The sequence below is a fragment of the Bradyrhizobium viridifuturi genome, assembly GCF_001238275.1.
GTDB lineage: Bacteria > Pseudomonadota > Alphaproteobacteria > Rhizobiales > Xanthobacteraceae > Bradyrhizobium > Bradyrhizobium viridifuturi.
The window spans coordinates 56,960-114,630 of sequence record NZ_LGTB01000026.1 but is presented as its reverse complement, the minus strand read 5'-3'; the positions used below and the strand labels follow the sequence as shown (position 1 = coordinate 114,630).

Below are 57,671 nucleotides of genomic sequence, written 5' to 3'. Positions count from 1 at the left end.
AGTATCTGGTCGGGACCAGGCTCGGGCACCGGCACCTCCTCGATCACCAGGGGCTTGCCGAGCTCGTTGAGAACGGCGGCTTTCATCATATTCGCCATACGGCTTCTCCTTGCATCAAAATGGATACGCCCCCAGCGGCCCAACGAATTCGTCCGAGCAGCATCATTGTTGTGGTTCTCTGGCCCGTGATCGCGAGACGCGGCGAATTGCGCGTTCATCTGCTCCGGTCTTGCCTCCGCTCGGCCTTCAGACGACGCAGAATCTCGCGATGGTTTTTGTCGCGGGAAGTCCTTAGCTGCTCGTAAGAAAGCTCGATGTTTTGGCGAGCGATCCAGGCCTCGTATTCGCTCATGGTCATCTTTCTCGTCTTGCCCCTTCAAGCGGACGTTGTTGCTTCCATCAACAGCCAGTGCGGCCTGTCGAGTCGTCAGCGGGGGGCAGTACCGCTCGGGTGCGGTAGCAAAGTTAAACCCGAAATGCAGCCAAGACCATGCCCTCAAGCCGCCGATCGAGCAAAGCTATTACGTCAGCACTGAGAGATGCAACCTTCGACAAATCAGCACAAAACTTGTGCAATCGAATCCATGGCAACCGATCAGGCCCAACAACCCCTCGCGAGCCCTCAAATATCAGCTCGACAAACATCTCTATGCCCAGCGCCATCTCGTGGAATGCTGCTTCAGTAAGCTCAAGCAGTTCCGTCGCGTCGCAACCCGCTTCGAAAAGACCGCCAGAAATTACCGAGCCGTAGTCACTCTCGCTGCCATCGTCCTATGGATGCGATAAGCGCCCACACCGCCTAGAGCCTTTTCCGTTCCGATCGGAACGAAAAAGAAAGGCTCTTGCCATGATCACCACCGAATCCATGTTATAGAGCGGACATGGAACCCTGCGCGATCAAGCTGATCGGCTTTGCTGCCGCCACCTGCACCACCGTCGCCTACGCGCCGCAGTTCATCAAGGTCTGGAAGACCCGATCGGCGCGCGACATCTCGCTCAGCATGTTCCTGGTCATGGTGCTGGGCTTGGCGCTCTGGCTCATCTACGGCCTGCTCTCTGGCGACGCCCCGCTGGTCGCCGCCAACGCCATCACGATGGTGCTCGCTGGCGCTATCTTGTTCATGAAGTTGAAATATGGGTGAGATCGAAGCTGCGTAGAGCGGATTGGCGCGTGTACCCATAGAATCTGGGATGTCTGTTTTCGAGAGACCCGGAGCCGACATGGACAATCGACCATCGTGTGGTCAGTGCGGTACCTGAAAAGTAACGGTCCTTGATCCAGATCAAGTCGGATTGTTGGTAGCCCGCTGTTTAATGGCCAATATGCCAGGCCGCAGGAGCGGCCTCCGTAGCGGCGCCGGAACATTCCATGCTTCAACCATCGCTGATTCCGGCCGCATAAAGCCTGCGGTTTTGTGACTCAGTCAGACTACGCACGTCCAGGAAGCCCTTAAGAGCCCCAAAGGCGATTTTGCCGTCGGACTTGCCCTTAAAGCCTTAAAGGTGAGTTGTGCCTCTTCGACAAGATCGAGGACGTCGCTGTCCCAGACGTCCATCTCGACGATGCGCCAGCGGCCGACAAAGGCCTTGGCGAAGCCGGGCACCTTGGCCATTAGCCGGCCTCCGCGGATCAGCTTGGGCAGCCGCACCAGATTGCAGGCGGTGGCGGCGAAGGTAAAGGCCCATGCGACGCGATCACGGCCACGGAAGCTGGTCTTCTCTCGCCCGGGGATCTTCTTGATCCAGCCAAATGCCTCCTCGATGCGCTTGCGGATGCGTTGGCTGACGGCATAGCCACCGTGCCGGGTCGTTCGCCCGTCAATCGCAGAGCTACGGCCGCTGATCCCACTGCGTTCACGCCGATGCCGCCAGGAAGAGACACGGCGCGATCACAGTGCACGCCTGATGATCTATCGCGACGCTCGAAGCGCAACAGCTCAGGATCGTCGCGCGGCGCTCTTGTCGGCAATTGAGACAGCTGCGATGTCCGACAGCGGCGTTTGAGCGGATAAGGGTTGCGGCTCGCGCTGTCGCTCCCCGCCGCGCCGAGGGTGCGCATGCAAGAGCTTGGCATCGGTCGGAAAGGTGATGGCCTTCGGCTGCACCGTGTCGGCTCTGACTCGCTTGAGGTCCTGGCTGCGCAATGCGCCGGCCGCGTGCGCCACCCGCAGGCTCTCAGCCAGCAGCAGCTCCAGCTTGTTGCCGACCGCTTGCGCCAATGGCTCAGGTCCGAGCGCTCGTGCGGGAAGGTGTGCTGGAAGAACTCTTCGCCGGTGAAGAACTGGAAATACGGATCGCGGACCCAGCCTCGCACACCCCCTCATCGGACAGCCCGTAAATGTGCTTGAGCAGCAAAAGCCCGATCATGAAGCGGGTCTCGATGCCGGGCCGGCCGTTCTCGCTGTAGAGCGGAGCGATCTCGCCGTCGATCCAGTCCGAGTCGACCTCGCCGACGAGCGGGACCAGCTCGTGCTTCATGTTGATCATCTGGTCCAGCCGCGCCCGGAACAGATCATTTGACCCCATCGTCTTGTGCTTCTTCGGTCACATCGTCCTCTCCGATGCACCACAGAATCACGGCTCACAGCAAAAGGGAACTCCAAAAACCAATTTGCAGGATTTGGAGGCCTCAAGCCCCAAATCCCTGCAATCTCAAACGCCTCTAAAACCCGAAACCAGACTCCTGCTCAATCGCTTAGAGCCTTGTTCACGGCCGACTTGTTAGCGTGCCGTGATTGCCGGATGACGAGCGGGCGGCGACACGCCACCGGGTTTATGTGATCGAGTTACGCCTACGATGATGAGATTGCAGCCACGGAAGGGTGACAAAGTCTTGCGTGATCAGAGCGGCGTTTTCGGTTGCGGTGACGTATCGTAGGCGCCCCAGATGCTTTGGTCGAAGTTGATCGTTGCTCCCGTCATCATTCCCGACTCATCGCAAGACAAGAACGCAACAACTCGCGCTACCTCAGTGGGATCGAGCAGTCGAGCGAAGGGTTGTCTCGCGGCAGCTACTTCGAGCCAGTTCTCCAGCTGACCATGATAAACCCGCTGCGTGTTGAGCTCGCCTTCCGAAGCCATCCAACCGATGTTGAGCCCATTTACGCGGATGCGATTACGCAGCAACGCATAAGCAGTGTTACGCGTCATTGTGTCGAGCGCGCCCTTCGAAGCGCAATATGCAGCGATGAAGGGCTGACCACCCATGGCCGACATTGAGGAGATATTGACGATCGTGCCCTGCACTTTGTCGCGGCGCATGAGCTTGATCGTGTCCTGCATCAAAAGAAATGGCGCACGCGCGTTAACGGCGAATATTCGGTCGAACAGTTCGGGCTTTGTATCGATGATAGTGCCACGGCTCGTATCGCCCGCGGCGTTTACCAGGGCGTCGACGCGCCCGAAGGCCGTGTCGGCTTCAGCGACGACTTTCGCGCAATCCTCAATCTTCGCGAGGTCAGCGCGCACATACATGACGGCTACACCTGTGGCCCTGGCGATCTCATCGGCCCTTGCGCGCCCCATCATCTCGTCACGACCGCACGTTACGATGCCTTTCGCGTCACGTTCGGCAAAGAGCTTAGCGATCGCCGCACCAAGCCCCTGCGTGCCGCCTGTGACAATCGCAATCTTTCCGCGCATCGAAATCATATGGGGCTCTCCAATAATTGATGCAGGGGGCCTAGTTAATGTTCTTAGCTTTCGGCCACTCGCCGCGCCGCGGCATCGGATTCCGATCACGAAGCAGCAGCGACGGCCGGCTGAGAGCTCGAATGCCATTACCAAGAATCGCGATAGGGTTCGCCTGCCACTTTGGGACTCCGTCTACCAAAACTTGTAGGTGCCGAAGCTCTCAAGATCTGGTCAACTGAAGCAGGATCCATGCACGAGCTAGCGCTTGGCCGTTCTGTGGTAGAGCGTGCCTATCCGGCGAGCGAAATGCTTCCGTTGCCCCCGCATGTCGTTGAGGATCAAACTTGATTAGATGGAGTCTGGTTAGATGAAGTCTATTGTGAGTGACTTTGGACATCGGTATCAAACGCCTCCAACATGTACGATCTCCTGTCGGAATACCATGCAGGCTGTGGGGAACTGCTGTTTCACAGTAGGTCCGCCAGTATGGCTGACATCCTCTCCACTCTGCGTGTCGACGAACAAGCGCAAGGAAGTGTGCTTGGTGCTGGTGCTAGGCCCTTCATAGAGGTTCGAAAACACTCAGGAACGCGTCAGATCCATAGCCGATTGTTTGAACGACGGCACGTGCCGAGCCTCGCGGCCGGCGTCCAAAGGTACCTTCGCTCGCAGCTGTCAGGACGCGCCACCATCGGACGAGCCTTGGTGACAAGGCTCATTTCTCGGCGACAGACCGAAAGCATTCACATCTCGGCGACAGACCGAAAGAATTCGCAGGTTTGGGGACTAGTAGGAGGTCGACATGAAATTATCGCGGGCCGCTTCGCCGACTGAGCATCCCACTGAGCATTCCGACGTCACCGTGCAGCAGCTTGAACTAAGGCTCGAAGCGAGCCGCTCTTGCCGTTTTGGAGTCGAACTCTTTGAGGATGTTAATTCAGTCTCTTTCACGCGATGGATTGAGACTCATCTAAGCGACCATCGTATCCTCGTCGTTATGACGCCGACTGTTCATCGCCTTTATTCGCAGCAGCTCAGCGCTTGTTGGTCGGTGCTAGACGTCGAGCCGCGTGTGTTCGTGCTGGCATGCGACGAAACAACAAAATCTATTGATGCCGTCATGGCCGTCTGTCGTCAGGCCGAAGAAGCGGATATCGATCGCCGCGGTGTTCTTGTTTCGATCGGCGGCGGCGTGTGCTCCGACATCGTTGGTCTCGCCGCGTCTCTTCTGCGTCGGGGTATATCTCATGTGCGGATTCCGACCACCCTAATCGGGCAGGTGGACGCGGGCATCGGGCTCAAGGGCGGTGTTAATTTTGGCGTCCTCAAGAGTTACATCGGATGCTTTTACCCGCCTAAAGCGGTTGCTGTCGTACCGACGTTCCTTAGAACCCTCAGCGGAGATGGCATCCTTCAGGGCATCGCCGAGATCGTGAAGCTTGCGTGCGTGTGTGATAGTGCGTTGTTCGAGGATGTTGAGGCGGCGGTCACCGATCTGACGCGCACGCGATTTCAGGAACCAGAGGTTGTCGCAAAGAAGGTCCTGAGGCGGTCGATTTCGGGAATGCTTGCTCAGCTGAGCGAGAACCCTTTCGAGACGGTGACATTGGAACGTGCGGTCGATTTTGGTCACACCTTAAGCCATCCATTGGAAGCAGCGACAGGTTACCAATTACACCACGGTTTCGCCGTCGCAATTGACATCGCGTTCAGCACAATTCTGGCGTCGCGAATGTCGTTGATAAAGGACCGGGAGGCGTTGCGCATTGTTGACCTGCTCACTAACGCGGGGCTGCCGATCTATCATGAAAAACTGGACGGATCACTGGTCGAGAGCGCGTTTGACGCCACAAAGAAACACAGAGATGGCGCGCTCAACTTAGTGGTACCCACTGGGATTGGCCGGCACGCTTTTGTAAAGGACACCGAGTGCCTCTCGATGTCTCTCATTGGAGAAACGATTGAGTATCTACGAAAGGCGTCTCACACAAATGCGAGAGAGTCAGTGAACGGCGCTATATCGGCCTTGAGTCGGCGGACACGGCTGTGACACATGGTTCTCGGTTACGGCAATATACCCATTCGGGAAACGACGAACGCGGCCTGCCTCCCTCTGTTGGTAGGCGGCACGAGCCCCGCCGAATAGTGTTGTGCGAGCCGTTGTTCAGCACAATCATGCATTTCGGAAAGATGGATACAATTGCATTCAGGCTCCGTCCTTGAATTGCTTCGCTAGACAGCGCGCTAGGCAAGCAGCGTCTAATACCAATTAAATTGATGGACCGATGTAGGCCCAATCGCGGAGCGCGATTGACATGATCTTCCACGGCTGATCGATGAGAGTATTCCGGGCGTAACAGCAGTGATCGACGATGTTGTCATAGGATTTGAAGGCGCGGTTTGACAGCCAATTGTGGCGCATAACTGCCAGATATTCTCCTGGCTGTTCAGCTCGGGCGAACGCGGCGGCAACGGCATCAGCGAGATGTTGTGTGGGATCTTCAGCTCCTTCGCTCCGTGCCAGCCGGCCTGATCGAGGATGACGATGGCGTGGGAGCCAGGGCTGACCTTGCTTGCGATCTCGTTGAGATGAAGCTGCATGGCCTCGCTGTTGCAGAAGGGCAGAACCAGTGCCGCGCCGGTTCCGAGCTCCGGGCCACCTATCTGGGCGTACCAGTTGGGCCACTCGGCGTGTTGCCGTTCCCGCTTGATCAGGCTCGGACGCTCGCTCAAACGATGCCGTATTCGATCCGGTTCGTGGGTGTGGATGCGGATGTCATCCGAAGGTCGCTGGCCGGCCAGCGCCTTGACGCGAGGGCGCGCCGCAGCGAGGGACCGGTTCAGATCGGAGCAGACGGTCTCCTCTACGCTCCGATAGATCGGGTCACGCAGCGTTTGTTGACGATCTGACGGGTGGATCCTCTGTCGGCATCCAACTCAGGAGCCCGCAAGCCTGGAACGCTAACGGTTTAGTCGGTGCAACGAGTCTAGCCTCGCTCAAGGATCGACAACCTCGCGGGATCCTGCCGTCCTTATAGAAGGCGGCGATGGCCTCGCCGAAGATCGTCTGCGTGGAGACGGCGTCGAAGAGTGTCATGCTCGAGCGGAACTTAAGGTCGTCCGGAGATCCGAGTATTTCTGTAATCGACCTGTCGCTTGCCGCCAGCACCAGCCGGGTGCATTCGGTCAGGCGCGGTCCCAGCACCTCATGTCGCAGATAGGCGGCAGCTTCGGCGTGTGAGCCGATTGGGAAGCGCTGCGCCATGGTGCTGAAGCCGAGACCAGCCATCTGCGGGAAAATGAACCACATCCAGTGCGAGGTCTTCCGACCGCGCGATAACTTCTGGACCACCCGCCGGTAGACCGGCTCCTGGGCGTCCACGAACCGCTGAAGTTCGAAAGGATCGCTCACGCGTCAGCCCTTCCTTTCGGCCGCGCATGGCCGACCCGACTGACCGGTGGCGGCAGCCGTCGTCCTTCTGCGTACGCCGGTCCCGGCCTCGATGGTCGTATCGCACAGTAATTGACCGCGCGATAGCGATCTCGACGGTTCGGCTTGCAAAGATCGCTGGGGAGGGTTTTGGAAAGCGCCGCAGCCCAATTACGGCGCGATCTTGGGCGGCGGCGATCAAGGTGAGACCTCGTATTGTCTCACCTTGATCGCCGCCGCCCAGGCGTATCTGGCGGCAGGATCATCGCGTCCATATCGAGAAGTTGCTCTCGACCGCTGATGCGATTCAGCCCGCTACGTTGAAGCATGTGACCGAAGTTGCGACGGCCTATGAGCCCGGAGTTGTCGGTAGTGTTGTACTGGAATTGTTCGCAGAGGTCATAGGCGGCCGCGCGGAGGATCTCGGAACGGCAGGGAACTTCTTTGGCGCATTGATCGAAGAGATGGGCGGACAGCGCAGAGGCAGCGCCAGCCACGTCGAGGCTCAAGTATCGATTTTGCAGTGGTTGCCCACTACTGATCCGCTGCGGATTGCTCAAGATCCTGAGTGTGGATACGCGCTGGCACTCGCGCGGTAGCCGAGTGGCAATGATCGGGGGCGGGGGCCCCTAACGGCCGAGAATCGGATCTGGCCGAGGTGAGCGACCACCGCATCGTCGCCCAGGAGGCGACGAACCGGCTGACCGGCGATCCCGCCGGCATCGCCGAGTGCCTGGTCCGAGCCCATCCGTGCCTGCAGCACGTGCGGGCTCTGCTTCAGAAGACGCGCGAGGAACTCATGAAGGCAGATTTCGTAGAATTTTAGCCGTCGAGTGAACCGAATGGAGAGCGCTTGCAGTCTAGAGCGCTTGCGTGTATAGGGAGCGTCCATCCCCAAATCGATCACATTTTTTGCTCGCGTCGAGGGCGTTGCGCTTCGTGCGCAAGGCCTAGGTCGGCCGAGATACGGAAGGATCCGCCGGCGAACGAGGTGAGTTCTCCTCGACGCGTTTTCCAGTCCGCACCAACTTCCGGCATCCGCCGGCCCGAGGAGTTCCCGTGATACATCCCGTGGTCCTATCCGGAGCTGATCCAGCTTCGTAATCCCGTCTCCCAACGGTGCGATACGTCTGGAGTGGCTCCGCCCGTTTCCCTCAACGACTGAAGTCCGCGCACGCTGGCGACGCGAGCTGGAGATTGTTCGGGCACAAGTTGACCCGAGGAGCAATCTCTCAGGCCATCGCTGCGCTTAGGCGGATTTTGGTTAATCCACCGGCCGCCTCGCACGCGCTTAAGCGCGCGGTGTAGAGGCGCGAGGGGGGAGTGCATCAAACCCTATTGAGCATGATCGAGCCGCGCGTTGACATGCGCGGCGAACGGACCGTCGTGGGCGTCGCTAAAAAGCGAGACGCTCCTTCGCGTCGGACGACCGGGAGGCTTCGAGCCCGGTCTTCGCCGTGAGGAGCGCTGCCTTCGGCATTTGCACTGAACCCGTTGAAGGGGCGTGGGCGCGGGGTATCAACACCGCAGTCCATAGCCCGAAGGTGATGCCGAAGCAAACCCCGCAAACGGCTCGTTTGTGGGAACGGCGGAGCTTTGCCCGCGGCACGGTGAACGATTTCGACCGGAGGTCGATCGCAATCGGAAGCCGCGCCTCCTCCACCCCAAAGGAAGGACGTGCATTATGTGCACCAAACCCAGGACACTTTCGCTCATCGCTCCGCGACCGCCGCTGGTCGCTTGGGACATCGTGGTTGTCGTCGATCGGGAAAGCCGCCTAGTCGTGCATTCCCAGGTCATCTGTCGCGACCGCGAGACGGGAGCCCTCATTGCAGAATCCGCGTCCTCGCAGGCGCGCGTCACGATCGGAGACTTTGTCTAACTGATCGGCGAACGCCGAATGTCGTCGATTGTCGTCGAGATCGATGCCGAATGGATGGCCGATCCGTGTGCGGATGTCTCTTGCGGAGTGATCAGTCATGCGTAGTGTAGATAATCATACTCGCGCGACCATGATAGCGGTGTCTAAGGCGACGATCGTAGAAGCGCCCGACTGGCATCCGATCCGGACGTTCGTGGAAAGGGCCCACAATAAGCCGGTCGGACGTCTGGTCTCGCGGAAGTCGAGGCGCGCCATGCCATGGGAAGGTTTTGGCGAGCGGCACTTGATGATGATTTCCGAAGCGGACACCGCCGTCGAGCGTTTCCTCGCGCAGCCGCATCGCCTCGAGATCCGAGTAGAGGGAGGGCGTCGTCGACTGGACTACTTCCCCGACCTGATGCGGAGGATGGCTGACGGGACGATCGAGATCATCGAGGTCAAGAAGTCGCGGGATGAGATCGACGCTGATCCCGACTACGCCTTCAAGATCGCGAAGGCCGCGAGAGTCTATGAAGCCGTCGGCTTGACCCTGCGGATCGTGACGGCGGACGACGATGTGGATATCGATCCGCTTCTTCCGAACGCGCAGTCGATCTTCGCCGACAAGTTCGCCTACATCGGCACTCGCGAGCGGCTCGCCATGGAGGAAACCTTCGAAGCGAAGGGTGCGATCGCACACGCGAGGCAATTGAGACGATCGCGGCCGCGGGAGGGCTCCCGGAGAACCGGGCTCGGAAGGTGCTTCACGCGCTCGTCTGCACGCGTTCGGCAGGTATCGACATCACCAGGAGGATCACGCGCGACAGCGCAGTGACAAAGCCGGAAAGAAGGGGGCGGCGCTGGGCGCCGTCCTGACAGGAGGTTTCATGACCACTCTCAATCTCAAGCCTGGCGACGTCTACGATTTTCCGGACGGGCGCTTCCGTTTCCTCGAGGATGGGAGGACGAGACGCTATGGTTCATCAAGAACACCGGCGTCCGGCTTCCGTTGTCCGAGACCCAGCTTGTCGACATGTTGGGTGCCGGTGAGGCGAAGAAGATTGATATCTTCAAACGGTCTGACGGCCGGCCCAAATCGGTCAACGACCTCGGTGAATTCGCGCCGGGTGAGGAATTCTCCCCGGAAGCCATTCGCGCGCGCACGCTGCAATTCTTTGTTCGCCAATGGGACGATGCGAAGGGCCCGACCCTCGGCCGCAGGGGACTCAGAGACTTCATCGGCAGCTTTAAGCACGACGAGCGGCTGAAACTGCTGAACCACCCTGTGAACCCGACCGCACTTTACAACGCGATCGTCAATTGCGGCGAACCCGGCAATCGGCCGCTTCGTGTATTCCGGACGTTGCGCGGGAAGATGGGGAGGAAGCGTTTCCGCAAGGTCCTCGAAGAGGCGCTCGACCAGGCGGTCGACTTCTATTGGAGCCTGCGGCCTAGAACGCACACGGATGCGCACGCATTCTTCCGCGACCTCATGACAAACGCGGGCGTCCCCCCAGAGGAGTTTCCTCGTCGCATGGAGACATTGCGCCGACGGATCAACCGCACGATCAACCAGAACAATTGGGCTCGCAAGTATTCTCCCCGCGAGGCCACGCTCAAGTTCGAAGGCGTAAAGGACAGTCTTTACGCTCGAGAACCGCTCGAACTCGTCATCATGGACCACACGGTAATCGACACCTTCGTCGTGTTTGACAACGAGTTCTTACTTCCGCTCGGCCGCCCGACGCTCACGGTCGCGATCGACGTCGCGACGAGAATGATTCTTGGCTATCTGATCTCGTTCGAACCGGCCAGCCTTCATTCGGTCCTGACGACGCTCAAGCGTGTCAACCGCAACAAAAACTACATGTCCAAGCTGTTCCCCGAGATCGAAGGAATCTGGGACGCCTGGGGCCTACCGAAGACGCTACTCGTTGATTCCGCATGGGAATTCAAGAGCCCGTCGCTGCAGGACGCGCTACGCGATCTCGGCACCGAGATCATCTGGTCCCCCGTCCGGACGCCGCAATACAAATCGGTGGGCGAACGCTTCTTCAAGAACCTCAACGATCGCCTCTTCCACAAGATGCCGGGCGGCGTTCCCGCCGGTCCGACCGAGATGCGCCTGATCGACGTCAAGCCGCGCGAGGACGCCGTGATCAGCCTCGGTTCGCTCGACGAAATCATCCACGAAGCCATCGTCGGCTACCACGACGAATTTCATACCGGAATCGACGACATCCCGGCAGAAGTTTGGAAGCGGAGGCTGAAGAGCAGGGATGTTATCTCCGACATCAACGCGCTCGACCATCTGCTCGGGCGGATGGCGAGGGTGCGTCTGACGCGCCGCGGCATCCGGTTCAAGCACATGGATTTCCATGACCAGCAAAAGACGTCCAAGCTCCTCGACGACCTTTCCAGGAATGCCAAACGTCGCGACCAGTCCAGTTCGCCAGTCGGCAGCGCACGCTGCTGGGTGACGATCAAATGGGACCCGATCGACGCAAGCTGCATCCAGGTCTGGAACGACGGCGTCAAGCCGCCGCGCTTCGTCACGCTGCCGAACCGGGATCGCCAGTTCGGCGCATTACACGCTCTCGGGCCTGATGACCTCAAGGCGCTGCAAGATTATCTGTTCCGCTATTGCGTCGGAAAGGCCGGTGAGTGCGGCCTGCCAGTCAAACTGCACACCGGCGTTTTGGCTGGCTACGGCGTGATGCAACTCGGTCGTACCCGCAGCGAAGGCCGCGCTCCTCGATATCATCCATGTCGTCGTCCCGGCTCGGTGCAATTCCGGGCAGCCTGCAAAGCGAACTTGGTGTGAGTGAGGCGTGTAAGTGCCGTCTTTGAGCATGGGAGAGACTGCCCCCAATTCCAGTGCGGCCCAATGATGAACGTTACACACGTAAGATTGCTTAATTTGGCGCCGATGATTCCACTCGATCCGTTCCTCCATGATCTCGTTGACGGTCTTGCCGCGCTTAGCCTTCGTCGCCTTGTGCTCGCGGAAGGTCTGGTCCAAAGCGTCGCCACCAATGGCCTTGAGGCCGTAGACCTTGCTACCGGCGTTCTCGACGGTGAAGGTCGGTGGTCCGGCCTGCAAGATGTCGGCGATCCGAGAGAATAGCGAGGCCGGGAGCACGACATGGTTCAGGCGCAATTCGTGATTGGATTGCCGCTTCAGCCGCCTGATCTTCAATCGGTACAGCCGCTCGACACCGAAGCCGTATTCGATCGGCTCAAGCAAGATGCCAGACGACTTGATGACGACATCGTCTAAGACGTCCTCCGGCCGGGTCGCGAAGCGAAGTTCCGGATACCAGACCTCGGCGCCGGTAACCGCCAGCCCCGCCAGAGTTTCATATGGCGCCGGCCAAGTGCCGTTGCTGATGCATGCTCCTTGACCAGCCGATGCCCCAGTGCCGCGGTCAAACACCGGAGCAGGCATTCTGAAAGGTATCTCGAAGCTGCAGCCAACGGCGTGACGCCGGGCGCCGCGAGCTCGCTGGCGATCGCGGCGGCAAACTTTTCCTCGGAAAACCCTATTGCGACTTCCGGCATGACTTCCCATGTGGAAGTCTCGATTGCCCGGTCGATCGATGCAAGCAATTTCAATGGCTTATGGAAGTCGATCTGCTTCTAAAGTAAAAGTAGCCTGATCGATCCGTTCTTATTGTCCAAATCGCCCCATTCTTCGGGAACACTTGGGAGCAATATCAATCACTTAGTCGCCCCGTTTCTAATGTGTCGGCATAACCATTATTGTCGACGTAATCGGAAACGCCGCGCGTCCACGTTTCCTTGATCTTCAAACCATTGACGACAGGAGGGTTTGTCGGAAAGGTGCGATGAATTTCATATGATCGCACCTGATGGCCCGCAACGTCGCCGACGTCGAGAAACTGCTGTTGTGTGTATTTGGCATTTTCCGCGCCCGCTTTGTAGGATACGCGCTGTGTCTGTTGGGCGAAGGCATCGCTGATCGGGGCAGCAACAGTGAGACATATCAGAGCTGATATCCTTAGATTAGTCGCGCGTCGTTCCATGGTAACCTCCTAGACTAGCAACTGAACGCCTTTTTGACATTCCGGCCTCGTGATTTGCCGCGCTATTTCGCGGCAACGCTAAACGCAGTTTCGTCCGTGCCGTGACGCGTGCGTCAACGTTTCGTTCCGACCAAAGAAACAGCAGAGCACGTCGGCACAGCGGCTATCTTCAACCTTCGCGTCAAAGCCTTTCCAAGCGGAAAGATTGCGATCAACACCAAAGCTACTGTTCCTCAAGGATCATTTCGACTTCGACCGCGGCATGGCGCGGAAGAGCCGCCACGCCCAGTGAGGAGCGAGCATGTCAACCTTTCGATTCGCCGAACACCTTGATCATTAGGTCGCAGTATCCATTGATCACCTTGGCTTGGTCATCGAAGTCATCGACCGAGTTCACCATGCCGACCACTTTGACAACGCGTTTCACCCAATCGAGGCTACCCAGCGCCGCTCGCACCTTTGCCAGCGTGATCAAGACTGCTTGCCGGGCAGCCTCATAGCCTCGTTCGACGGTCAGATCCCGGCCGAGCTTACCCTTCGGCTCGCTTGCGACACTGCCCGCCATGAACAGGAGATTGCCCACTTGAACCGCGTTGACGTAGCTGCCGACCGGCGCGGCCTCAGCCGGCAGTGTGATGTTCTTCTCTCTCAAGCGCGCCTCCGCGCTCGACGAATTCTCTGCTTGCGCACCCTCAAATGCCGAAGCTAAGATCACCAAACAAAAGGCGACAAACCCCGCAAATTCCTTCATTGAGTGCTCCGGCACTTACCCGTGAACGTACATCTCTAAAGTGGCCCTACCAGCAGTGATACCGCAGTTCGCATCTGCCTCAAGTGTGCCCAACCGATCCATCGGCTGTTCGTTCGCCCCTCGCAACCAAGATCACGTGCATCATTGCTGAAGCGCCGTGGCCGACCAGCAGCAGATGCATACATGGGACACTGCTCATCCGCGAGAGCAATTCCGGTTGTCATCGAGCGACGCGGGCGCAAGCGAGCCATCCGCCTGGACGATCATGGGTCGAGAGAGAGGCGCGCCACGCGGTGGAACCGTCGATCGCCGGATCTGTGACAGATAGGGGCGAGCAAACGCGGCGATTAAATTCTGGCGGAGCCGTGCCTTCTCGACGTCCGCCTCTACAGCTGCCTCTTGCCCTTTGGCGTCGGCGGCGCCAATCGTGCACCGCGCTTGTCGGCCAATGCACTTCTCCATTTAGAGCCGTTGCACGCGGAAAATCGGGCTCTTGTGCCCAACGGACGATCGTCGCTGGCGACTTCCTGAAGTGCGCGGCTAACTGCACCGCGGTCATCTGGACCCCCGTTAGATTAGTCGGAGGCGACGCAAAGTTCGTGGTGGCAGCGTCCACAGCGGTGGTGTTGTCGGTCATTAAGTTGGCGTCCAAATGGTGAGATGCTGCCAAATTGCGATTAGCCACGCTGTCGACCAGTACGTACTGCATGCCTTCGACGCTCCTGACAAAATGCAATCAAGTCGCGAGTTTTCTCTTAATCGAAGATGAAAGTGTGACCAGCGAACGCGTCGATCCAGATCAGGACGGGATCGACGCGCACCGCATCGTTATCGATCGTGCCCCGCGGCACCGGTAGCGACGGCGAACGGCGATCGCATCGCTATACCTCACATCTGTGACCTCCATTTTGCGACTACTCCGACGGATCCGTTAGCGGATATTTGTCACAGTCGTGCTTGCAGGTTGCCGATCGTCCGACTTTGAAGGGTAAGGCATTTCGGCCAGAGTAGACGACTGCTCAATTTGGTAGGTCCACTCTTAAGATTGGAAGGCCTGCCGATGCGCTTACGTCAGCCTCACGATCGATTCGACGACGCCTTATGCGGCAAGTGCTTGCGACGCCCGCGCCGACTCTGCTCACAGCCTCGCTCAACGTCATCAGCCCGTTCTTGGATTCAGATGAAAGCAGGGTCAGCACTGCAGCAGATAGATGCCGCCACTTCGCCGCTACACTTACAGGCTACGAGGTGTGAGCGACGACTAAGGTAGTCAATGTCAAGGTAACACGAGTTGGCTTCACGGTGTCGGCCAGCGACGGCAGAGAGGAGATCGGCCGCCTCAGATCGATCTTCGTTCGTTCAGCGAGCCCCTTGCGAAAAAGAGGACCTTGTAACACAGTGGTCGGCCTGACATTGCCGTCAGCGTTGACACAACGGGTACCGGACCTGCTCTGAGGGAGCGGCAGCGTCTTGCGGTCGTAAAAGACAAATCGGGTGCGACCAGATGGCGAGAATAGTATGACTAGTCAGTGGCAGTATCAGGTTAGGTTCGATGTGAATGATTCTGCCGCGGCGGAAGCGTTGCGTCGACAACATCGAGGTCCGACACTGGCGCGGCTGTTCGATATCCTCGCCAAGCGTGGCGCTGCGCCGAAATGCCAGTTCGACGTCTTTGCGGAGTATGTCGCCGCAGCAGAAGAGCATGGCGTCGAAAATTATCCGCTCCACCATTGGACGAAGGCGGCGATCGAGAATCCGGCGAAGAAGGAAAAGTATTTGAAGTCCTTTACGCTCCACGTGGACGACCGTGAGGTCTATGCCAAGGAGATTGCTGACGCGCTGGAGGCGGACTTGCAACCGCTCGCCACGAGCGGGCTTATCACGCGCCTATCCAAATACGATACTAATCCCGCCAACAATCCCCAGCCGCAAGGTCACTTGCGCGCTGCTCGCGTCCCGGACTAAGCGCTCTGGCATGTCCGCTCTTGCGTGGCTGTCCGGAAAGGAGTGGACATCGAACGCGTCCAGTCATAGTCGGTCATTCCGACCAAGACTAAGTGCCGCGCTTCACGTCCGCGTTGCGGTGGCATGATCGAGGAGGCTGGCAAGCAGGACCTCTGCTGCTCCGGGGCGGCCGTGCGGCTATCGGGTGAGATCGGCGCTTGGCTCCTTCGCGTCATGCAGGGATACCTATACCTGAACTACCAAGCGATCCCGGGAAACCTGGAGCGGCGGGGCATGCTCCGCGCCGAGGTCTGCCGGGCTTGGCTGCGCTCGTTTCGTCGACACAGCCAGCGCTCTCGCATGACCTAGAAAAGGTTCTGACGATTGAAGCGGTCGATGGTTAGATGACGGCAGGCAGGACGTCCGGGATCCCCTCATCGCGCAGTTTGGTTGTGTTTCAGTTTTCCCTTTGTCCATGATCGAAGATGGTAAGGAGGTGACCTATGAAGCCATGTGAAGCCATGCGCCATTGGCGGGCGGAAATTCGGCAACGTGTTCTCCGACCGCATCCGCCAGCGCGCTCCCGCTCGCAGCGACAAATGGCATCTGGAGGAGATCGTTGTCTCGATCGCGGGCGGACAACATTGGCTCTGGCGCGCTGTCGATCACAATGGCTTCGTTCTCGACGTTTTGATTCAACTGCCCGATACTTTTTCTCGATATAGGCTCAAGCACATCTCAGTCCGGAACGTGTGACGAACTGCGCCAAAGCATCCGCCCGCTCCGCGCTCAGCACCGCCATCGAATCGACCTTGTCTTTTCGACCGCAACTGACCATGGAGCTTGGATCTCCACAAAGACGACTATTACTGTATCTGAACGAGCAGCCCGGTGTCGATTGTCGTGCAGGAGCGCTACCGGCCGCCACCTTGATGTTTCATGACGCGACGGCCGGAGACACCAGCTTGACCGGCGCAGCCTCGACCTCCTGCCAATCACTGTCGGGGCCGCTGCGATAACGGTAGGAAGCTATCCCTGATTGCCAGCTCGGGATCAGGCTCATGCGCAGATCGACATTGGGCAGAATCACCGGTCCCAGCCCGGCATGGTGCGGCCAGTGGATCGGCGGGTAGCCCGTAAGGAGTACTAGAAGTAGCGCTGGCGTCGGCGGGAGCGTCGGCAACTGGCTGTAACTGCCTTGCAGGGAGGTGGCGACATCGAGCGGCGGATTAACGGCTTGGGTGATGCTGCCCAAACCCTGGACCCGCCTGTTCGGCGTGTCGACGACCAGATCCAGCTTGAAGATTATCCTCCGGGGCGGCTTTCGCCAATCTGATAGCTGGCATGAAACAATCCGACCCGGTCTTTGGTTGTCGTATCCGGCATAGAACTATCCCTTCCCATTTTAGAGGATTGATCGGCTGATCAGCCGCGATCATTTGGCCGACTGCCGCACGTAGTCGTCAGCTTCTTCCGCCGGGATCGCCTTCACCGGAATCAGTCGCGTGCTATTGCTGCCGGACACGACGATTTGCGGCACGTAGTGGCCGGGGAAGCTGCCCTTAACCGTGTAGGGCGTTGACCCATCACCGAGCGGTCCCGTCCAGCCCATCACGTCAATCTTCAGGCCGCCGACCCAATGCGGGTCGCGCACCAGGGTAATTCCCGTAGTGAAGTTTGGCGCGTCACCCTGAACCTCGACCAGAAATAGCCCGAATCCGTCAGGTCCGTAGATGAAGCTGGCTTTTGCCGTCTTAAACGGCTCCGTCTGATAGAAACCCATGATTGTTATTGTCCTTCTGGTGAGCGTTGGCGAGGCCACGCAGCAGCCCCGCACGCCTAATGACAAGTACCGCGCTTGGCTGGCGTCCGCCCGCTGCCGCGAACGCGTTCTCCGGGCACGGATGAGCGGTCATGGTGCTGGTCTTATTCGCTTCCTCGAAAAGAGCTTGCGCAGATCGGCCTGACGTCTGAAGCTCTTTGCCAGGTTGATAGCTCCCGGAGCTGCGAGCTAATAAGCAACGGGCGTGCCAACGAAGATTGCGCAGTGAATGCTCAATGGCGATAGAAAAGGTGTGCCTCGCTGGTGCGAGCCTCGATGCTCAGCGTCGAGTTGCAAACACTATGTCAGCAGCCTAACACGGGCTGAACGCGACAACGACGGCGTCAAAATTCTGCGCGTCCTGGCCGAAAGCCGTCGGATGCTCGCCGCGACGATTGAGTGTCTTTCGAAGCCGGGTTTTGATAGGCTGCCCCTTCGACATCGAGAACATCAGCGGTCATTTCGAGACTAGGCCCGGGCGCGTAACGGCGACATAGGGACCGATCCTCGTCATCCATGACGCGAGTTCAGCGTCAAGCGCGAGATGCCGGATCTGACTGGCTTTACGGGCAAGACCGCAGCCCTCCGCGAAGGGCCCGCAAGGACATTTGCCCGCGCCGAACCTGGCGGCCAAAACCCGCTGTTCGCCGCTCATCCGGAGCAAACTCTCGCGGGCTACGCCGGTGCGCGGCGGCGATCAGGGTGAGACTCGCTCTCATCCTGATTGATGCGGTGGAACGGCCCGCTCCGGCAGCATCATCGTGCTAAGACGTGGTCGTTGTTCGAACGCCACAAGGAGGGACCGTTCCATGAAACAGGTTAGCACCATCGGATTGGATTTGGCGAAGCACATTATTCAAGTTAACGGCGCGGGTGGCGATGGCTCACCGGTGTTCAACCGGAGACTACGGCGCAGCGAAGTGCTGCATTTCTTCTCGAAGCAGCCAGCCTGCCTTGTGGGAATAGGAGCCTGTGGCAGCGCTCATTATTGGGCACGAGAGATTGCAACTCTCGGCCATGAAGTGCGGCTGATCCCACCAGCTTACGTCAAACCGTTTGTGAAGCGTGGAAAAACGGATGCGGCGGATGCCGAGGCCATCAGCGAGGCTGTGACTCGCAAGACCACGCGCTTCGTTCCGATCAAAACGGCTGAGCAAAAAGCCGCAATGATGTTCCTGAAGAGTCGCGCACCTCTGGTCAAACAGCAAACGCAGACGATCAACGCCCTGCGCTCGCATCTGGCCGAGTTGGGCATCATTGCCGGCGCCGGCCGAACAAAGGTCGAGGCGTTGGTTGCAATCGTACGGGATGTAGCAGATATCCGCTTGCCTACGGCAGCGCGCGTCGCCCTGACGGCAGTTGCCGATCAAATCGAGGCTCAGGCGGACGAGATTGACAAGCTCGAGCGAGCCATTGTTGCTGCGGCAAAGACCGACAAGGACATGCGCCGACTGACTACGATCCCCGGCATTGGAGCCATTACAGCAGCGACCATCAAGGCGCTGGTGCCAGATCCCGGCGGCTTCAAATCCTCTCGTCACTTTGCTGCCTGGCTGAGACTGACGCCGCGACGGCATTCGAGTGGGGGGCAAGGAGCGGATGGGACGCATCTCGAAGATGGGAAACCCCGAACTTCGGAGCCTCCTCGTTCTTGGGGCGACATCCGTCCTGCGAATTGCCCGGAAGGCCGATCGAACGCGGCCATGGTTGAAGGCGCTGCTCGCCAGACGTCCGTACAAGGTGGCAGCGGTCGCGCTGGCCAACAAGACAGCGCGAATTGCCTGGGCGCTCTTGAACAGGGGCGGGATTTATCGGCATCGGGAGACGCTAGCGACGACTACGGCTGCCGCTCGATGAATACAGCAGTTGTCAAAGAGATCTGACCGGCGCGGGCCGGCAGAGGGCAAGGAGCAATAACAGGCGATGAACCCACGGGACGAAATCCCGACACGAGTGTGCGACAATGCGCTTCAAGCGCGTCTGATTGATTTAGCCCCTTGTGTCGCGGACTTCATCGAGGCCAGCGGTCATGCGCCGCGCTTTACAGGCCGTATACATGACCGCACCGCTCCCATGTGTGAAGTCGATTGAGAAAGCTCTTGCGCCCGCGGGCCGTTCCATAAATGTCGCGCTATACGCCGGACTGATGCAGGGTGAGCCTATACCGCGTTCAGCAAGCTATACGAGGCCAACCGCAAAGCAGGACCGATCATCGAGCCTGCGCGTGGTGGGCGCACGGTAGGCGCAAGTTCTTTGAACTAGCGTGACTCAGCAAGGCGCCGATCGCGGCAGAGGCGGTCCCGCCGTGACGTCCGGCGTTGAGCCGCCATCTTTTTTGACCAGGTTTCCGAAGCACCGTTCGATTGACAGGCCATCTCGTCGTCACTCTCGCAAATATCCGCGACAGCTCGACACTTGGCTGGACCGCCAAGCCTTCTAAGCCGCCATGGGCTAATATCCGTAAACCGCACTCCGTTTCTCAGCACCGCCCAGGTTATATCCAGGCTCGCTTGTTTCCGAAAGCGACAACGGCGACATTGTGATGGGCGCGTTCTATGAGTACTTTCGCCGACCGTTCCCAGCGGCGTGTCCCGCTCAGCTATATGGGGCTCAGTTGCGACCACGAATCCAAAGCACTATGTCGCTCGATCCAATTACGCGTCTTGGATAATACGGGTTTATCGTTCCAGCTAACATCGTAGTCAAACTTGCAGGAGGACTATTCAGAAGTTCGCCCGCAAACTTCTTTGCGTCAGCTTCACTCGGAAAGGTTCTGGTTTCTCGAATGGGATATCGATTTGGCCCCTTCGATTGATTAAAGGAAACATACCAAGTGTGTCGTAGCCATGTCCGTTTCGTGCTCATCGGCCGATGATGACTATATGTTCCAAAACCGACCGACGCATGCGATGTAGCCAAGTCGGTACCGCGTTTTCAGTGGCGATCGATAACCAAGGTGGTCATAGCGCCAACATCAGGTCTTTTCCGGTTATTTGTAGTTTGATTGTGTCCGACAATTATAGGGATTTGAACCCGCAAGTTCTTGTAGTTGACCAGCGTGGCGTTCTCTGGGCCGAATCGCTCTCACATACCACCTTATGCCGGTCGCAACGCTCGAACCGGGACTGAAAGGCAGGAGAGCCGAACTATGTCTCCATTAGAAGCAATCGCCCGTTGGCTGGATGACCAGGATTTGGATACGCAACTGGAGGTCGCTGCATTCGCGACATTCCTGCTCTTCGGGGAACGTGCCGTTCTCACGCTTGGTACGCCGGACCAGCTCGAAACTCTTCAACGATGGCTGACTGAACCAAAGTTGGATTCGCGGGCCGCCGCAGGTCGTGCTCTGACCTTCCGAGTCGTCTTCGGGTACTTTGCCGAGGGGCGAATTGCAAACGACGGATGGAAACAAACCGAGGAGTTGCTGATCAAGACTCTGAAACAGGCTGAACGCGACGGAAGGTTTGCGGCTGCGCGCAAGGCGCAAAGGAAGCTACAACTATTGCCAGCTCGAAAGGAGAACTGGTTTCGTGTTGCGAAATCCTGGAATGGCTTGGCGGCGACTTATTTAACACGCCAGGCTCTTATTGGAGCGCCGGCGAGATGCGACTTGAGAGGAATTTCAAGTGGTGAATGTCCTCCCTTGGTGCCCACGGCGGCTGCTAAAACCGGCATGCCAAGTGCATGAGCAGTTTTCGCACGGCCCGCTTTGTGATACCCAGTGATCTCCTGCTCTACCGACTTCTGGTTCGCGCGCTACACATCGTGGACGCCACCGAGCGGGCCGCCGCCTCAAGCGGTGGACCTTGTACGGCGTACTTCGGCCGAGCACATCAAGCGATCGAACATTGACGGGACCGGCCATTGTCCGTCGTCAGATGATTTGAGACTGATCAGCGTTTTGCGAAGGGAGGCTCTGAGTCATCAGGGGTTAGAGTTTAAGCGGCCTGCAGGCGATGCTGCAAGCGACGATACGCACAATCTGCTTGATAGGTATGCCGTTCTTCGACAGTGCTAAGATGGCCGCGTTAGTCTCCTCGCGGCGCAGATAACCCTCATACTGAAGGCGTTCGGCGGCCGTGAGCAGCTTGGGATTGATTGTGGTGGCGCCGGTGACGGTGCGTATCTGGCGCATCGATTTGCGTACGGCGTCGAGGAAAGCCCGACTGGCGTTCTCCATCAGATGCCAACGATCGGCGACCTGTACTGCAGGCGGTAGAGCCTTGGCTGCCGCTTCGCCATATCCGCCGCCACGATCACGGGCGACGATTGCGATCGTGGGATGAGCAGAGAGCCACGCTTGGGCAGTTGCCGGTTCACGATCCGGCAGCAGGGTGACCACCCGGCGCCTTTCCAGGTTGCAGATGATGCTGGCGTATCGGTGATTGCGCCGCCAGGCCCAATCATCAATGCCGATAACCTTGAGCGGGTCAGTTGGACGACGGCTACGGCGCCGAACTACCCGAAGAAGCGTATCTTTGCTCACCGGCAGCATCAGCCGCTTTGCAAAGCCTGCTGCAGGTCGACCGCCAAGCGCCAGACCGAGGTGATGGACGATGGAGTCCAGGCTTGCCGTACGTCGCGCCGATGGCGCCAGTACGCCTTCGGCGAAGCGCTCGGTGAAGATTTGGCGCCCGCATAGAACCGCGCCACAGCGAAAGCGGCGGGCGATTACCAAGAGCTGGACGATCCGCCCCCGAGAGCGGCAGATCGGTCACGCGGCGTCGATAGCGGCTAGTCGAGCTCTTGCTGAAGAAGGCGCATCACTCTGAGAACGATATTGCCTGAGCGGTTCCAGCGATTGTCGGTCGTGGCCCATTCGGGATGCGTGACGAAGCCCTCGGCAGTCCAGTTGGCGCAAATATCGAAGCTCCCGGGACGAAACCCGTTAGCCATCGGCCAAGCCTTCGCGATGTCGAGCCGCCCTGTCGATGGATCTACGAATTTCACGGAAGGTGGTTTTTCGCCTGGGTAGTCCAGCCAGAATAGCCGCGCGATGTAGAGATCGGCCTCGTTGCCGGCCGCGCGACGGTCACCCAGAGCTCGAGATCGCCGCGCCGGTCGAATTTCCATCGTTCCGCGCCTCGTGCCTCGGACGCGGCCTTTAGATCATCCTCGAAGTTCAGGATCGCCAGAGACTTCCGGCGTGGCTCGTCAGCCATAGACGACCTGCTGCGCCAGCTTCAGCCGAAGGATGTCCTCTCGGCCAGCGATTTGCCCCAAGGTCCGATTGAGATCCTCGAGCTTGGTCTTCTCATGGTAGAAGACGTAGGTGGTAACCGTTCCGTCCGGGCCGGTCCCCTCCGTAAGCTCGAACGCGATCAGCACGCGAGCCTTCAGCTGAGCCAGCGTTTCTTCCCGGCTCACGCCGGTCTGTTTCAGGTCATCCCGCGCAGCCGGGTAGGCGACCACAATTTCCAGTTTGGATTCCTGTTCCATATCAATTCGCCTTTCTTGCCGATCCTGCAGGCAGGCAACTTCGTTATCGGATTGCAGTATCAGCCGGATTTGGATGTCGAAATTCTAACTTCGGGTTCCGTTTTTGGCATAGCCGCGTTCGGGTTTGGGAACGTGGCGTTCGACCGATCTCCCCGTATTCCGCAGAGTTTCCCGCAAAATCGGCCTATTACCTGAGAGAGGACAATAACGCTGCTACGACAAATTTCAAGCGGAATGTTCGAATTTCGAACGTTCTAGGTCAAAATTGACGAATAGGTGTGAATCGGGTAAAGGCAGTTGGCCGGCTCCGGCGGAGGATGCTGGGGGACATCCCCCAGCATCCTCCGCCGGAGCCAACCGGGAGAGAGCATGCCCCTTACGCAGCAGGAGTTAGGACGGCGTCTAAGGGACGCCCGCGAAGCCGTGTCGTTTACCCAAGACCAAGTTGCCGACCACCTTGATGTTTCGCGCTCGGCGATCGCACAGATCGAGCTTGGCAACCGTGCCGTTGGGAGCCTGGAGCTTGACCAACTGGCGCGGCTCTACGGGCGGGACATTCGCGAGTTCTTCTCGGAGGACTTCCGTCAGGAGACTGCTCTGGTTGCCTTTCGGCTTGCCGAGGCATTAGCTGATGAAAATGCCGCCGATGCGCTTCGCGACTGCATGTCTGTCAGTCGAGAGCTTACGCATCTCGAAAAACTGGTGGGAGCCAATCGTGACCTGGCGTCGATGGTCCGTTATGGAATTCCCAGTCCGCGCTCTCGCTACGACGCAATTAGGCAAGGGAGCTCAGTGGCCGAACAGGAGCGGCGTCGTCTGGCAATGGGCGACGCTCCGATTGAAGATATCAACGAGCTCCTCCAAGCGCAGGGCGTGCGGACGGCGATGGTTAGCCTTCCTGAGGACGTTTCCGGCTTAACGCTCCTCGATCCTGATATTGGTCCGTTCGTGGCTGTGAACTGCGAAGAGCATATTCTCCGGCGGACCTTCTCGTTTGCTCACGAGTACGCACACGTGCTTCTCGACTCGGATGTCAAGGGCACCATTAGCCGAAATAGTCAGAATACCGAACTCATGGAGGTTCGAGCCAATTCTTTCGCTGCAAACTTTTTGATGCCGGAGGGTGGAGTTCGCGAGTTCCTTTCGACCTTGGGAAAGGGCGGACAGGCACGCCTGTTTGCCGAGACTCCAACGGGCGACGAGAGTGCGATCGGGATTGAGGCACGTGGAACGGGCTCTCAGGACGTGCGCCTCCACGACGTGGTCTTGTTGGCCCACCGCTTTGGCGTTAGTCGGACCGTCGCGTTGTACCGGCTTCGTAACCTGCACATCCTTTCAGACCGTGAACTGCAAGTGCTTCTGGCGCAAGAGCGCGAAGGGAGAGGACGCGACCTAGAGCGATTGATGCGACTGCCAAAGCCCGCCCACAATGAAGAGCGATATCGCTTTCACTATCGCTTCCTGAGTTTAGCGCTCGAAGCCTATGAGCGTGAAGCGATCAGCCGTTCGAAGGTTGAAGAGCTCTTCGCGGCCGTGCTGAAGCAGCCGAAGTCGGCTATCTCGCTGGATGAGTTTCAATTGATTGAGCGAGAGAAGCCAACCGGCGTTTCCATTCCTGGGGGGTAGTATTGCCGCCGGTCCCGCGTCGCATCGTTGTCACGGATGCGAACGTGCTGATCAATCTGATCCATTCAGACGCGCTGCGCCTGCTTGGATCAATTGATGGGTACGAGTTCCTTGTGCTTGAGGAGGTCGTTGCCGAAATCACCGTTCCCGAGCAGGCGGCGGCCTTGACAGCGGCCTTTTCGAGCGGCTGGGCACATCGAGAACGTCTCGAAGACCTTCAGAGTCTCAGCTTGTTCGCCGAATTATCCGCGATCATGGGCAAGGGAGAAGCTGCGTCACTCGCTGTGGCCGTCGCGCGAAACATTGATATTGCATGTGACGAAAAGAGGGTCTTTCGGCGCGAAGCAATCAAGCGATTGGGCGAACGCCGCATATTGACCACCCCAGGCATCTTCTTGCTCGCAGTTCGAGCAGGCGTCATTTCGATTGAGGAGGCCGACCGTGCAAAGGCATTATTGGCCCAAAGACGGTTCGAAATGTCGTTCGCGTCGTTTCGAGATGTACTGTGATGTTGTGTCGCCACGAGGTGACGCTCAGGATCGGCACCATAAATCGCTGTACTGACACCAATCCGCTGTTCGGACGGGCGGAGGCCAGTCCTGGCATGAGCGGTTAGCGCAATTTCGGCTTCATCGTCATTTTCGGCGCTACGCCCCTCATCATCGCTTGGTTCCGTGTAACCCTCGCGGTGGCCTTGCTCCTCGCGGTGATCGTCGGCGCGGCTTGCGGGGGCGGCTACCTGATTCAGATGTCGTAGCAGATTTTTTCTGTCGATCGGGTGTTCGCGGGGCTGATTGTGCTCGATGCGGTGGTGCCTTCGGCCGATTGCCCGCTCGAACGCGCCGTGCGTCGGCTGTTCCCTTGGTATGGCGCCGAGAAGGTCGCGCTAAAGGCGGCATCCAATTCCGGACTGCCCTCTCGCACCACGACTCCTCGCGAAAGCAATTTATTGCAAGCCTTGCGGATCGAGGTCGGCCTAAATTGCGCTGCAACGACGACGCGAGCCAAACATGCAGTCCATTCAGGTTGAACTGGTCGATAACTCCACAGCGCTTGCGCTGACTTGGCCGGGCTGTGGGACCCTTCGGCTCGGCGCGGAGGCGTTGCGGCGCGCGAGCCGCGCCGCAACCGAGATCCGGCGACAGTTTGACGGCGTTGAGCTGTCAATCGCGCCCGGACTTTACGTAGCCGCGGTCGAGCCGGTCGGCACTTACGCCTTGCGCCTGTCATTTTCGGACGGACATGACCGGGGCATCTATCCCTGGTCGTATTTGCGCGAACTCGCCGAACAGCAGGCGAGCTGAGGTCAGCATGTTGGACGAGATCAAAGAGGGGCTGGCCGAGGTGAGCTGCGACGTGCTGGTGATCGGCGGCGGCACAGCCGGCCCCATGGCCGCGTACAAGGCCAAGCGCCGCAATCCGGCCGCGCGCGTGGTCCTTCTGGAAAAAGCCAATGTGAAGCGCTCGGGCGAACGCTGACATACGGTAATGTGAGCGAACGGTGACATTTGGAATCCGCCATGCTCATACGCACTTCAGCCGACCTCGGCGCCATCATTCGCGACAAGCGCAAACGCCTCAAGCTCGATCAGTCGACGCTCGCCAAGCGCATCGGCGTCAGTCGTCAATGGGTGATCGAGGTCGAGCATGATCACCCGCGTGCCGAACTCGGCCTCGTGCTCCGCGCCCTCGATGCTTTGGGCATTCGCCTGGATGTCGGCGATCCCGCAAAAAGCCGCGGCTCCACGAAAGCCGCCGTCGATATCAATGCCATCGTGGCGAAGGCCAGAAAGGCCAGGCTATGACCAGCGAACTCATAGCCCTCCTGGATGGAACCGAAGCTGGCCGCGTGCGCAACGATGCGCGGGGCCGGCTGACGTTTGTCTACGACAACAATTGGCGCGGCACACCGGGCGCGTACCCCCTGTCGCTTTCCATGCCGCTTGCCGCCGCAGAGCATGGTCCCGCCGCTGTCAAGGCCTTCCTGTGGGGCCTTCTTCCGGACAACGAGCGCGTGCTTGATCGCTGGGCCAGGAAGTTTCAGGTATCGGCGCGCAACGTCTTTGCCCTTATCTCTCATGTCGGCGAGGATTGCGCCGGCGCCGTTCAGTTCGTTACGCCGGATCGTCTGGAAGCCCTGAAGGCTGGCAAGGACGACAAGGTCGAGTGGCTCGACGTGGCAGCAATCGCAAGGCGCCTCCAAACCCTGCGCGAGGATCACGCCGCCTGGCGCCTGCCACGCGATACGGGACAGTTCAGCCTCGCCGGCGCCCAACCGAAGACTGCCTTTCTTCTCCAAAACGATCGGTGGGGCGTTCCGTCCGGACGTATTCCGACCACCCACATCCTGAAGCCGCCGACGGGCCATTTCGACGGCCACGCCGAAAATGAGCATATCTGCCTCCGCCTTGCCCAGGCTCTCGGCCTGCCGGTTGCGGAAACAAGAGTGATGCGGTTCGACAAGGAAATCGCCATCGTCATCGAACGCTACGACCGAGTGATCAGTGGCAACAACATCATCCGGGTTCATCAGGAGGATATCTGTCAGGCGATGGGCGTTCTGCCGACAAAGAAGTATCAGAATGAGGGCGGTCCGACGCCTATCGATATCATCGAACTCCTGCGCAGTACGTCGACCGACCGCGAGACCGATGTTGACACATTTGTCGATGCCCTTGGCTTCAACTGGCTCATTGCCGGTACGGATGCGCACGCCAAGAATTATTCGCTCCTTCTGGCAAATGGGCCGGCCGTACGGCTTGCGCCGCTTTACGACATCGCCAGCATCTTGCCTTACGACGACGTTGACCCGCGGAAGATCAAGCTCGCGATGAAGGTTGGAGACACATACAGGCTCAGCCAGATCGGTTTGCGTGATTGGCAGACATTCGCCCGCGAAACACGTTTGGTCGGGCTCGGTAGAGACTTCCTGCACGTTATGCTCATTCGATCCGTCGCGTCGGCACATATGTTCACCGCCAATCAAGGCGTTCGGCATCCTCGTCGTGAGCCTTGGCCTGATGGTCATAGTTCTTGGCAAGGTTTTCCAGGATTCCTGAGGTGCGGGGCCAGTCAAAGGCCGTGGCCTCGGACCAATCCCGGTATTGCTTCGCCAGCTGACGTTCCAGATTGCCGCCATCACCGTATGCTCGTGAGGTTACACCACGGCGGTTGGATTTCCCGATCATCACCTCCGTTTCGAGATCGCGGCTGCGGATCGCCTCAATCACCTCGCGGACCGGCGCGGCGGGCCAGATGCCGTCTGCGTCAATCTTGGAGGCTGAGAGCAGCTCGCCGATCTTCTGGTCGGCTATCAGACCGCGGCCCTTGCCGTGGGCGAGCTTGCGCGCCTCCCTGATCCACGCCTCAAGCTTGGCGCCATCGATCGATCCATCGGCGGCCGTGCCCGGGATCACATCCCACAGCCGCAGCAGCCGATAAGCCTGGTTCGCAATCGTGCGGGCATGTTCCTCGTTCTCCACGGGCGGATCGACCACGCCGCTATCCTGGCTGGGCCGAAAGATCGCCGTGATCAATTGGACGAAGAGATCAGGGTTGATCGCGAGCTCTGACATGATTGCCTTCGCCTTGCGCGGCGAGTGCTCGAACATCGGCAAGTATTGCCATTCGAGTTGCGCGAGCGTCTTGGTGGGCACGTCATCTGCCTCGTCCAAGCTACCATCGGTCCATCGCCATGCAGTTTGGCAATCGCCTGAGTAAGCTCTGCGGGTACGCAGAGCGTTGGCCGAGCGGATGCGGATGGAAGGCAACGATGGTTGCATAACAGAACAAATGCGATGTTGAACGGTCATCACAGTTTCAAGTGACGCAATGCCATGTCGTCCAGCTTACCTCAACGGAAAGCACCGCAGGCGAGCCAACGGTGAAGAAGAGAGTTGAGCGGCTTAGCGTTGTGAAGCCGCGGAAGCCGTCAGTCCGGGGCCTGAGGTGTCCAGGTGACCTGAGCCATTCGCTCATACGAGCGGCGGTCTCAGCCTGTCGAGCGCGTTTCAGCAACGCGTCATTTTGTGCACCTGTGGGCCGGCCTTTGGCCTCGCCACGAAGGCGGATGCTTCGTCGGCAAATCGAATAGGCTTCTTCGACTTGGCGTCCTTGAGTTCATGCTTATCCGGTTGCGACACACAGATGCCCATGACCTACTACATCTTGTATTTGTCATGCTGCGCTCCTTTCGTCCACTTTGGCGGCGGTATTCTCGAGAAAGAAGGGCGCGCGCACGCCCGCGCTGAATGCTTCGGCACATTCGAGCGCCTCTTTCACGCGCGCGGATGGTTCGGTCCATTCGCGAGTTGAGCGAAGCGAGCCGAGCGCGATCAGGTCGCCGCAGCCGCAGGCGTCAAAGCCGTGTGACGACTCCCCGACTTGAAAGTCATCCGAAATATGGAAAAGGCGGCCAGAATACCCCACCAAAAAGCTGCCGCCTTCCTCTGCCCCCTCTCTAATGCGCGCAAATCCGCCCTCTTTCATCCGCGCGCGGGCGGCGTCGATAAAGTCAGTGACCATATAGGTCATCACGTCGATACCGACGCGCGGTGTCGGCGGATGAAAATTGAACGCGAGAAGCTGGCCCATGCGGAACGACGACGTGAAGCCCATCACGAAATCGCCATTGCGAAAAACCTTGCGGTCATTGCGAACCATAAGCGAAAGACGCCCTGCGCTGACGCCAGCGCTATCCCCGCCGATAAAAACTTGGCCTTTGTCGACAAGGCGACGATACAGGTCATTCAAAGCCCCTCGCCAGGTGTAGTGGGTGTGTGCGCTAACCCGATAAGCATGCTTGAGTTTGAGGGCTTCTTCAGCCGTTTCGCTCCAATAAGCTGATCGGTCTTCGCCCATGTACTGGACTTGAACGATCTTCCCATTCTTATTCTGTGAGCCGAAGCTCGGACCGCTAGCAGAGTATCGGACGTGCTATCATGCTGCCACATGGTTTGGGGCTCGCCTCCCCCTTGAAATGGTAGTAGCGCGGTTCGCGTGATTGAGTATCCGGACGTGGCGATACAATAGCTGGGGCCGTCGCCATGCCAAGCGGTGTATAAGCCACAACGGCACAGCGCCACCCGCTGAAAATACATGCGGACGGCGCTGGCACCGCACCAGGGGGAGAGCAAAATCCTGGCCCATTGATGGCGCTCAATAACGGAAAGGATTCGGAAACGCTATTCCATATGACTCCGGGATGCGAAACCCACGATCGAAGCCGGGCAGCGTGGAGATGCGCCTGTCCGATATCGAGCCGAAGTTCAGCATTGGATCGGTTGACGTGTCGCCAAGGACGGGACCGTAGGCCTGATTTAAGAGGCGGCGAGCGTCCCGACAAACACCAGTCGCCCTTCAGGATTTCGAACTAATCGCGGACCCGCTCGGGCAAATCGTCGACAGTCGGAAAATCAATCTCGCTGCTCGCACTTGAACTCAATTTGATGGCCCGGGACAAAACCAGGCGGCTCGCTAAGAAATGAAACGGCTTAGTTCCATCAGCTACAACAGAGCAGTTTCGCTCATTTGTCTGATCTAAATGACTGTGCCAGCCTGCCCCCGTGTTCGATGTGATCCGCAAAGCTGCAAAGGCCGTTCAGTATCTAAGGCTACGTAGGGTGAATCGCACCTGCGTGAGCGAACCAGAAGGAAATCTGGGCGATGCGAAAGACGAAGCGTCTTTGCAGACCTCAGCGGAATTTGTGCGCACCTATAGTGCCGCCGTAGACGCGCTCACAGCGACGACAATCAATGCGCAGGCCGGGTTAAACTGGCTGAGCGCTCAACCGCCAGATCTGGAGCAAGTCCTGCGAACGCTCAATGCTGTCACTAACGACGGTAAGCGAGCGGGCGGTAATGTCGTTCGACTTCGGACGTCCATGGATCGATCCCTAGCGGATGACGCCCTTGATCGTTGAGCTCATACCTCTGACTTGGCAAAGCAAGTCGCTTTTGAATCGCACCTCAGGCGATGCCCGCTTTGGCGCTGGTGTTAGGGCAAAAGCAGACGGCAAACGCACTCCGATCCGCAGCGTTCCGATTGGAGTGCATACCTGTCCAATATATCTGCTGCTTGGTGACGAGCTCGACAATCCTCGCGGCCGGATCTACCAGATCAAGGACATGCTGGAGGGCAGCACACCGGCGACCACGCCCGTCGTCAAGCACATCGACCGCTGTCTATCGTGCCTGTCATGCATGACCACCTGTCCGTCGGGCGTGCACTACATGCACCGTGTGGATCACGGTCGCGGCTATATAGAACAGACGTATCGGCGGCCCCTCCACGACCGGCTCGTCCCGGGCCATGCTCGCGATGATCCTTCCCTATCCGAGACGGTTCCGAGCAGTAATCACTGCGGCGCAGATCTCCGACCATTGAAGTACGTCTTGGCCAGGCCGGTTTGCCCCATGTAGGCGATCGGCTTGCCGCGATGCTCGATCTCGCGCCAGCCCAGGTGCCGCTTCGATCCGCCTCGCAAAAGCCTGGTGTCTTTCCGGCGATGGGAGAGAGGCGCGGCCGCGCCGCAATTCTCAGCGGTTGTGCCCAGCCCGTGCTACCTCAGTCGGGCGATCGGCCCAATAGATCAGTTGAGGGTAACGGCGAAGGAACAGGTCTTGGATCATGATGTTTCGCCGTGAACTGAGTCGTTTCCACGCTGGTTTCGAAGTTCAGCCAGAAAAACCATGCCGACGTCGACGGCTGGCTGAGCGATTTCCGGGTCGACAGCCGCCGGCGCAAGCATCTGCGATCCAGGGTACGTGTCGTCGACGAGCCTCATGACCAGCAGGAGCAGCGGCAGCACAAGTTTGGTGTCGTCACGACCGTGCCGATCATCAGCCGCAAGCCGCGGCGCATACTCGACCCTACTCTCGGACCATTTCTCGCCGGCGATGGATTGCGTACGAACGGCGGCTTTCGACGAACTACCAAGGGTCCACGTCGTGAGTTAGGCTGCCTTCTGGTAAGAAAACAGAGCTTCAGAAATAGTGGGTCTAGCGATGTAGCGGTCTCCCGCTACCATCTTTCCCGACACACCTTTGACGCTGTTTGGATGAGCCGTTTCCCGGGGAAGGCCGTCAAGCGGCAACGGCTTTGGCGTCGACGGCGATGCGCTACAAGTCCGGATTGAACTTCTGCACCATTAGCGCTTGAGACAGCCCGCCGTCGCAGTTGAGATTCTGGCCGGTGATGAAAGAGGCCATCGGCGAGGCAAGAAAGACGATCGTGTCGGCCAGCTCCGAAGGCTGCCCCAATCGCTCCATCGGGATACGCGCCGCGCGCTGCTGGACGACCTCTGGCGTCAGAACCGCGCGCATCAGCGGCGTCTCGACGGTGCCCGGGCTGACGACATTGACGCGAACACCGTCCGTGACCCACTCCATTGCCATCGTCTTGGTCAGGGCGATCAGCGCCGCCTTGGTGACGCCGTAGGCCCCGCCGTTGGGATAGGCGCCGATGCCAGCCAGCGAGGCGACCTGTACGATCGATGCGTGGGTGCTCTTGCGCAGATGCGGCAGACAGGTGCGCGCCAGCATGATCGCGCCCTCGACATTGATTCGGAAAGACAGCTTCCAATCCTCGAGGTCGGACGTCTCCAACGGACTGGCCTTCACCACTGCGGCGGCGTTGACCACGATATCGAGTTGACCGAACTCCCGGATGGTTCGTGCAACGGCGGCGTCAATGTGTGCCTGATTTCCAACGTCGAGCGCCACAGCGACGGCTTTGCCGCCATCCGCGACAATCGCGGACGCAACGTCGCGCGTGGCCTGTTCGCGAATATCGGCGACCACCACCATGCCCTCATTGGCGGCAATGATGCGTGCGGTCTCCTCGCCGATGCCGCTGCCCGCGCCCACGACGATCGCGACAAGGCCCTTCAGACGGGAATGACGCATCCAATCGCGCGGGCGGTCCTGAGTCCCCTTGGTCATCTGATCTTCTCCGTTTTTCAGCGCAATCCTGATGACTGCTCTTGATCCCTGCAGCGATCACTGGCCGCAACCATTCGGTGCTCCGGGTTGCATGAGAGCATCCGTAGAAGCATCGACTTGAAAGAATTCCGTTGCCTTACACGTCCACGCCGAGGTCCTGCTTCGCCCGATCGCGAAGGAGAACGCGCTGAACCTTGCCGGATGCCGTCATGGGCAGCGCGTCGACCGTGACCAGGTAGTGCGGGATCTTGAAGCTGGCGATCTTGCCCTTGCAGCGCGTCTTCACGTCCTCGATTGTGCAGGTCGTTCCCGGCTTGAGCACGATGTAAGCGCAAGGCACTTCCGCCAGCCGTGGATGGGGCACGCCGACCACCGCGACCTGCTCGATGGCGGGCACCAGCGCCAGCAGCTCCGTCTCCAGCGCGGCCGGCGACACGTTCTCACCGCCCACCTTCAGCATTTCCTTGTAGCGGCCGAGGAATTGCAGGAACCCGTCGGGCCGCAGAAAGCCGCGGTCGCCGGTGCATAGCCAGCCATCCCTTATGGTCGCGGCGGTGGCCTCCGGATCGCGGAAATAACCGCGCATCGTGGTGTAGCCATGCCAGAGGATCTCTCCCTCGACGCCGGCAGGCTGCTCCTTGCCGCTGCCCGGCTCGACGATCTTCACGTCGAGTCCACTCAAGGGGCGACCGGAGGTGGTGCAGCGCTGTTCTTCGGTGTCGTTGAGCGTGCTGACGCAAACATAGCAGCCCGCTTCCGACATGCCCCAGCCGCTCACTGTCGGACACAATTCGGCTTGGACCTGCTTGGCGACGGCGTTGGAGTTCTCCATGCCCGCAGGCAGGCCACCGAACCGAAGGCTGGACAGATCGGCCTTCGACTGCGCCTGGACCCGCAGAATGTCGGCGTAATGGGTTTCAAAGCCAAACAGTGCCGTAACCCGTTCGCTCTCGATCAGCTGGGTCGCTTGTTCGGCGTCCCACGCGTCCATCACCACCTGCCGGGCGCCCGTATGCATGCAGCCGAACACCATCTCGGACATGCCGAACAAATGGAACATCGGCAGAAAGTTCAGGATCACGCTGCCTTCCCTCAACGGCCAACGATCGTGTCGCTCGCAGATGCTTCGCAGCAGCGTGTGATCATGCATCACCCCCTTGGGATTACCGGTCGTTCCAGATGTAAAGACGATCAGTGCGATGTCGTCGATCCTGACATCGTCGACCGCCTTCTCCAGGGCATCGGGTAAGACGCGATCCGCGTCAGCGAGGAAGCCTTCCCAGGACAGCGATCCCCGATCGGAGCTGTCACTCATCACGACGATGTCGGTGAGGTGCGGAAAGGCTTCCACGCGCTCGAATTGCTCGCCGTCGAACCCAGGGAGAACCGCCTTCAGGATCTCGAGATACCCGATCGGTCCGGACCGTTCGACGATGAACAGCAGCTTGCACTCCGCAAGCTTGAGGGCGTAGGCGACGTCGTGCTCGCGGTAGCGGGTGTTCATCGGGGCGGCGATGGCGCCGATCCGCAAGATTGCGTACAGGGCGATCGTGAACTCGATCCGGTTCGTGACCCACAGGCCGACGACATCGCCCTTTCTGATTCCGCGCGCGAGCAGCGCGCATGCGGCGCGGTCTATCTCGGAGTTGAGCTCGGTGAAGCTCAATCGAACGTCGCGAAAGCTGATCGCCGTCTCATTGCCCCAGCGCTGCGCCGCGGTACGGGGCAGGTCGCCAAATCTCGACGCTGCTGCAGACATGTGTTTCGCTCCCTGGCCACATTCGTTGGCTTGTTACTTGGGCTGGCCTTTCGTCGCCGACGCCGGTTTGGCGCCAAGCAGCAGGAAGGGAAGCCGCTGATCGTTGTCAGCTCGACCATTTCGACCGTCGTCTACTAAATTGACGGCAAAAATACCAATTCGTCGATATATATACCAATTGGTATGTAGAGCCAAGAGCCCGGAGCGTCTTTCTATGCCCGGGGCTGAACGGTGTGCGCGATCTCGTTCGGCTATGCCGACCCGAGCTATCCCGCCAACGGCTTCCGGACGGGACGCGCATTGCCGTCGGAGGTCGTTCGGTTCCATGATGGCGCTTGAGCGACGGGAACGCTCCTATCGACAGGATTGACCGACAGCATCAGGAGGCGGCAATGGCGGATGGACAATACAGGGCGAAGCTGCAGGACGTCAGGGCCAACGCTGCGCGGCTCTACAAGGCGGCGCCCGAGCCGATGAAGGCCTTTCAGTCGCTTGTCAGTGTCGCCACGAAGGATGGGGTACTGTCCGTCCGGCACAAGGAACTGATCGCGCTCGCCATCGCGATCGCAACGCGCTGCGAGGGTTGCATCGTCCATCATGTCGACGCCGCCAGGCGTCACGGCGCCGCGCGCGAGGAAGTCGCCGAGACCATTGCGGTCGCGGTCGAAATGGGCGGAGGGCCCGCGACGGTCTATGGTGCCGCGGCGCTCGCGGCGTTCGATGAGTTCGCCTTGATCGCCACATGAGGGCGCCGCGGCTTCGCGTCGTTTCGATATCGCCGACGCGTCATCCGACTGCGCTAGAAGCTTCACCACCGCTTGCGCCCGCCGTGATCACGGCAACCGGCAGACCGGGCGGTCAGCGTCAACGCTCCAGGCGAGGTCGCCGCGCCGGATCAGGCGGTTCACATGCGCCAGCGTTTCGGTGAAGGCGAAGCTCATCTCATGTGCGGTGAGATTGCGTGAATGGAACAGCGCAGGGACGAGTTCGTCGACCGATTTCGGTCCCTGGCGGCAGGCTTCGATGGCGCGGCTGCAGCGTTCTTCGTGATGGGCCAGGATCTCCGCGCAGCGCCGGTGCAGGCCGAAGAATGGCCGCCGGTGGCCGGGCAGGACGAGCACGTCATCAGGAATCTCCGACGTCATGCCGCGCAGTGTGCGCATATAGTGGCCGAGCGGATCGCCGTTCGGCTCCTCCGCCCACACGCTGATGTTGGGCGTGATCTTCTCGAGCACCTGGTCGGCGGCGAGCAGCAGCGACTCCTCGGGGCAGTAGAGCAGGACTTGTTCAGGCGCATGTCCGTCGGCGCTCAGCACGCGAAAGCGGCGGCTTCCGATGTTCAGCGTGTCGCCCATCAATAGCCGGTAGAAGGTCTCGGGCAGCGCCGTCACCTCGCGCAGGTAGTCGAGGCCATGGGTCGCGACGATGGACGCCGTCTCGGCCGTCATGCCGTAGCGCAGGTAGAATGACCTGTTCTGCTCCGAAGCTGTCGAATGCGGGTCGAGCGAGAGCATCTTGCATGCAGCGTAAGTGGAGTAGCTGGTCAGCAGCGGTACGTCGAAGCGCGCGCAGAGCCAGCCGGCCAACCCGATGTGATCGGGGTGAAAGTGCGAGACGATAACCCGGGTGATGCGAATGCCGGCGAGGGGACCAGCGAAAAGCTTGTCCCAGACCGCCTGCGCTTCCGCCGTTCGGATGCCGGTGTCGAAGATCGCCCAGCCGCCGTCATCCTCCAACAGATAGATGTTCACATGATCGAGGCGGTAGGGAAGCGGCACCCGTAGCCAGCGCAGGCCGGGCGCGACCTCGAGCACTTCGCCGGAGGCGGGCGGTGTCTCGAACGGGAACGTCAGTGCGCGTGCCTGGTCAGGGCGTGTATGCAATGTCATGATCGGTCCTCATTTCCGCCACCCGATGTGCGCATCGCCGCAATCTCCGTTGGTCAGCGCAGGCCGAGGCCGCGCGCGATGATGCCGCGGAGAATTTCGCGTGTTCCCCCGCGCAGCGAGAAGGATGGCGCCGCCTGCACGATGTAGTGCAGGGTGCGGGCGAGCTCGCGCGTTTGCTCCGAATCGGGGTCGATCTCGACGAGGCTTCTCACCACGTCGGGTATCTCCTGTTCGACCAGCGCGCCGAGATCCTTGACGACCGCCGCTTCCAGCGCCGGGTTCTCGCCATTCTGCAGCAGCCAGGCAACACCGCGGGACAATTGCCGTAGCACGACGAAATGCGAGATCAGCCGGCCCACTGCAATCGTGGCATGGTCCGACGGATTGCGCTGGAGCACGCGGATTAGTTCGGCAAACAGGACGAAAGAGGAGAGGAAGCGCTCCGGGCCCGACCGTTCATAGGCGAGCTCGCTGGTCACCTGGTGCCAGCCATTGCCCTCTTCGCCGATCAGCGCCGAGCCCGGAACAAAGACGTTCTCGAACACCACCTCGTTGAAGTGCTTGGCTCCCGACAGATCTGCGATCGGACGGATCGTGATGCCCGGCAGCGTCAAGTCGACCAGCAACTGGCTGGTGCCCTTGTGCCGGTCGGCGGGACCTCCACTGGTCCTGCAGAACAGCAGCATGTAGTGCGCGCGGTGGCCGTAGGTGGTCCACAGCTTGGTGCCGTTGACACGGAAGCCGCCGTCGACGGGCTCGGCGCGGGTGCGGACCGCGGCAAGGTCGGAGCCGGAATCCGGCTCGCTCATGCCGATGCAGCAGAACAGTTCGCCGGCCGCGATCTTCGGCAGCACGTTTTGCCGTTGCTCCTCGGTGCCGAAGCGTAGCAGCAGCGGGCCACTCTGCCGATCCGCGATCCAGTGCGCGGCAACCGGGGCGCCGACGGCCAGCATCTCCTCGAGCACGACATAGCGTTCGAGGCTGCTCCGCTCATGGCCGCCATATTGCTTCGGCCACGTCATTCCGATCCAGCCGCGCTCGCCCATCCGACGCGAGAACTGCGCGTCGAAGCCGCTCCAGGAGGCCGCGCGCACATGCGCCGGCACGTTGCGCAGCTCCTCGGCGAGGAAAGCACGCACTTCGCCGCGCAGTTTCTCGGCTTCGGGCAGCGGCGGTGCGTTGGGGAAGGTGAAGTAGGTCATCGTGCCTCCTGCGGCGCGCCGAACGCCGTCACGAAGGGCCAAAGGCCTTCGGCTCCGGCCGCGAGCGCCTGTCCGCCCAGGATGGCGCTCCAATGCCGTTCCGAGCCGAATTCGTCCCGCCAGGCCCACAGTCGCCTGGTGAAGAAATGCAGCCGGTGCTCCTCGGTGAAGCCGATTGCGCCGTGCACCTGATGCGCGATCGGCGCCGCCACACTCACAGCTTCTCCGGCCCGCGCCTTGGCGGCGGCGATCGACGGGATGTCGAGGCCATCGAAGGCCGCGCCGGCGATCGCGGCTGCGCCGCCGCATGCCGCAACCTGCCCGGCGAGGACCGCGAGCGATTGCTGAACCGCTTGCTGCTTGCCGATCGGCTTGCCGAACTGCACGCGCTCGTTGGCGTAGGTGACCGTCAGCTCGAGCACCCGCTCAAGCGCGCCGGCCATCTCGGCGACGCGCAGCGCCGCACCAGCCGCCCTCAGTGTTTCGCAGTTCCATCGCGTTGGCGCCGGCCGCACATCGTCGTTCGACAACAGGGCGTCTATCGTCAGTGCATCGGACGGTACGCCGGCCAACGATGCGCGTTGCTCCAATTCCGCGATAGTCCGGTTCAGCGCGACCACGAACGGACTTCCGTCATGATCTGCCAGCGCGACGATCGTGCCGGCGTGGCGTGCCCACGGCACGCCTACGGCTCGACCTCGGATGCGCCATCCGGCTCCCTCCCGCTGGAGCGAGAACGCCGTGCAGCCGGTGACCGGCGCAATCGTCGCGGGTCTGTCTACCGGCGCGAAGCCCGCCTCGGTCAGCAGCCGATTGGCGAGCATCGCTTCGGCGAGCGGCACGGGCGCCGCGTGATAGCCCGCAATGCGCACGAGCTCGATGGCTTCGGCAGGGGCGACGCCGAATCCGCCGCCTGCCTCGCTGACGAAAGCCAGCGGAAAACCAGCCTCGGCGACCTCCCGCCAGCTCGTTTCAGACCACCCGCCAAGCTCGGCCTTTCTGAGCTCGCCATCGTTCACAGCTCCAAAGAGCCGGGTCGCGCTTTCACTCAGGAGAGCTGCTGTTTCGCTACGGTATGGCAATCGCATCACCTCTTCGGCCGGCATCGGCCAATGCCCGGCGGACACCAGGTTGTCCGGAGGCAATATACTGGATAGTATTTTTGGTTGTCCAACGATTATGCTATGATGAAATGGCTGGGCTGTGGCGCGCCTGCAATTTCGGTGGCATAGCACGCGTTGGCGAATCGGTGCCGATAGTCAGCAGCTCTGGACGTGATTGGCAGGGAAGGTCCGTAAATGAACGTCAAGCAACAGATTAAGGAGTACAAGCGGGAGCTGATCTTGGACGCTGCGGCGAAGCTGTTTTACGAGAAGGGCTTCCAGAAGACGACCATCGACGACATCGGCGCGGCGCTCGGCGTCACCAAGCCATTCATCTATACGTACTTCGAGAACAAATACGCGATCCTCGAGCAGCTGTTCGATCAGTCATTTGAGGAGTTGTATGTTGACGTACTCAAGGTCCTGAACAGCAAGCAGGGATCTCCAAAGGACCGCCTCCGGCAACTCATCACAGTGTATGTCGAGAAGAACATCGAGCGGCAAAGGTTTACTGCCATCATGCTCGAGGAGGAAAAGAACCTCAGCTCAAAGAAGATCAGCGACATCAGGCGCAAGCAACGCGACTTCGACACCAAGCTCGCGCGTCTCATCGAAGAAGGCGTGGAGGCCGGCCAGTTTCGGGTGAGCGACCCCATGATCGCATCGTTGGCCATCAGCGGTATGGTCCGGTGGACCCACCGCTGGTACTCGCCTCAGGGACGGCTTTCCGCCTCGGAATTGGCAACGAGATTGAGCGACCTTGCCCTGAATTTGGTCGGATGCGCCCAGGCGTGAGCGCATCCGGATTTGCGTTACGCCGCCTCACTTGCTTGCTTGTGCTTCCCTGACCAGCGGACATTCGCTTTCGGAGAGCGGGCGAGTTGCTTCCTCGGCGGAGAGCTTCTGGATCGGCTTCAGGACGTCCCAGTCCGACGTCGATTCCTTCGGTGACTTGGCCTGGAACAGGTACATCGGTCGCGGCAGCCGGCCGTCCTCACGGACTTTGCCGTTCTCGGTCATGAAGTCGTTGACCGGCAACTCCCGCATCTTCGCGGCGACCTTGATGGCATCGGTCGTTCCCGCGGCCTGAACAGCCTTCAGATAGTGGGTCACTGCGCTGTAGATGCCGGCCTGCATGCTGTTCGGCATCTTCTTGGCGATCGCGAAGAAGCGCTTGGAATAAGCCCGCGTCTTGTCGTCGAGATCCCAATAGAATGCTTCCGACGAGAGCAGCCCCTGCGCCGTCTTTGGGCCGAGGGAATGGATGTCGTTCACGAAGGTGATGAAAGATGCCAGCTTCTGCCCGCCATCGACGATGCCGAACTCCTGGGCCTGCTTCACGAAGTTGATGAAGTCAGCGCCGGCAAGCGCGAGTAGGATCGCCTTTGCCTTCGAGGCCTGCGCCTGGAGGATGAAGGAACTGTAGTCCGCGGTGTTGAGCGGAACGCGGACGCTGCCGACGGCCTTGCCGCCCGCCGCTTCCGCGAAGCGTGATCCATCGCGCGCCATGGCGGTGGCGAATGCGTAGTCGACGAGCACCTGGTAGAAAGTGTCCGCCCCCGAGCGGATCGTCGCCATGCCGACCGTCTTGGCCAGCCCGTAGCTGTCGTACACCCAGTGGAACGAGGTCGGGCTGCAGGCCTTCCCGCTGAGGTCGCCGGTGCCGGCGCTGACGACGATGTCAATCTTTCGACTGGAGACGGCCACGTTGCGGACCGCAAGGGCGACCGCGGAGTTGCTGAGGCCTGTTATCATTTCGACGCCGTCGGCTTCGATCCAGCGCTTTGCAATCGCAACGCCGGCATCGGCCTTGTTCATGTGATCGGCGGAAACGATCTCGACCTTTCGGTTCAGCACCGGGCCGAAATCCTCAACCGCCAACCGCGCCGAGATGACCGAGCCTTGGCCGGACAGATCGGCGTAGGGGCCCGACATGTCCTCGATGACGCCGACCTTCAACGCTGGCTCCTCGGCCCGCACAACATCGGTGGCCAATATCAATGACAACGTCAGCAGGATCGTACCAGAAAGATAGCGCATGTTTCCTCCAAAACATTTTATATACTAGTTGGTATTTTTGAAGAACATAAAGTAGTAGTACCAGGAAAGCAAATGGTAAGTGAGCGCGCGGGAACGGTCAGGCGCGCTTCCGATCGGAGCCGTTCCCGACGTCCTTGTCGCGTCCGCAATGCAGCCATGCCGCAAGGCGTGCAACACGAACGCGATCGGTACTTGACATATACTGCTTAGTATATTTTTATATCAATAAGAATATTCGAGGCAGATACGGGAGACGTCAGGGATGACCAGCGCGAACAAGGCCTCTTTCAGGGTGGCGGTCATCGGGGCCGGCGCTTCCGGCATCGCGACCGCGGTCTATCTGCAGCGCGCGGGTGTCGCCTTCACGATTTTCGAACGTGCCGGCGACGTCGGCGGTACGTGGCGCGACAACACCTATCCCGGACTTTCCTGCGACGTTCCCTCGCACCTCTACCGCTATTCGTTCGCTCCGAACGCTGAATGGAGCCACGAATACTCGCCTGCCGCGGAGATCCACGCTTACTTCCGGGGCGTCGCGGAGAGGCTTGGGATCATCGACAAGGTCCGCTTGTCCAGCGAGGTCACCAGGGCGGAGTTCGTGGGTGACGGTATGTGGCGCATCACGACCACGCAGGGCGATGAGGGCCTGTTCAATGCCGTCATCGCAGCGACCGGCGTGCTGCACAAGCTCGTCCTGCCCGACATCGAAGGGCGAGATAGCTTTGCCGGCACGTTCTTCCACAGTTCGCGGTGGAACCACGAGGTCTCGCTGGCAAACAAGCGGGTCGGCATCATCGGCACTGGCTCGACCGCCACGCAGATCCTGCCGGCGATCGTCGACGAGGTGGCCTCCGTGTCGCTCTTTCAGCGGACGCCGCAATGGATCGTCAACGTTCCGAACAACCCGTTTCCCGAAGAGAAGAAGAGGGCGTTTCGGGACGAGCCGCAGAAGATGGCGGAGCTCTACGACCATCTCAACAACTTGTTCAACCAGCGGTTTGCGGCATCTCTGGTCGGCGAGAACGATGCCGGTCTTGCCGAAATGGCGCGGGCCTGCCGGCAGAATCTCGAAGACAATGTCCACGATCCCGATCTTCGGCGCCGCCTGACGCCGTCCTACCAGGCCGGGTGCAAGCGCCTGATCGTGTCCGACAAATTCTATCCGGCGATCCAGCGCCCGAACGCCCATTTGGTCGATGCCAAGATCACGCAAATCGAGCCTGCCGGCATCAGGACCGCGGACGGTCTGCTGCACGAGCTCGATGTGATCGTCTATGCAACGGGCTTCGACCCGTTCGCATTCTTCCGTCCCGCGGTCATCGTCGGCAGGGATGGCGTCAGCCTGAATGAGCGCTGGAAGGAGTCCTGCCAGGCCTATCGCTCGGTCGCGGTGCCGGGCTTCCCCAACCTGTTCTTCATCGGCGGTCCGAACAGCCCGATCGGCAACTTTTCATTCCTGCGTACTGCCGAGGTCCAGATCGGATACGTGACCAGGCTCGTGGAGATGCTGGCCGACGGGATGCATCGCGAGATCGAGCCGACACAGGAGGCGACGGAATCCTTCAACGCCGAGGTCGAGCAGGCGATCAAGCATACCGTCTGGGTCACCGGTGGGTGCACCAGCTGGTATTTCGACAAGCAGGGCAAGGTCGTCTCATGGCCATGGTCTTACGGACGGTTCGAGGCCGATCTGAAGCAGCCTCGCATGGAGGAGTTCAAGGCAGCCTGATCGCAAAGAACAAAGGGGAGGACGTCAATGATCGGGGCAATCCCGAATGAGCGGCACGACGCTGCCGCGGCGGAGGCCGATGCGCGGCGCGTTCCCGAGCGCCACGAAGCCGTCCTGCGCTACGTGCTGGAGCGCCGCGCCGCGAGCCATCCCGAACGGCCGTTCCTGCGTTTTCCCGACGGTACGGTGACGAGCTATGGCGCATTTCTCCTATCGGTGCAGCGCCTCGCCGCGGGTCTTGCCTTCATCGGCGTGAAGCAGGGCGATACGGTCAATGTCTGGCTGCCGAACACCGTCGATATCGTGCGGGCCTGGTTTGCGATCAACTGGCTCGGTGCGGTCTACGTGCCGATCAACACCGCCTATCGCGGCAGCCTGCTATCGCATGTCCTGATCAATGGCGGCGCTACGGTGCTGCTGGCGAATAGCGGCCTCGTCGACCGGCTGCGGGAGATCGACTGCGGCACGATCGAGACGATCGTCGTCGCCGGCGAGCCATGCGGTGACATCGATGGGATGAGGCAGATCCCGCTCGAGGCGCTCGACCTTGATCCCGCCGATCTTCCACCCCTGGTGCGGCCGATCGAGCCGTGGGATCCGCAATCGATCGTCTACACTTCGGGGACGACCGGCCGGTCAAAGGGCGTGGTCAGCTCCTACGCGCATATGTGGCACATGTGCGGTCCGGCTGCCTATCCGATGCTCGACGAGACCGACAGCGTGCTGTGCTTCCTGCCCTTCTTCCATATCGGCGGGACGCTACCGGTATCGGCGATGCTCAATCGCGGCGGCGCGGTCGGGCTGGGCGGCGATTTCACCACCGACCGGTTCTGGCCGGCGGTTCATGCCACGCAGGCAACCTACACGATCCTGCTCGGCGTGATGTCGAGCTTCATCGCCAAGCTGCCGCCGTCAGACGCCGACCGCAAGCACACGCTGAGGAAGGTGACGATGATCCCGCTGCCCGGCGACTCCCGGGCGTTCGCGGAGCGGTTCGGCGTCGACGTCTGGACGCTGTTCAACATGACCGAGCTCAACACCCCGATCGTGTCGGAGCGCAACCCGCCGACGCCCGGCACCTGTGGCAAGGCGCGGCCGGGCAACGCGCTTCGCATTGTCGATGATCGTGATCGCGAGGTCGCGCCCGGCGAGATCGGCGAATTGATCATTCGCAGCGACGCCCCGTGGGCGTTGAACTCCGGTTACTTCAAGAATCCGGAGGCTACGGCGCATGCCTGGCGCAACGGCTGGTTCCACACCGGCGATGCATTTCGCAGGGACGTCGACGGCAATTTCTTCTTTGTCGATCGCATCAAGGACGCGATCCGCCGCCGCGGCGAGAACATCTCCTCGTTCGAGGTCGAGGCCGAGATCCTTGCGCATCCGGCCATCCGCGAATGCGCCGTGGTCGCGGTGCCGAACGAGCTTGCCGAGGACGATGTGCTTGCGATCGTGGCACCGGCGCCCGGCGCGGTGGTGAAGCCGGAGGAATTGCTTGCGTTCCTGCAAGCCCGGCTCGCGTACTTCATGATCCCGCGATATGTGCGCATCGTCGCCGAGTTGCCGCGCACCCCGACACAGAAGGTCGAGAAATACGTGCTGCGGCAGCAGGCCGTGACGGCGGACACCTGGGATCGTGAGAAAGCCGGTATCCGGATCAAGCGAGACAAACTCACCAACTGAATAGATAAGGAGATCGATATGACGCGCACGGTGATGGTGACGGGCTCGTCCCAGGGCGTTGGCCTGGGGATCGCAAAAGTGTTCCTCAAACATGGCTGGCAGGTGTTCGGCGTTGACCAGAAGCCGGCGAGCGAGATGGTCGCAACAGAGAGCAGCTACGCGCATGTCACCGCCGACCTTCGTGACGGCAACGCCTGCGAGCAGGCCGTCACCGAGTGCGTCCGCCGCTTCGGCAGGCTTGATGCACTCGTCAACAATGCCGGCCTCGGCAACGCGCGCGGCTTCATGGAGACGACCGACGACGATTACGAGCGCTATTACTCGATCAATGTCCGGCCGGTGCTGCGACTCTGTCGCCTCGCGCTTCCGGCCTTGAAGCAAAGCCATGGCGCCATCGTCAACATTGCATCGGTGTTCGGGATGATCGGGGCGGCGGGCAGTGCTGCCTATGTGCCGACCAAATTCGCCGTCGTCGGCATCACCAAAATGCTGGCGACCGAGTTCGGCAAGGACGGCATTCGCGTCAACGCAGTGGCGCCCGGCCTGATCTGGAGTCCCGGCACCGACGACCGCATCAAGAACAACGCGTGGTGGCATCGCATGATGATCGAGGGCTGCCCGCTCGGTCGGGTCGGCCAACCCGAAGAGATCGGTGAGGCCTGTGCCTTCCTCGCGTCGGACGCCGCAAGCTTCATCAACGGTGTCGTGCTTCCGGTCGATGGCGGCTGGTCTATCGCGAAATTTCTGCCGCAGTCCGCGGATGCGTAAGGCAGCACGCACGCCTCGATGCGCTTTCGCCGCTGCCTAAATCGTCGAGCGCATTCATCAGCTTCGACCAGAGATCATCGATCCAATTGTCGGCTCTCTTGCTGCGCGATCGTACTATCTAAAGATGTATTAGTTAAAAGTTGAAACGATAAGCGTTGTGGCGACAACGCGATCGTGCAATAGTTTCGTCGCTTACCCAATATCGTTTTCGTCAGTCAATTCTCTATTGGCAGTACCGCGAACCATCTCACGCAGGAGAGTTCGCGAGGAGAAGTGCATTGTAGCAATTGATTTTTCATCAATGATCGAGGGAGGCTGTGATGGCGTTGGTCCTCAAGAACAAGGACGGCTTCTGGTACTGGTCCGATGGAAATCCCTTAGACGCTACCTTCCCTGCCGCGCTCTACGGAAATGTAGACGGAGTATTCCTTCCCACCGATCCGACTTCACCGCCCAAGAGCGAAGTCGTATGCCCCCGGAGCATCAGTTTCACAGTGCCGGGCTCACCCGGAGCAGAAGTCACAGTTGTCGAAGATGGCGGCAACCTTGATTTCACGGTGACGATGCAGGGGCCGAAGGCCGATCTGTCGGGTCTGTTCTTTGATTTCACCAACGGAAAGCTGTCCAGCCTCCGGGTCACCGGCGATCCCGACATCACGCAGTTCGTGACCGGGGCCGGGAGCGTGATCAACCTGAAGAATGGCGTCAACATGAACGGCGCCAAGGTGCCGGCGTTCGACGTCGGGATGGAGTTCGGGCTGGCTGGTATCGGCAGCAATCATCTCGACATCCACTCAACCAGCTTCGTCCTGAGCGACGCTGCGCACGATTTGTCGATCGATGACCTTCACCCGACCGGTGAAACCGGAATCGTCGGCGTCAGGACGCTCAGTGTCGGCCAGAAACTCGAGACGGTCGCGCCCTTTGCACCGACGGCCACGCCCGACACGGTGACGACGCTGGAGGATCAATCAATCACCATTCCGGTCAGCGCGCTCGCGACTGACAAGAACAGCGGCGCGATCCTGAGTATTGGCGAAATCGGCACCGGCCCCGAGGGACCGCAGTATGGCACGGTGACCATTGCGCCCGACGGAAAGAGCCTGATCTATACGCCGACGACGCTTGACTATTACGTCGACGGCATTCTGACCGGCAACGAGGACGCGTTCCAGGTTTGTGTGACCGACAGTTTCGGCGGCGAGGTGACAAGCTTCGTCACTGTGAACGCCACGCCTGTGGCAGACCCACCGAAGGTTGTTGATCAAATTGCCGCGCCGCATGCCGGCGACGCCGCGACGCTGGTGCGGTTCGACGTCACCGTCACATCGGGTGATTTCGCGACGATCAACCAGATGTCGGACTACATCAAGAGCTTGAGCCTTTCGTTGACCGGCACCAACACCATCGGCATCACGGTGACTGACAGTGACGGCCTGTTGTCCGGTAACCTGATTACGCCTCCTGCGAACCAGGGGCAGTTCACGGACGAACTGCTGGTCTCATTGCCGGCCGGATCGACGTTCAGCGACACCCTGTCGCTGACCGGGACCAATGCCGAAGTCGAAAACACCGGCTCCCCGGCCACCGCGTCCACGACCATCACCCAGACGATTACCGCCGATACCGAAACCACGCTCGAAGATACGGCGATCACGATCCCGATCGGCAATCTGGTCGGCGGCGCCAATATGAGCATTACGGGGGTTGCTCCAGGGCCGCTCGGACCGAAATACGGCACGGTCACCATCGCGCCGGACGGACAGAGCCTCACATACACGCCGACGACGCTCGACGATTTCGTCAACGGGATTCCGACCGGAGATCAGGATGTCTTCCAGGTTTACTCATCCGATGGTGCGGGTAACAACGCGGTAACGCTGGTTACCGTGAACGAAACGCCGGTCGCGGACGCGCCCACCGTGAACGTGACTGTGCTCCCGATGCAACCGGGCGACCCGATCAACGAAGTCCGTCTGGAAATCACCTCCCAATCGGGTGACTTTGGGACCGTGAACCAGGGCTCGGATTTCATTCAGAGCATCGCGCTGAACTTGACCGGAACGACGGGCGCAACGTCCATCATAGACAAGCTCGGATTGCTGTCAGGCAATACCATCAATCTCGACCCGTCCAACCAGGGCAGTTTCCAGGACGAAGTCGACATCCTGATGCCAGCGGACACGTCCATCGTCGACTCCCTGGGGATCACCGCGACCGCAGCCGAGACCGAAAGCCCGACTGTATCCGCTTCGACCAGCACGAGCCAATCGATCGTGATCGACAACGCCCAATCCTCGACCGATCTGACGTTCCAGACCACCGGCCAAAGCATCTGGGATACCGGGGCAGCTTTCAGCAAGGACTTCAACACCGGATTCCTCGGTCTCGACAAGAACTACAGCACGTCGAAGAAAGCCGTGATCGGAACCCTTGGTGTCTCCACGACGATCGCCAGCGCCGGTGCCAACCTGCACGTCAGGGCCGGCGTTCAGGCGGACCTGAAGATCACCGCAGGCGACATCAGCGCCACGCTACCGTTCAACGTCGGGCTGGACTCCACCTATAACAAGACCACCGACACGATGCAGATCATGGCGACCGATGTGCAACTCGGCGGTGGACACTTCACCGCGCATGGGCCAAGCGGCTCATTCACCTTTGGGCTGGATCTTGGCCTTACGGCCGGCGCCCACGCCACCGTCTTCGGCACCGGCCCGAGCACACATGTGAGCGTCGGGTCGTTCACCAAGCCGGTGTTGGGCTTCAGCCTGAAGAGCAGCCAGCTCAGCACGACGATCGACCTGCCCGGCGGCGCACAGCTGACCCTGGCATTCCCCAATGTGAACACCAATGGCAGCAACGCCGGCCCCGGCACGATCTCCGGCACGGGGACCAGCAACGATATCGTGAACCTGTCGGGCGACCTCGTCGCGATCGCCAGCAACATCATCTTCGGCACCGACGTGACCGACATCAACATCGGTCCGTTGTCGATCGATGTCCTCGATCTGATTCTCGGGATCGGTCTGAATGTGGTGCAGAAGTTCGATCTTAACTCCTCCGGGTTGGTGCCTGCACTGGTCCTGGAAGATGGGACGGTCGAACCGTTGTCGTTCGGCACGCCGCTGACGATTCCGAATGCGTCAAGTCACGACTTCAACCACGACGGGAAGATCGAGTTCGGCCTTGGTCTGGTGCCGACGGCAACCTTGACGAACAACACCTCCCTTGGCGCCACGATGAACGCCTCGATCACTGCGCTCGCGCTTTCCGTCAGTCACATCGGCTCGTTCACCGCGTTCAAGGCCGGTACGACTGTGCAGCTCGGCACGTTCCCGCCGATCTACAACAAGACGTTCGCCTTGAACGGGTTCGGGCAACAGACCGTGACTCAGACCGTATAACCATCGCTGCGATTTACGGCTTAGCGCTGTGGACACCGTCAACGATGGAAAACCGGAGCCTGTATCAGTCCCACCCAGGACTGATACAGGGCTTGTGGCGCTCTGTCAGATCGCGCGACATCTGGGGATTCCGGCAAACCCGGTGACCTTGGGGCGCCACCACCTGGTGGCGGGCACGATCGCGGGCAAGGAGGATCTGATCCGTATCGCGCGGCGTCTCGGATTGCGCGCGCGGCTGGTGAAGACCAACTGGGACCGGCTCGAGAAGACGCCGCTTCCGGCAATTCTGGTCAACGGGAACGACCAGTTCGCCATCGTCAGCCGGGTCATTGACGGTCGCGCCGCCGTGCACGCCGCGGGGACGGCGCACCCGAATCTGCTGGAACGCTCGGATCTGGACACGGTCTGGACGGGTGAGCTGATCCTGCTGAGCAGACGGCTTTCGCCAGCGATGCTGGCCAATCGTTTTGATATCAGGTGGTTTCTGTCGGCGGTGCATCGGTATCGATATGCGCTTACCGAGGTGCTGATCGCGTCATTCTTCCTGCAACTGCTCGGCCTGGTCTCGCCGCTGTTCTTCCAGGTGGTGGTGGACAAGGTGCTGGTGCATCGCGGGCTGTCGACGCTCGACGTATTGATGATCGGCCTGGCATTTGTGTCGGTGTTCGAAGTGACGCTGGGTGCGTTGCGTACCTATATCTTCAGTCACACCACGAACCGCATCGATGTCGAACTGGGCGCGCGGCTGTTCGATCATCTTCTCGGCCTGCCGCTTTCCTACTTCGCCAATCGCCGTGTCGGCGACTCCGTCGCACGCGTGCGTGAACTGGAGAATATCCGCAATTTCATCACGGGTTCCGCGCTGACGCTGTCGATCGACCTGTTCTTCACCTTCATCTTCCTCGCGGTCATGTACCTCTACAGTCCGCTATTGACGTGGATCGTCATTGCCTCGCTGCCGGCATATCTGATCATCAGCGTGATCCTGACGCCGGTGCTGCGTCGCCGTCTCGATGAGAAATTCGCCCGTGGTGCCGACAATCAGGCCTTTCTGGTCGAGTCGGTCAGCGGCGCCGAAACCATCAAGGCGATGGCCGTCGAGCCGCAGATGCTGCGACGATGGGAAGATCAACTGTCGGGCTATGTCCGCGCCAGCTTCCGCGCACAGACCTTGGGAAATATCGGCGGTCAGATCGTCCAGTTCATCAACAAGTTCACCATCGTCGCCACGCTCTACCTGGGCGCAAAGGCGGTGATGGTGGGTGACCTTACCGTGGGCGAACTCGTCGCCTTCAACATGCTGGCCGGGCGAGTCGCCCAGCCGGTGTTACGCATTGCGCAGCTATGGCAGGATTTCCAGCAGACCAGGCTCTCGATCGCTCGCTTGGGCGATATTCTGAATACGCAGCGCGAGCCTGCCCAGACGGGTGCGGCCTCGCTACCGGCGATCAGGGGCGAGGTCCGGTTCGAGCATGTTACGTTCCGCTACGTGGCGAACGGGCCAGCAGTGCTCTCCGATGTCTCGCTACATGTGGCACCGGGGCAGGTCATCGGCATCGTCGGGCCATCGGGATCGGGAAAATCCACACTCGCCAAGCTGGTGCAGCGCCTCTATACGCCGGAGTCCGGTCGCGTGCTGATCGACGGGGTCGACCTCAGCATGGTCGATACTGCCTGGTTACGTCACCAAATCGGCATCGTGCTGCAGGACAACGTTCTGTTCAACCGCTCGGTGCGCGAGAATATCGCGCTGGCCGATCCGGGCGCGCCGATCGAGCAGATCATTCGCGCCGCGACCTTGTCGGGAGCGCATGATTTCATCGTCGAGCTGCCGCAAGGCTACGACACGACGATCGGCGAACGCGGCGCATCCTTGTCGGGCGGTCAGCGGCAACGCATTGCGATCGCCCGCGCGCTGATGGCAAATCCGCGGATCCTGATCTTCGACGAAGCAACCAGCGCGCTGGATTATGAAAGCGAGCGTGTCATCCAGGAGAACATGCGTCGCATCGCAGCTGGCCGGACGGTGCTTGTCATCGCCCATCGGCTCTCGACCGTCCGCGGTGCCGACAGTCTGATCACGCTCGACCACGGACGAAAGGTGGAAGAAGGCACGCACGAAGAGCTGCTCCGTCGGTCGGGACGCTACGCCCATCTCTATCGGCTCCAGTCGGGGATCTCCAATGCGGTCTAACGGAGCCTCGGCTGCTGATCACAAGGCCGGTGAGGTGGTGCTCTTTCAGCGCCGCTCGGCGCAGCGCCGGGCCTCTGAGCGGGAGTTCCTGCCCAGTGCACTCGAGGTGATCGAAACCCCGGCGTCACCGGCCGGTCATCTGATGATCGGAACGATCGTCTTGCTGGTGACGGTGGCGGTGATCTGGGCCTGCCTTGGCAAGGTGGACATCATTGCAGTGGCGAACGGACGGTTGATCCCGGCCGGAGAGGTGAAGCTGATCCAGCCGCTCGAAATCGGAGTGGTGAAGCGGATCGCGATCAGCGAAGGCGATGTTGTCCGCCGTGGCGATGTGTTGGTCGAGCTCGATCCGACCGCCACCGCTGCGGATGTCGACCGGATTGCACGGGATCAGATGCAGGCGAGGTTGGATGCGGTACGGTTGTCCGCACAACTCGCCGGAGACGCTGAGGCCTTCGTTGCGCCAACGGACGCGGACCCGGCGCTGGTCAATGCGCAGAAGCGTCAAATGTTGACCGAGTTGGCACAGCACCACGCCAAGCTCGACGGGATCGATCAGCAAGTCCTGGCCAAGGTGGCGGAGCGGGACGAGTCGAAGGCAACCATTGCCAAGATCGACGCGACGCTGCCCCTGCTCGACGAGAAGGTGCGGATGTACCGGGAGCTCCTGGAAAAGAGCCTGACGTCAAAGGTCAACCTGCTGGAGTCCGAGCGGCAGTTGGTTGAGGCAAAGCATACCCGGATTGCGACCGAGCACCACGTCGAAGCGACGGTTGCGCAGATCGCCGCGTTGATCCAGCAGCGGAAGCAAACGGAAGAGGAGTTGCGGGATCAGGACATCAAGGAGCTGGCGAAGGCGAACCAGACTGCGGCCCAGCTGTCACAGGACAGCATCAAGGCCCGGCAACGCAGCGGGTTGCAGACCCTCAGGTCACCGGTTGATGGAACGGTAGAACAGCTGTCGGTCCACACGGTCGGCGGCGTCGTAACGCCGGCCCAGACGCTGATGGTCGTGGTTCCTCGTGGCTCGAAGCTGGAGGTCGAAGCGACTCTTCCGAACCGCGAGGTGGGGTTCGTCGAAGTGGGGCAGCAAGCCGAGATCAAGGTCGAGACCTTCAACTACACGCGTTACGGTCTCCTCCACGGCAATGTCCGGCTCGTCGGCCGTGACGCCTTGCGCTACACGCGCTCGTCTTCCGATCCATCTGACAAAGATCCGTTTGCGGCGAAACAGCAGGGTGCAGGGAGTCCTTCCGAGCGGGAATCCTCCTACATGGTTCGCATTGCGCTGAAGGAGACCACGATCGGTACGGAACAGGGGGAAATGCAGCTGGGGCCCGGCATGGGGGTGACGGCGGAGATCAAGACCGGGCAGCGGCGCGTGATTGAGTATGTGCTGTCGCCGATCATGCGCTACAGACATGAGAGCTTGCGCGAGCGATGAGTGGGGCCTCACCAGGGGCAGCCATGACAGGCGCGGCGCTTGGTCCCGCCGAAGAATTCCGTGCGAGACTTGCCAGGTTGTTCGACGAGAACGAGGGTTTCCGCAGCCAGATGACGGAGATCGTCGACGTTCTCTCGGCTGCGGTCGCTGCTCACAAATCGGGAGACCTGGCCGAGGCCGAGGCGGGATATCGCAACGTCCTGGCAAGACTGCCCGACCATCCCCAGGCGCTGCACATGCTGGGCGCCATCGAACTGCAACGCGGCGACGTCCGACGCGCAATCGACCTGATCCGGCGCTCGATCAAGGTTCATCCCGGCCATCCCGAGGCATGGGTCAATCTCGGCAGCGCCTTGCGGACGATCCATGAGAATGACGAGGCGATCGGTGCGTATCAGCACGCTATTAGGCTCAAGCAGGACATGGTCCTGGCATATACTGAACTTGCGAGGTTGTTGTCGGACATCGGTCGCTATGAAGCGGCGGTGTCCTACTGTGAGGCGGCGGTCGCAATCGCCCCCACTTCCATGCCGGCGCAGATTCACCTTGCCATCACGCTAAGATCCGCCGGGCGATTGCAAGACGCCACGCGTCGCTGGTCCAAGATCATAGCTCTGTCCCCGAACCGGGCGGAATCGTACTACGTTCTGGGAAGCCAGTTTCGAGATATGGGGCAATTGCCGGAGGCATTGCGCTGTCACAACAAGGCGCTGTCCTTGAAGCCGGACATTCCGGAATTCTTGTGCGCCAAAGGTGCCACGCTGATCTATCTGAACCAGGCCGACGAGGCGCTGGTGTGTTTCCAGCGCGCCGAGACCATCTCGCCTGGCCTGCCTGACGCCCTGGCTGGAATCGGCTGGGCACTGCGATCGCTCGGCCGGTTCGAAGAGGCTGACAGCTATTCCGGCAAGGTTCGCGCACTCAATCCGGGCGATTTGCGGTCATACAAGCACGTATCCAGCGAGGGCTCCGCGCTCGAGATGGAAGACGAGCAACGCCTTGCCGATGCGCTGGAGCAGCCCGACACAAGCATAGACGGGCGGATCACCGCAGGGTTCGGCCTCGGACGTCTGCTGGACAAGAGCGGACGATACGATGAGGCGTTCGCGCGGTATTCAGCTGCAAACGGCCTGGTTCGCGGGATTTGGCCCAAGATGGCGGATTTGTTCGACAAGGACGCCTTCGCCGCCCGCGTCGAGCAATTGATCGAACGCTATCGCGATCGATCCTGCATCGAAGCGACGGACTTCAGCAACATGTCGGAATTGCCGGTATTCGTCGTCGGCATGCCGAGGTCGGGCACGACGCTGGTGGAGCAGATCTGCGCCAGCCATTCGCGTGTATTCGGTGCGGGTGAACTCGGTGATGTCATCCGGATGGACGGCGTCTTGAGCCGCTCCGATATTGCCGGCGCCACGCAAGCCTTTCATGACACAGCACGGAAGCTTGCGAAGGAGCATATCGTCAAGCTGTACGGTGATGCGAAAGGTGCTCATCGCGTCGTCGATAAAATGCCGGACAACATTCTTCACGTGGGTCTTGTCGCGCAGCTGTATCCCCGGGCTCGAATCGTCCTGTGCAGCCGTGATGATCGCGACACCGCATTGTCCTGCTATTTTCAGATGTTCGCGCCTGGTGCGCAGCATTTTTCCTACGACCTTGCGGACTGCGGCCACAGGGCGCGGCTGATCAGGCGTCTGGCCCGGCACTGGATCGGTCTGTTGCCCGATCGGATGATCGAAATGAACTACGAAACCTTGACCGAGGATCTCGAAGGTCAAAGCCGACGCCTGATCAGGTTTCTCGGCTTGGACTGGGAGCCGGCCTGCATGAACTTTCACTTGACCGAGCGGCCGGTGTCGACCCTGAGCTACTGGCAGGTTCGGCAACCGCTTTATCAGAGCTCAGTCGGGCGGTGGCGGAATTATGAGAAGCACCTCGATCCCCTATTCACGGCGTTGACCCGGCATGAGTGACGAATTCGCCATGTGGATCGAGGAGACGCCAGCGACCGCTCCATCGTCCAACGATATTCAAGTCCTGCTGAAGGATGCGATTGAGGCGTACACCGATGGTCGAGGGGATGATGCCGAGCGACGGGCTCGCGAGATCCTGGTCCAGCAGCCAGACCACCTTGCCGGTCTGCAGATACTGACTGCCGTGGCCGGACAAACCGGCCGATTGCCGTTCGCGCTTCGAATCGCGAAGCGCGCTGCATCATTGCATCCGAACCTTGCGTCGGCCCATGTTCAACTGGCTAACCTGCTTCGCGAGGACGGTGATCTTGCCGGAGCGGCCAACGAGCTCGATCTCGCACTGGGACTTCAGCCTGATAGCGCCGAAGCGCATAACGACCGTGGACTCGTCCATCTGGCGGAGAGCCAGTTCGAGCGAGCCATCGATTGCTTCACCGAGGCCCTGCGGATCAATCCATCGTCCGGGTTAACACACTACAACATGGGGCTTGCACTGGAGGCACTAGGGTCGCTGCCCGCTGCGATGGAACGGTATCGAGAAGCCGCCCGGTTGCGGCCGAATCTCGTGGAAGCACACTTCAAGCTCGGTCTGTTGCTGGAGGAGGAGGGCTACCGCAAACGTGCCATCGAATGCCTGCGTGCCGCTGCTGCGCTCAGACCCGGCACTGCCTTCGCGTTGCTGTGCGAGGCCAGGATACTTGGCTTCGAGGGCGATGATTCGGCGTCGGAGGAACTTGTCAGACGGGCGATCTCGCTCGAACCGCGCAAGAGCGATGCGCATGCCATGCTCGGTACAATCCTGATGCAGCAGGGTCGCTTCGATGAAGCGTCCGCATCATTCGACCTGGCGAGCGCGCTGAACGCTCACGACATACTGGGGCCTGTTGGCCTGGTCGAGGTGAAGCGGCTCTCCGATGCCGATCGCCCCTTGATCGGCCAGCTGGAGCGCAAGTTAGGAAATCCGGCTATCACCGGACACGAGGCGGCGCTGGTCCATTTCGCGTTGGGCAAGGGCTATGACGATATCGGTGACTACGGTCGTGCCATCGAGCATTTCGACAAAGCGAACGCGCTGAAAAAGCGCGTCAAGAACAAGCACTACAATCCCGCCGCGCACGGCGAGCTCGTCGACCGGTTGATCCGGCGTTTCACGCCACAATTCTTTGCCGGCAACCAGGACGCCGCGCACGAGTGGGACGCGCCGGTGCTGATCGTCGGAATGCCACGCTCCGGCACGACCTTGGTCGAACAGATACTGTCGAGCCATCCCGAAGTCATCGCGGGTGGCGAGCTGAGCTTTTGGCCCGATCGTGCGGCAGAATTCGGAGTGGACCGTGAAGGCAGGATCGATCCGGCCTGGATCCGGGAAACGCAAGCAGCATATCAGACGAGGCTGAAGCAAATCTCTGTCACAGCGCAGAGGATCACCGACAAGCTGCCGCAGAACGTCCACAACGTCGGACTGCTGTATGCAACCTTCCCCAGGGCACGCGTCATCCATTGTCGCCGCGATCCCATCGATACCTGCCTTTCGGTCTACTTCAACAACTTTGCGAATGGCATGGACTTCTCGTTCGATCGGCAATGGATTGTCGACTATTACCAGCAATATGCCCGGCTGACCGAGCATTGGCGGAACGTGCTGCCGCCGGCATTTCTAATGGAGATCAACTATGAGGATGTGGTCGCGGCTCCCGAGCCTGTCATACGACGGATCATTGATTTTTGTGGCCTGCAATGGAACGACGCCTGTCTGCGGCCGGAGCGGAACCAGCGCGTGATCAAGACCGCAAGCCTGTGGCAGGCGCGGCAGCCGATCTATCGGACTTCGGTCTCTCGGTGGCAACGATATGAACCCTGGCTTGGCGCCTTTGACAGCCTGCCGCGACAGACGAACGTCAGGATGGGTGCCTCGTGAAGCGGGCCACCGATCAGCATCCGGCTACGGTTCTGTATCTTCCAAGAGGAACGAGATGCGCAAGATATTGATCATGGGACTGCCCGGCGCGGGCAAGACCACACTGGCAAAAGCCCTTGCACCACTGCTCAATGCCGTCGTGTTCAATGCGGACGCCGTGCGGGAGAACCTGTCACGCGATCTCGGCTTTAGTCACGATGACCGCGTGGAGCACGCCAGGCGGATGGGATGGATGTGCGATCGCGTGGTCGAGGCGGGTGGTACGGTGATTGCTGATTTCGTCTGTCCGACAGAAGAGACGCGAGCGGCTTTTGGAAGCGCATTTGTCATCTGGGTCGATCGCATCGATGCCGGGCGCTTCGAAGATACCAACCGCATGTTCGTTGTTCCCGGCGACTGCGATCTCCGCGTGAACGGAAATGGGACGCCGCAATTCTGGGCAGAGCAGGTCCTTGCCAGATTACGTCCACCGTTCGATCCACGGAAGCCGACCGCACTCTTCATCGGGCGTTACCAACCGTTCCATGCAGGCCACCGCCGACTGATTGAGGAAGGCATCCGGCGTGTTGGACAAGTATGCGTGGCCGTGCGCGATACACACGGAACCGACGAAAAGAATCCGTTCTCGTTTTCTGAGATCAGGCAGCGCATCGAAGCCGGCCTTGCAGACCACGTCGGCCGCTTCGTCGTGGTCGCGCTGCCGAACATCACCAACGTGCTCTACGGGCGAGACGTCGGATATGCCGTGGAGAAGTTGGTGCTGGATGAGCGCACCGAGGCAATCTCGGCGAGCGAAGTGCGGCGCTTGATGAGCTGCTCTCGATAACGAGCGCGGCGAACCATCAAAGCGCCGCCCAGCCGCTACTTCAGCATCGCCGCGACGTTGTCCTTTGTTACCACGTCGAGGCCGGTGTGGATGATCTCCGGCACCTTCTGGCCCTTCTTGATGGCAAGAAGCGTGTCCATCGCCTTCTCGCCCATCTCGAACGGCCGCTGGCCGATCAGCGCATTGGCATAGCCTTCGTTCAGGAGTTCCAGCTGCATCTTGAGGGTATCGGCGACGACGAGCGTGAATTTTCCGGCGTCGATGTCCTTCTTGCTCTTGCTGGCGAATGCCTTGAAGCCTTCCGGCGCGAACATCGGCCAGCCACCGACCGGGATGATCGCCGCAAGGTCGGGTGTTGCGGTGCGCAGATCGGTCATCTGCTGGACGCCCAGCGCGGGGTCGTCATTACAGAAGGTCGGCGATCCGCCGACCTCGGTCCACTTCGAGCCCTTGAGTGCCTCTCGAACGCCGTCGACGCGCTCAGCGAGGTTCGCCGCACCCGGTCCGCCGGAGATCATCGCGTATTTGCCGCCGTCGGGCCGAAGCTTCAACAACTGCTTGCCGAGCGCTGTGCCGAACTCCTTGTTGTCGGTGCCGATATAGGCAATCCGTTTCGAGCCAGGTGCGTCGGAGTCGAATGTGATGACGGCAATGCCGGCGGCGGTTGCCGCCTCGATCGACTTGGTCATGGCGGCAACGTCGGCGACCGAGATGGCGAGGCCGTCAACTTTCTGGGTGATGAAGTCCTGGATGATCTGAGCTTGCGTCGCCGGCTCGTGCTCGACGGGACCTTTGTAGATGCATTCGATGTTGCCGAGCTCCTTGGCTCGCTTCTGGCAGCCGTCGCGCGCGAAGTCGAAGAACGGATTGTTCATCGCTTTCGGCACGATCACGAATTTGTAGCTCTGCGCAAAGCCGGGCGTCGCCATCATGGCGAGCACCGCGGCGGCAAGAAGTGCCTTCCTCATTCTTTCCCTCCGCATTCTTATGTGCCTATCCGTTCAGGCGTCGGCTCCGGGAGGCGGATAGGCGGACATTGACGATCCTCCAGGACGAATTTGTCAGGCCATGCGCGAGCGAAGGCGATCGACCAGCACCGCCGCGATGATGATCACGCCCACCAGGGTCTGCTGCCAGTAGGAGTTGACCTGTGCCAGCACGAGGCCGTTGCGGATCACCTCCAGCAGCACGCAGCCGACGATGGCCCCGAGCGGGCCACCGGCGCCGCCGGCAAGATTGG

At 60.3% G+C, this 57,671-nt stretch carries 48 protein-coding genes and 11 pseudogenes (2 of these 59 running past the window's edge); 33 read left to right on the top strand and 26 right to left on the bottom strand.

Translation table 11 applies throughout. The features are described from left to right. Positions 1-98 carry the 5' end (the start) of a zinc-dependent alcohol dehydrogenase gene (locus ALC15_RS23515; protein ID WP_050629310.1) on the bottom strand. The gene continues 925 nt to the left of window position 1, outside the view, so only the first 98 of its 1,023 coding nucleotides appear in the window; it begins with the start codon at positions 96-98; its stop codon lies off the left edge, out of view. A 116-nt stretch (positions 99-214) separates the two neighbouring features. Continuing rightward, positions 215-352 (bottom strand): hypothetical protein, encoded by a 138-nt coding sequence (locus ALC15_RS45510; RefSeq protein ID WP_210168600.1) that lies wholly within the window; start codon positions 350-352, stop codon positions 215-217. A 203-nt stretch (positions 353-555) separates the two neighbouring features. On the opposite strand from ALC15_RS45510, the gene ALC15_RS42125 reads away from it, so the two are divergent. After that, positions 556-786, top strand: coding sequence for a transposase (locus tag ALC15_RS42125; RefSeq protein WP_347336310.1), 231 nt, complete (start codon positions 556-558; stop codon positions 784-786). A gap of 95 nt (positions 787-881) precedes the next feature. After that, positions 882-1,142 (top strand): SemiSWEET transporter, encoded by a 261-nt coding sequence (locus ALC15_RS23510; protein ID WP_050629309.1) that lies wholly within the window; start codon positions 882-884, stop codon positions 1,140-1,142. A 289-nt stretch (positions 1,143-1,431) separates the two neighbouring features. On the opposite strand, the pseudogene ALC15_RS23505 reads toward ALC15_RS23510, so the two are convergent. From ALC15_RS23505 to ALC15_RS23495, 4 genes and pseudogenes are all read right to left on the bottom strand, one after another. Next, positions 1,432-1,613: pseudogene (locus tag ALC15_RS23505) on the bottom strand (hypothetical protein); the annotation flags it as partial. A gap of 15 nt (positions 1,614-1,628) precedes the next feature. After that, positions 1,629-1,838, bottom strand: a pseudogene (locus tag ALC15_RS42120) (transposase); the annotation flags it as partial. 216 nt (positions 1,839-2,054) lie between these two features. Then, a pseudogene (locus ALC15_RS23500) lies at positions 2,055-2,526 on the bottom strand (transposase); the annotation flags it as partial. 315 nt (positions 2,527-2,841) lie between these two features. Then, positions 2,842-3,651: an SDR family oxidoreductase gene (locus tag ALC15_RS23495; protein ID WP_050629308.1), complete on the bottom strand. Its 810-nt coding sequence runs from the start codon at positions 3,649-3,651 to the stop codon at positions 2,842-2,844. A gap of 784 nt (positions 3,652-4,435) precedes the next feature. On the opposite strand from ALC15_RS23495, the gene ALC15_RS42115 reads away from it, so the two are divergent. Next, positions 4,436-5,683 (top strand): sedoheptulose 7-phosphate cyclase, encoded by a 1,248-nt coding sequence (locus ALC15_RS42115; RefSeq protein ID WP_094194053.1) that lies wholly within the window; start codon positions 4,436-4,438, stop codon positions 5,681-5,683. A 219-nt stretch (positions 5,684-5,902) separates the two neighbouring features. Here ALC15_RS42115 and ALC15_RS23480 read toward each other — a convergent pair. Together ALC15_RS23480 and ALC15_RS23475 are read right to left on the bottom strand one after the other, a co-directional pair. After that, positions 5,903-6,288, bottom strand: a pseudogene (locus ALC15_RS23480) (transposase); the annotation flags it as partial. 229 nt (positions 6,289-6,517) lie between these two features. Further along, positions 6,518-7,045 carry a DUF1810 domain-containing protein gene (locus ALC15_RS23475; RefSeq protein WP_094194051.1) on the bottom strand — a complete coding sequence of 176 codons (528 nt, stop codon included), beginning with the start codon at positions 7,043-7,045 and terminating at the stop codon, positions 6,518-6,520. Positions 7,046-7,347: 302 nt separating this feature from the next. Here ALC15_RS23475 and ALC15_RS44250 point away from each other — a divergent pair, with 302 nt between their 5' ends. The 7 genes from ALC15_RS44250 to ALC15_RS44240 all read left to right on the top strand — a co-directional run bounded on the left by ALC15_RS44250 (position 7,348) and on the right by ALC15_RS44240 (position 12,567). Next, positions 7,348-7,662, top strand: coding sequence for a hypothetical protein (locus ALC15_RS44250; RefSeq protein ID WP_050629305.1), 315 nt, complete (start codon positions 7,348-7,350; stop codon positions 7,660-7,662). Positions 7,663-7,721: 59 nt separating this feature from the next. Next, positions 7,722-7,889 carry a hypothetical protein gene (locus ALC15_RS44245; protein WP_157348789.1) on the top strand — a complete coding sequence of 56 codons (168 nt, stop codon included), beginning with the start codon at positions 7,722-7,724 and terminating at the stop codon, positions 7,887-7,889. A 1,342-nt stretch (positions 7,890-9,231) separates the two neighbouring features. Continuing rightward, the gene (locus ALC15_RS23455; RefSeq protein WP_128089568.1) at positions 9,232-9,759 is read left to right on the top strand and encodes a hypothetical protein; all 528 of its coding nucleotides are present in this window, start codon (positions 9,232-9,234) and stop codon (positions 9,757-9,759) included. 174 nt (positions 9,760-9,933) lie between these two features. Then, positions 9,934-11,748 carry an integrase catalytic domain-containing protein gene (locus tag ALC15_RS23450; RefSeq protein WP_050629301.1) on the top strand — a complete coding sequence of 605 codons (1,815 nt, stop codon included), beginning with the start codon at positions 9,934-9,936 and terminating at the stop codon, positions 11,746-11,748. Between the two features lie 63 nt (positions 11,749-11,811). Beyond that, positions 11,812-12,051, top strand: a complete 240-nt coding sequence (locus ALC15_RS45505) for a hypothetical protein (RefSeq protein WP_095732996.1) — start codon at positions 11,812-11,814, stop codon at positions 12,049-12,051. An 18-nt stretch (positions 12,052-12,069) separates the two neighbouring features. Then, complete coding sequence (locus ALC15_RS47250; protein ID WP_283806288.1) at positions 12,070-12,204, top strand: hypothetical protein; 135 nt, start codon at positions 12,070-12,072, stop codon at positions 12,202-12,204. Positions 12,205-12,405: 201 nt separating this feature from the next. Further along, complete coding sequence (locus tag ALC15_RS44240; RefSeq protein WP_157860935.1) at positions 12,406-12,567, top strand: hypothetical protein; 162 nt, start codon at positions 12,406-12,408, stop codon at positions 12,565-12,567. A 73-nt stretch (positions 12,568-12,640) separates the two neighbouring features. Here ALC15_RS44240 and ALC15_RS43455 read toward each other — a convergent pair whose 3' ends face one another. Next, entirely contained in the window at positions 12,641-12,970 is a 330-nt protein-coding gene (locus ALC15_RS43455; protein WP_128089567.1) for a hypothetical protein, read from the bottom strand. A 304-nt stretch (positions 12,971-13,274) separates the two neighbouring features. Beyond that, positions 13,275-13,721 (bottom strand): RidA family protein, encoded by a 447-nt coding sequence (locus ALC15_RS23440; RefSeq protein WP_244486224.1) that lies wholly within the window; start codon positions 13,719-13,721, stop codon positions 13,275-13,277. Positions 13,722-15,239: 1,518 nt separating this feature from the next. On the opposite strand from ALC15_RS23440, the gene ALC15_RS23435 reads away from it, so the two are divergent. After that, entirely contained in the window at positions 15,240-15,686 is a 447-nt protein-coding gene (locus ALC15_RS23435; RefSeq protein WP_050629299.1) for a hypothetical protein, read from the top strand. A 513-nt stretch (positions 15,687-16,199) separates the two neighbouring features. After that, positions 16,200-16,364 (top strand): annotated as a pseudogene (locus ALC15_RS42110) (DDE-type integrase/transposase/recombinase); the annotation flags it as partial. A 238-nt stretch (positions 16,365-16,602) separates the two neighbouring features. Here the strand turns inward: ALC15_RS42110 and ALC15_RS42105 are convergent. Then, a complete protein-coding gene (locus tag ALC15_RS42105) occupies positions 16,603-16,956 on the bottom strand; it encodes a DUF1842 domain-containing protein (RefSeq protein WP_283806289.1) in 354 nt (117 codons plus the stop codon). Positions 16,957-17,100: 144 nt separating this feature from the next. Next, the gene (locus tag ALC15_RS23420; RefSeq protein ID WP_050629296.1) at positions 17,101-17,448 is read right to left on the bottom strand and encodes a hypothetical protein; all 348 of its coding nucleotides are present in this window, start codon (positions 17,446-17,448) and stop codon (positions 17,101-17,103) included. 848 nt (positions 17,449-18,296) lie between these two features. Here ALC15_RS23420 and ALC15_RS23415 point away from each other — a divergent pair. Then, positions 18,297-19,344, top strand: a pseudogene (locus ALC15_RS23415) (IS110 family RNA-guided transposase). Between the two features lie 1,291 nt (positions 19,345-20,635). Next, positions 20,636-21,175 (top strand): hypothetical protein, encoded by a 540-nt coding sequence (locus tag ALC15_RS43450; protein WP_128089566.1) that lies wholly within the window; start codon positions 20,636-20,638, stop codon positions 21,173-21,175. Positions 21,176-21,466: 291 nt separating this feature from the next. On the opposite strand, the pseudogene ALC15_RS42095 reads toward ALC15_RS43450, so the two are convergent. The 3 genes and pseudogenes from ALC15_RS42095 to ALC15_RS23390 form a co-directional block, all read right to left on the bottom strand. Continuing rightward, a pseudogene (locus tag ALC15_RS42095) lies at positions 21,467-22,229 on the bottom strand (ISL3 family transposase); the annotation flags it as partial. Further along, positions 22,222-22,560: a hypothetical protein gene (locus ALC15_RS43445; protein WP_128089565.1), complete on the bottom strand. Its 339-nt coding sequence runs from the start codon at positions 22,558-22,560 to the stop codon at positions 22,222-22,224. The pseudogene ALC15_RS42095 and the gene ALC15_RS43445, both read right to left, overlap by 8 nt. Positions 22,561-22,641: 81 nt before the next feature. After that, positions 22,642-22,926 carry a hypothetical protein gene (locus ALC15_RS23390; protein ID WP_050629291.1) on the bottom strand — a complete coding sequence of 95 codons (285 nt, stop codon included), beginning with the start codon at positions 22,924-22,926 and terminating at the stop codon, positions 22,642-22,644. A 369-nt stretch (positions 22,927-23,295) separates the two neighbouring features. On the opposite strand from ALC15_RS23390, the gene ALC15_RS23385 reads away from it, so the two are divergent. The 6 genes and pseudogenes from ALC15_RS23385 to ALC15_RS42085 all read left to right on the top strand — a co-directional run. After that, positions 23,296-24,552: a helix-turn-helix domain-containing protein gene (locus ALC15_RS23385; protein WP_050629290.1), complete on the top strand. Its 1,257-nt coding sequence runs from the start codon at positions 23,296-23,298 to the stop codon at positions 24,550-24,552. Between the two features lie 2 nt (positions 24,553-24,554). Beyond that, the gene (locus tag ALC15_RS23380) at positions 24,555-25,061 is read left to right on the top strand and encodes a PIN domain-containing protein (RefSeq protein WP_050629289.1); all 507 of its coding nucleotides are present in this window, start codon (positions 24,555-24,557) and stop codon (positions 25,059-25,061) included. Between the two features lie 501 nt (positions 25,062-25,562). Then, the gene (locus tag ALC15_RS23375) at positions 25,563-25,856 is read left to right on the top strand and encodes a DUF971 domain-containing protein (protein ID WP_050629288.1); all 294 of its coding nucleotides are present in this window, start codon (positions 25,563-25,565) and stop codon (positions 25,854-25,856) included. Between the two features lie 7 nt (positions 25,857-25,863). Next, positions 25,864-26,022 (top strand): annotated as a pseudogene (locus ALC15_RS43440) (FAD-binding protein); the annotation flags it as partial. Positions 26,023-26,162: 140 nt separating this feature from the next. Beyond that, positions 26,163-26,357, top strand: coding sequence for a helix-turn-helix domain-containing protein (locus tag ALC15_RS42090; RefSeq protein ID WP_244486226.1), 195 nt, complete (start codon positions 26,163-26,165; stop codon positions 26,355-26,357). Next, positions 26,354-27,397, top strand: a pseudogene (locus ALC15_RS42085) (type II toxin-antitoxin system HipA family toxin); the annotation flags it as partial. The gene ALC15_RS42090 and the pseudogene ALC15_RS42085, both read left to right, overlap by 4 nt. 127 nt (positions 27,398-27,524) lie before the next feature. Here ALC15_RS42085 and ALC15_RS23365 read toward each other — a convergent pair. Both ALC15_RS23365 and ALC15_RS23360 read right to left on the bottom strand, forming a co-directional pair. Further along, a complete protein-coding gene (locus ALC15_RS23365; protein WP_050629286.1) occupies positions 27,525-28,226 on the bottom strand; it encodes a hypothetical protein in 702 nt (233 codons plus the stop codon). A 502-nt stretch (positions 28,227-28,728) separates the two neighbouring features. Then, positions 28,729-29,412, bottom strand: a complete 684-nt coding sequence (locus ALC15_RS23360; protein ID WP_244486222.1) for a hypothetical protein — start codon at positions 29,410-29,412, stop codon at positions 28,729-28,731. A 704-nt stretch (positions 29,413-30,116) separates the two neighbouring features. Here ALC15_RS23360 and ALC15_RS43435 point away from each other — a divergent pair. Together ALC15_RS43435 and ALC15_RS46430 are read left to right on the top strand one after the other, a co-directional pair. Next, the gene (locus ALC15_RS43435; RefSeq protein WP_128089563.1) at positions 30,117-30,473 is read left to right on the top strand and encodes a hypothetical protein; all 357 of its coding nucleotides are present in this window, start codon (positions 30,117-30,119) and stop codon (positions 30,471-30,473) included. A 133-nt stretch (positions 30,474-30,606) separates the two neighbouring features. Then, positions 30,607-31,115, top strand: a pseudogene (locus ALC15_RS46430) (glycolate oxidase iron-sulfur subunit); the annotation flags it as partial. A 63-nt stretch (positions 31,116-31,178) separates the two neighbouring features. On the opposite strand, the gene ALC15_RS23355 reads toward ALC15_RS46430, so the two are convergent. The 3 genes from ALC15_RS23355 to ALC15_RS23345 all read right to left on the bottom strand — a co-directional run bounded on the left by ALC15_RS23355 (position 31,179) and on the right by ALC15_RS23345 (position 34,252). Next, the gene (locus ALC15_RS23355; protein ID WP_050629285.1) at positions 31,179-31,361 is read right to left on the bottom strand and encodes a hypothetical protein; all 183 of its coding nucleotides are present in this window, start codon (positions 31,359-31,361) and stop codon (positions 31,179-31,181) included. A 310-nt stretch (positions 31,362-31,671) separates the two neighbouring features. Beyond that, positions 31,672-32,493 (bottom strand): SDR family NAD(P)-dependent oxidoreductase, encoded by an 822-nt coding sequence (locus tag ALC15_RS23350; protein WP_050629284.1) that lies wholly within the window; start codon positions 32,491-32,493, stop codon positions 31,672-31,674. A gap of 136 nt (positions 32,494-32,629) precedes the next feature. Then, positions 32,630-34,252 (bottom strand): class I adenylate-forming enzyme family protein, encoded by a 1,623-nt coding sequence (locus tag ALC15_RS23345; protein ID WP_050629283.1) that lies wholly within the window; start codon positions 34,250-34,252, stop codon positions 32,630-32,632. A 392-nt stretch (positions 34,253-34,644) separates the two neighbouring features. Between ALC15_RS23345 and ALC15_RS23340 the strand changes: the two genes are divergently transcribed. Continuing rightward, complete coding sequence (locus ALC15_RS23340) at positions 34,645-34,998, top strand: carboxymuconolactone decarboxylase family protein (protein WP_050629282.1); 354 nt, start codon at positions 34,645-34,647, stop codon at positions 34,996-34,998. Between the two features lie 87 nt (positions 34,999-35,085). Here the strand turns inward: ALC15_RS23340 and ALC15_RS23335 are convergent, their stop codons facing one another. Genes ALC15_RS23335 through ALC15_RS23325 form a run of 3 tightly spaced genes read right to left on the bottom strand, consistent with a single transcriptional unit; the run spans position 35,086 to position 38,449 of the window. Further along, positions 35,086-36,141, bottom strand: a complete 1,056-nt coding sequence (locus tag ALC15_RS23335) for an MBL fold metallo-hydrolase (protein WP_050629281.1) — start codon at positions 36,139-36,141, stop codon at positions 35,086-35,088. A 53-nt stretch (positions 36,142-36,194) separates the two neighbouring features. Further along, positions 36,195-37,343, bottom strand: coding sequence for an acyl-CoA dehydrogenase family protein (locus ALC15_RS23330; protein ID WP_050629280.1), 1,149 nt, complete (start codon positions 37,341-37,343; stop codon positions 36,195-36,197). Continuing rightward, positions 37,340-38,449: an acyl-CoA dehydrogenase family protein gene (locus ALC15_RS23325; protein WP_094194046.1), complete on the bottom strand. Its 1,110-nt coding sequence runs from the start codon at positions 38,447-38,449 to the stop codon at positions 37,340-37,342. The genes ALC15_RS23330 and ALC15_RS23325 overlap by 4 nt, the downstream gene beginning before the upstream one ends. A gap of 192 nt (positions 38,450-38,641) precedes the next feature. On the opposite strand from ALC15_RS23325, the gene ALC15_RS23320 reads away from it, so the two are divergent. Next, on the top strand, positions 38,642-39,241 hold the full coding sequence (locus tag ALC15_RS23320) for a TetR/AcrR family transcriptional regulator (RefSeq protein WP_050629278.1): 600 nt from the start codon (positions 38,642-38,644) through the stop codon (positions 39,239-39,241). 27 nt (positions 39,242-39,268) lie between these two features. Here the strand turns inward: ALC15_RS23320 and ALC15_RS23315 are convergent, their stop codons facing one another. Continuing rightward, a complete protein-coding gene (locus ALC15_RS23315) occupies positions 39,269-40,486 on the bottom strand; it encodes an ABC transporter substrate-binding protein (protein ID WP_050629277.1) in 1,218 nt (405 codons plus the stop codon). A gap of 262 nt (positions 40,487-40,748) precedes the next feature. On the opposite strand from ALC15_RS23315, the gene ALC15_RS23310 reads away from it, so the two are divergent. The 9 genes from ALC15_RS23310 to ALC15_RS42070 all read left to right on the top strand — a co-directional run bounded on the left by ALC15_RS23310 (position 40,749) and on the right by ALC15_RS42070 (position 56,431). Then, positions 40,749-42,215: a flavin-containing monooxygenase gene (locus ALC15_RS23310; protein ID WP_050629276.1), complete on the top strand. Its 1,467-nt coding sequence runs from the start codon at positions 40,749-40,751 to the stop codon at positions 42,213-42,215. A 27-nt stretch (positions 42,216-42,242) separates the two neighbouring features. Further along, positions 42,243-43,898, top strand: coding sequence for an AMP-binding protein (locus tag ALC15_RS23305; protein WP_050629275.1), 1,656 nt, complete (start codon positions 42,243-42,245; stop codon positions 43,896-43,898). An 18-nt stretch (positions 43,899-43,916) separates the two neighbouring features. Then, complete coding sequence (locus tag ALC15_RS23300) at positions 43,917-44,666, top strand: SDR family NAD(P)-dependent oxidoreductase (protein ID WP_050629274.1); 750 nt, start codon at positions 43,917-43,919, stop codon at positions 44,664-44,666. A gap of 320 nt (positions 44,667-44,986) precedes the next feature. Then, positions 44,987-48,073: a beta strand repeat-containing protein gene (locus ALC15_RS23295; protein ID WP_128089562.1), complete on the top strand. Its 3,087-nt coding sequence runs from the start codon at positions 44,987-44,989 to the stop codon at positions 48,071-48,073. 28 nt (positions 48,074-48,101) lie between these two features. Beyond that, positions 48,102-50,267: a type I secretion system permease/ATPase gene (locus ALC15_RS23290; RefSeq protein ID WP_050629272.1), complete on the top strand. Its 2,166-nt coding sequence runs from the start codon at positions 48,102-48,104 to the stop codon at positions 50,265-50,267. A 34-nt stretch (positions 50,268-50,301) separates the two neighbouring features. Beyond that, on the top strand, positions 50,302-51,711 hold the full coding sequence (locus ALC15_RS23285) for an HlyD family type I secretion periplasmic adaptor subunit (RefSeq protein ID WP_210168599.1): 1,410 nt from the start codon (positions 50,302-50,304) through the stop codon (positions 51,709-51,711). Positions 51,712-51,734: 23 nt separating this feature from the next. After that, entirely contained in the window at positions 51,735-53,687 is a 1,953-nt protein-coding gene (locus tag ALC15_RS23280; RefSeq protein ID WP_162240506.1) for a tetratricopeptide repeat-containing sulfotransferase family protein, read from the top strand. Further along, positions 53,680-55,605 carry a tetratricopeptide repeat-containing sulfotransferase family protein gene (locus ALC15_RS23270; RefSeq protein ID WP_094194043.1) on the top strand — a complete coding sequence of 642 codons (1,926 nt, stop codon included), beginning with the start codon at positions 53,680-53,682 and terminating at the stop codon, positions 55,603-55,605. The genes ALC15_RS23280 and ALC15_RS23270 overlap by 8 nt, the downstream gene beginning before the upstream one ends. 55 nt (positions 55,606-55,660) lie before the next feature. Then, complete coding sequence (locus ALC15_RS42070) at positions 55,661-56,431, top strand: adenylyl-sulfate kinase (protein WP_050629267.1); 771 nt, start codon at positions 55,661-55,663, stop codon at positions 56,429-56,431. 35 nt (positions 56,432-56,466) lie between these two features. Here ALC15_RS42070 and ALC15_RS23260 read toward each other — a convergent pair whose 3' ends face one another. Continuing rightward, on the bottom strand, positions 56,467-57,399 hold the full coding sequence (locus ALC15_RS23260; protein WP_050629266.1) for a sugar-binding protein: 933 nt from the start codon (positions 57,397-57,399) through the stop codon (positions 56,467-56,469). 93 nt (positions 57,400-57,492) lie between these two features. Next, positions 57,493-57,671: pseudogene (locus ALC15_RS23255) on the bottom strand (ABC transporter permease) (it continues 903 nt past the right edge of the window).

Excerpts from the sequence above, each read along its gene's own strand:
- ALC15_RS45510 (WP_210168600.1), bottom strand. The coding sequence starts at position 352 with ATGAGCGAATACGAGGCCTGGATCGCTCGCCAAAACATCGAGCTTTCT.
- ALC15_RS23510 (WP_050629309.1), top strand. The coding sequence starts at position 882 with ATGGAACCCTGCGCGATCAAGCTGATCGGCTTTGCTGCCGCCACCTGC.
- ALC15_RS23495 (WP_050629308.1), bottom strand. The coding sequence starts at position 3,651 with ATGATTTCGATGCGCGGAAAGATTGCGATTGTCACAGGCGGCACGCAG.
- ALC15_RS42115 (WP_094194053.1), top strand. The coding sequence starts at position 4,436 with ATGAAATTATCGCGGGCCGCTTCGCCGACTGAGCATCCCACTGAGCAT.
- ALC15_RS23455 (WP_128089568.1), top strand. The coding sequence starts at position 9,232 with ATGATGATTTCCGAAGCGGACACCGCCGTCGAGCGTTTCCTCGCGCAG.
- ALC15_RS45505 (WP_095732996.1), top strand. The coding sequence starts at position 11,812 with ATGATGAACGTTACACACGTAAGATTGCTTAATTTGGCGCCGATGATT.
- ALC15_RS47250 (WP_283806288.1), top strand. The coding sequence starts at position 12,070 with ATGGTTCAGGCGCAATTCGTGATTGGATTGCCGCTTCAGCCGCCTGAT.
- ALC15_RS43455 (WP_128089567.1), bottom strand. The coding sequence starts at position 12,970 with ATGGAACGACGCGCGACTAATCTAAGGATATCAGCTCTGATATGTCTC.
- ALC15_RS23440 (WP_244486224.1), bottom strand. The coding sequence starts at position 13,721 with ATGAAGGAATTTGCGGGGTTTGTCGCCTTTTGTTTGGTGATCTTAGCT.
- ALC15_RS23435 (WP_050629299.1), top strand. The coding sequence starts at position 15,240 with ATGACTAGTCAGTGGCAGTATCAGGTTAGGTTCGATGTGAATGATTCT.
- ALC15_RS23420 (WP_050629296.1), bottom strand. The coding sequence starts at position 17,448 with ATGGGTTTCTATCAGACGGAGCCGTTTAAGACGGCAAAAGCCAGCTTC.
- ALC15_RS43450 (WP_128089566.1), top strand. The coding sequence starts at position 20,636 with ATGTCTCCATTAGAAGCAATCGCCCGTTGGCTGGATGACCAGGATTTG.
- ALC15_RS43445 (WP_128089565.1), bottom strand. The coding sequence starts at position 22,560 with ATGGAAATTCGACCGGCGCGGCGATCTCGAGCTCTGGGTGACCGTCGC.
- ALC15_RS23390 (WP_050629291.1), bottom strand. The coding sequence starts at position 22,926 with ATGGAACAGGAATCCAAACTGGAAATTGTGGTCGCCTACCCGGCTGCG.
- ALC15_RS23385 (WP_050629290.1), top strand. The coding sequence starts at position 23,296 with ATGCCCCTTACGCAGCAGGAGTTAGGACGGCGTCTAAGGGACGCCCGC.
- ALC15_RS23375 (WP_050629288.1), top strand. The coding sequence starts at position 25,563 with ATGCAGTCCATTCAGGTTGAACTGGTCGATAACTCCACAGCGCTTGCG.
- ALC15_RS23360 (WP_244486222.1), bottom strand. The coding sequence starts at position 29,412 with ATGGGCGAAGACCGATCAGCTTATTGGAGCGAAACGGCTGAAGAAGCC.
- ALC15_RS23350 (WP_050629284.1), bottom strand. The coding sequence starts at position 32,493 with ATGACCAAGGGGACTCAGGACCGCCCGCGCGATTGGATGCGTCATTCC.
- ALC15_RS23345 (WP_050629283.1), bottom strand. The coding sequence starts at position 34,252 with ATGTCTGCAGCAGCGTCGAGATTTGGCGACCTGCCCCGTACCGCGGCG.
- ALC15_RS23340 (WP_050629282.1), top strand. The coding sequence starts at position 34,645 with ATGGCGGATGGACAATACAGGGCGAAGCTGCAGGACGTCAGGGCCAAC.
- ALC15_RS23335 (WP_050629281.1), bottom strand. The coding sequence starts at position 36,141 with ATGACATTGCATACACGCCCTGACCAGGCACGCGCACTGACGTTCCCG.
- ALC15_RS23330 (WP_050629280.1), bottom strand. The coding sequence starts at position 37,343 with ATGACCTACTTCACCTTCCCCAACGCACCGCCGCTGCCCGAAGCCGAG.
- ALC15_RS23325 (WP_094194046.1), bottom strand. The coding sequence starts at position 38,449 with ATGCCGGCCGAAGAGGTGATGCGATTGCCATACCGTAGCGAAACAGCA.
- ALC15_RS23320 (WP_050629278.1), top strand. The coding sequence starts at position 38,642 with ATGAACGTCAAGCAACAGATTAAGGAGTACAAGCGGGAGCTGATCTTG.
- ALC15_RS23315 (WP_050629277.1), bottom strand. The coding sequence starts at position 40,486 with ATGCGCTATCTTTCTGGTACGATCCTGCTGACGTTGTCATTGATATTG.
- ALC15_RS23310 (WP_050629276.1), top strand. The coding sequence starts at position 40,749 with ATGACCAGCGCGAACAAGGCCTCTTTCAGGGTGGCGGTCATCGGGGCC.
- ALC15_RS23305 (WP_050629275.1), top strand. The coding sequence starts at position 42,243 with ATGATCGGGGCAATCCCGAATGAGCGGCACGACGCTGCCGCGGCGGAG.
- ALC15_RS23300 (WP_050629274.1), top strand. The coding sequence starts at position 43,917 with ATGACGCGCACGGTGATGGTGACGGGCTCGTCCCAGGGCGTTGGCCTG.
- ALC15_RS23295 (WP_128089562.1), top strand. The coding sequence starts at position 44,987 with ATGGCGTTGGTCCTCAAGAACAAGGACGGCTTCTGGTACTGGTCCGAT.
- ALC15_RS23280 (WP_162240506.1), top strand. The coding sequence starts at position 51,735 with ATGACAGGCGCGGCGCTTGGTCCCGCCGAAGAATTCCGTGCGAGACTT.
- ALC15_RS23270 (WP_094194043.1), top strand. The coding sequence starts at position 53,680 with ATGAGTGACGAATTCGCCATGTGGATCGAGGAGACGCCAGCGACCGCT.
- ALC15_RS42070 (WP_050629267.1), top strand. The coding sequence starts at position 55,661 with ATGCGCAAGATATTGATCATGGGACTGCCCGGCGCGGGCAAGACCACA.
- ALC15_RS23260 (WP_050629266.1), bottom strand. The coding sequence starts at position 57,399 with ATGAGGAAGGCACTTCTTGCCGCCGCGGTGCTCGCCATGATGGCGACG.